The 56,169-nt window shown below is 63.2% G+C and carries 52 protein-coding genes and 2 pseudogenes (1 of these 54 only partly in view); 27 read left to right on the forward strand and 27 right to left on the reverse strand.

The window, feature by feature from the left end:
* Positions 1-82: 82 nt before the first annotated feature.
* The 13 genes from CXP40_RS20820 to CXP40_RS20880 all read right to left on the reverse strand — a co-directional run bounded on the left by CXP40_RS20820 (position 83) and on the right by CXP40_RS20880 (position 12,509).
* Positions 83-382 (reverse strand): cyd operon YbgE family protein, encoded by a 300-nt coding sequence (locus CXP40_RS20820; protein ID WP_106735284.1) that lies wholly within the window; start codon positions 380-382, stop codon positions 83-85.
* On the reverse strand, positions 366-479 hold the full coding sequence (gene cydX, locus CXP40_RS20825; protein ID WP_003460905.1) for a cytochrome bd-I oxidase subunit CydX: 114 nt from the start codon (positions 477-479) through the stop codon (positions 366-368). Before cydX ends, CXP40_RS20820 begins: the two co-directional genes overlap by 17 nt.
* A gap of 11 nt (positions 480-490) precedes the next feature.
* Positions 491-1,630 carry a cytochrome d ubiquinol oxidase subunit II gene (cydB, locus tag CXP40_RS20830; protein WP_106735285.1) on the reverse strand — a complete coding sequence of 380 codons (1,140 nt, stop codon included), beginning with the start codon at positions 1,628-1,630 and terminating at the stop codon, positions 491-493.
* Between the two features lie 10 nt (positions 1,631-1,640).
* Positions 1,641-3,206 carry a cytochrome ubiquinol oxidase subunit I gene (locus tag CXP40_RS20835; RefSeq protein WP_106735286.1) on the reverse strand — a complete coding sequence of 522 codons (1,566 nt, stop codon included), beginning with the start codon at positions 3,204-3,206 and terminating at the stop codon, positions 1,641-1,643.
* Positions 3,203-3,415: a cytochrome oxidase putative small subunit CydP gene (gene cydP / locus CXP40_RS20840; protein WP_106735287.1), complete on the reverse strand. Its 213-nt coding sequence runs from the start codon at positions 3,413-3,415 to the stop codon at positions 3,203-3,205. Before cydP ends, CXP40_RS20835 begins: the two co-directional genes overlap by 4 nt.
* A gap of 165 nt (positions 3,416-3,580) precedes the next feature.
* Positions 3,581-3,961 (reverse strand): rhodanese-like domain-containing protein, encoded by a 381-nt coding sequence (locus CXP40_RS20845; RefSeq protein ID WP_106735288.1) that lies wholly within the window; start codon positions 3,959-3,961, stop codon positions 3,581-3,583.
* Complete coding sequence (locus tag CXP40_RS20850; RefSeq protein ID WP_106735289.1) at positions 3,945-5,714, reverse strand: SulP family inorganic anion transporter; 1,770 nt, start codon at positions 5,712-5,714, stop codon at positions 3,945-3,947. Before CXP40_RS20850 ends, CXP40_RS20845 begins: the two co-directional genes overlap by 17 nt.
* Complete coding sequence (locus CXP40_RS20855) at positions 5,711-7,450, reverse strand: bifunctional protein tyrosine phosphatase family protein/NAD(P)/FAD-dependent oxidoreductase (RefSeq protein WP_106735290.1); 1,740 nt, start codon at positions 7,448-7,450, stop codon at positions 5,711-5,713. The genes CXP40_RS20850 and CXP40_RS20855 overlap by 4 nt, the downstream gene beginning before the upstream one ends.
* Positions 7,451-7,460: 10 nt before the next feature.
* Positions 7,461-8,324 (reverse strand): MBL fold metallo-hydrolase, encoded by an 864-nt coding sequence (locus tag CXP40_RS20860; protein WP_106735291.1) that lies wholly within the window; start codon positions 8,322-8,324, stop codon positions 7,461-7,463.
* 205 nt (positions 8,325-8,529) lie between these two features.
* A complete protein-coding gene (locus tag CXP40_RS20865; RefSeq protein ID WP_106735292.1) occupies positions 8,530-8,814 on the reverse strand; it encodes a metal-sensing transcriptional repressor in 285 nt (94 codons plus the stop codon).
* Positions 8,811-9,359 carry a DUF3365 domain-containing protein gene (locus CXP40_RS20870; RefSeq protein ID WP_106735293.1) on the reverse strand — a complete coding sequence of 183 codons (549 nt, stop codon included), beginning with the start codon at positions 9,357-9,359 and terminating at the stop codon, positions 8,811-8,813. The genes CXP40_RS20865 and CXP40_RS20870 overlap by 4 nt, the downstream gene beginning before the upstream one ends.
* Positions 9,360-9,461: 102 nt before the next feature.
* Entirely contained in the window at positions 9,462-9,869 is a 408-nt protein-coding gene (locus CXP40_RS20875; protein WP_099523050.1) for a PA2817 family protein, read from the reverse strand.
* A 192-nt stretch (positions 9,870-10,061) separates the two neighbouring features.
* Positions 10,062-12,509, reverse strand: a complete 2,448-nt coding sequence (locus tag CXP40_RS20880) for an acyl-CoA dehydrogenase (RefSeq protein ID WP_106735294.1) — start codon at positions 12,507-12,509, stop codon at positions 10,062-10,064.
* Positions 12,510-12,649: 140 nt separating this feature from the next.
* Here CXP40_RS20880 and CXP40_RS20885 point away from each other — a divergent pair, with 140 nt between their 5' ends.
* The 6 genes from CXP40_RS20885 to queF all read left to right on the forward strand — a co-directional run bounded on the left by CXP40_RS20885 (position 12,650) and on the right by queF (position 20,567).
* A complete protein-coding gene (locus tag CXP40_RS20885) occupies positions 12,650-13,312 on the forward strand; it encodes a transglutaminase family protein (RefSeq protein ID WP_106735295.1) in 663 nt (220 codons plus the stop codon).
* Positions 13,313-13,466: 154 nt separating this feature from the next.
* Entirely contained in the window at positions 13,467-14,399 is a 933-nt protein-coding gene (locus tag CXP40_RS20890) for an ABC transporter ATP-binding protein (protein ID WP_106735296.1), read from the forward strand.
* Positions 14,396-15,190 (forward strand): ABC transporter permease, encoded by a 795-nt coding sequence (locus CXP40_RS20895; protein WP_106735297.1) that lies wholly within the window; start codon positions 14,396-14,398, stop codon positions 15,188-15,190. Before CXP40_RS20890 ends, CXP40_RS20895 begins: the two co-directional genes overlap by 4 nt.
* Positions 15,191-15,346: 156 nt before the next feature.
* Positions 15,347-16,369: an efflux RND transporter periplasmic adaptor subunit gene (locus CXP40_RS20900; protein WP_106735298.1), complete on the forward strand. Its 1,023-nt coding sequence runs from the start codon at positions 15,347-15,349 to the stop codon at positions 16,367-16,369.
* Positions 16,366-19,434, forward strand: a complete 3,069-nt coding sequence (locus CXP40_RS20905) for an efflux RND transporter permease subunit (protein ID WP_106735299.1) — start codon at positions 16,366-16,368, stop codon at positions 19,432-19,434. The genes CXP40_RS20900 and CXP40_RS20905 overlap by 4 nt, the downstream gene beginning before the upstream one ends.
* 302 nt (positions 19,435-19,736) lie before the next feature.
* Positions 19,737-20,567, forward strand: coding sequence for an NADPH-dependent 7-cyano-7-deazaguanine reductase QueF (gene queF / locus CXP40_RS20910; protein WP_106735300.1), 831 nt, complete (start codon positions 19,737-19,739; stop codon positions 20,565-20,567).
* A 175-nt stretch (positions 20,568-20,742) separates the two neighbouring features.
* Here queF and CXP40_RS20915 read toward each other — a convergent pair whose 3' ends face one another.
* The 3 genes from CXP40_RS20915 to CXP40_RS20925 form a co-directional block, all read right to left on the reverse strand.
* On the reverse strand, positions 20,743-21,009 hold the full coding sequence (locus tag CXP40_RS20915; protein WP_003460925.1) for a DUF4404 family protein: 267 nt from the start codon (positions 21,007-21,009) through the stop codon (positions 20,743-20,745).
* Between the two features lie 116 nt (positions 21,010-21,125).
* Positions 21,126-21,842: a phosphatase gene (locus CXP40_RS20920; protein WP_106735301.1), complete on the reverse strand. Its 717-nt coding sequence runs from the start codon at positions 21,840-21,842 to the stop codon at positions 21,126-21,128.
* Positions 21,843-21,904: 62 nt separating this feature from the next.
* Positions 21,905-22,315, reverse strand: a complete 411-nt coding sequence (locus CXP40_RS20925; RefSeq protein WP_106735302.1) for a thioesterase family protein — start codon at positions 22,313-22,315, stop codon at positions 21,905-21,907.
* 104 nt (positions 22,316-22,419) lie between these two features.
* Between CXP40_RS20925 and CXP40_RS20930 the strand changes: the two genes are divergently transcribed.
* Positions 22,420-23,124: a VacJ family lipoprotein gene (locus CXP40_RS20930; protein ID WP_099523040.1), complete on the forward strand. Its 705-nt coding sequence runs from the start codon at positions 22,420-22,422 to the stop codon at positions 23,122-23,124.
* A gap of 57 nt (positions 23,125-23,181) precedes the next feature.
* Here the strand turns inward: CXP40_RS20930 and CXP40_RS20935 are convergent, their stop codons facing one another.
* Positions 23,182-23,481, reverse strand: a complete 300-nt coding sequence (locus tag CXP40_RS20935; protein WP_021490576.1) for a PilZ domain-containing protein — start codon at positions 23,479-23,481, stop codon at positions 23,182-23,184.
* Positions 23,482-23,695: 214 nt separating this feature from the next.
* Between CXP40_RS20935 and rssB the strand changes: the two genes are divergently transcribed.
* Positions 23,696-24,880, forward strand: a complete 1,185-nt coding sequence (gene rssB / locus CXP40_RS20940; RefSeq protein ID WP_021490575.1) for a two-component system response regulator RssB — start codon at positions 23,696-23,698, stop codon at positions 24,878-24,880.
* A gap of 8 nt (positions 24,881-24,888) precedes the next feature.
* Positions 24,889-25,371, forward strand: a complete 483-nt coding sequence (rssC, locus tag CXP40_RS20945) for an anti-sigma factor antagonist RssC (RefSeq protein ID WP_026088796.1) — start codon at positions 24,889-24,891, stop codon at positions 25,369-25,371.
* Positions 25,372-25,501: 130 nt separating this feature from the next.
* Here the strand turns inward: rssC and tal are convergent, their stop codons facing one another.
* Complete coding sequence (tal, locus tag CXP40_RS20950) at positions 25,502-26,428, reverse strand: transaldolase (RefSeq protein WP_021490574.1); 927 nt, start codon at positions 26,426-26,428, stop codon at positions 25,502-25,504.
* A 195-nt stretch (positions 26,429-26,623) separates the two neighbouring features.
* On the opposite strand from tal, the gene CXP40_RS20955 reads away from it, so the two are divergent.
* Positions 26,624-26,926 (forward strand): winged-helix domain-containing protein, encoded by a 303-nt coding sequence (locus CXP40_RS20955; RefSeq protein ID WP_021490573.1) that lies wholly within the window; start codon positions 26,624-26,626, stop codon positions 26,924-26,926.
* Here CXP40_RS20955 and dusA read toward each other — a convergent pair.
* Positions 26,920-27,921 (reverse strand): tRNA dihydrouridine(20/20a) synthase DusA, encoded by a 1,002-nt coding sequence (gene dusA, locus CXP40_RS20960; protein WP_106735303.1) that lies wholly within the window; start codon positions 27,919-27,921, stop codon positions 26,920-26,922. The two genes, CXP40_RS20955 and dusA, sit on opposite strands and share 7 nt — an antisense overlap.
* Before the next feature lie 240 nt (positions 27,922-28,161).
* Here dusA and CXP40_RS20965 point away from each other — a divergent pair, with 240 nt between their 5' ends.
* The 17 genes and pseudogenes from CXP40_RS20965 (at position 28,162) to nahK (ending at position 49,018) form a co-directional block, all read left to right on the forward strand.
* Positions 28,162-29,088: a LysR substrate-binding domain-containing protein gene (locus CXP40_RS20965; protein ID WP_106735304.1), complete on the forward strand. Its 927-nt coding sequence runs from the start codon at positions 28,162-28,164 to the stop codon at positions 29,086-29,088.
* 415 nt (positions 29,089-29,503) lie between these two features.
* Positions 29,504-30,694, forward strand: coding sequence for an aromatic ring-hydroxylating dioxygenase subunit alpha (locus CXP40_RS20970; RefSeq protein WP_177429703.1), 1,191 nt, complete (start codon positions 29,504-29,506; stop codon positions 30,692-30,694).
* A 10-nt stretch (positions 30,695-30,704) separates the two neighbouring features.
* Entirely contained in the window at positions 30,705-32,150 is a 1,446-nt protein-coding gene (locus CXP40_RS20975; RefSeq protein ID WP_106735306.1) for an aldehyde dehydrogenase family protein, read from the forward strand.
* A gap of 5 nt (positions 32,151-32,155) precedes the next feature.
* A pseudogene (locus tag CXP40_RS24040) lies at positions 32,156-32,320 on the forward strand (rubredoxin); the annotation flags it as partial.
* A complete protein-coding gene (locus CXP40_RS20980) occupies positions 32,309-33,562 on the forward strand; it encodes an FAD-dependent oxidoreductase (protein WP_256579524.1) in 1,254 nt (417 codons plus the stop codon). The pseudogene CXP40_RS24040 and the gene CXP40_RS20980, both read left to right, overlap by 12 nt.
* 10 nt (positions 33,563-33,572) lie before the next feature.
* Positions 33,573-34,901 carry an FAD-binding oxidoreductase gene (locus tag CXP40_RS20985; RefSeq protein WP_106735308.1) on the forward strand — a complete coding sequence of 443 codons (1,329 nt, stop codon included), beginning with the start codon at positions 33,573-33,575 and terminating at the stop codon, positions 34,899-34,901.
* Positions 34,898-35,269, forward strand: coding sequence for an ethanolamine utilization protein EutQ (locus CXP40_RS20990; RefSeq protein WP_106735309.1), 372 nt, complete (start codon positions 34,898-34,900; stop codon positions 35,267-35,269). The genes CXP40_RS20985 and CXP40_RS20990 overlap by 4 nt, the downstream gene beginning before the upstream one ends.
* Positions 35,270-35,364: 95 nt before the next feature.
* A complete protein-coding gene (locus tag CXP40_RS20995; RefSeq protein ID WP_106735310.1) occupies positions 35,365-36,612 on the forward strand; it encodes a Xaa-Pro peptidase family protein in 1,248 nt (415 codons plus the stop codon).
* Positions 36,613-36,727: 115 nt separating this feature from the next.
* Positions 36,728-36,895: a hypothetical protein gene (locus CXP40_RS24310; RefSeq protein WP_371916977.1), complete on the forward strand. Its 168-nt coding sequence runs from the start codon at positions 36,728-36,730 to the stop codon at positions 36,893-36,895.
* A pseudogene (locus CXP40_RS24045) lies at positions 36,892-37,054 on the forward strand (ethanolamine utilization protein EutQ); the annotation flags it as partial. The gene CXP40_RS24310 and the pseudogene CXP40_RS24045, both read left to right, overlap by 4 nt.
* A 70-nt stretch (positions 37,055-37,124) precedes the next feature.
* Complete coding sequence (locus CXP40_RS21010) at positions 37,125-38,396, forward strand: MFS transporter (RefSeq protein ID WP_218239097.1); 1,272 nt, start codon at positions 37,125-37,127, stop codon at positions 38,394-38,396.
* A 305-nt stretch (positions 38,397-38,701) separates the two neighbouring features.
* On the forward strand, positions 38,702-40,255 hold the full coding sequence (locus tag CXP40_RS21015) for a BCCT family transporter (protein ID WP_106735311.1): 1,554 nt from the start codon (positions 38,702-38,704) through the stop codon (positions 40,253-40,255).
* Between the two features lie 170 nt (positions 40,256-40,425).
* Positions 40,426-42,816, forward strand: a complete 2,391-nt coding sequence (gene pqqF / locus CXP40_RS21020) for a pyrroloquinoline quinone biosynthesis protein PqqF (protein WP_106735312.1) — start codon at positions 40,426-40,428, stop codon at positions 42,814-42,816.
* Between the two features lie 314 nt (positions 42,817-43,130).
* On the forward strand, positions 43,131-44,315 hold the full coding sequence (locus CXP40_RS21025; protein WP_106735313.1) for a porin: 1,185 nt from the start codon (positions 43,131-43,133) through the stop codon (positions 44,313-44,315).
* A 316-nt stretch (positions 44,316-44,631) separates the two neighbouring features.
* A complete protein-coding gene (locus CXP40_RS21030) occupies positions 44,632-45,024 on the forward strand; it encodes a hypothetical protein (protein WP_106735314.1) in 393 nt (130 codons plus the stop codon).
* A gap of 258 nt (positions 45,025-45,282) precedes the next feature.
* Positions 45,283-46,446 (forward strand): nitric oxide-sensing protein NosP, encoded by a 1,164-nt coding sequence (gene nosP, locus CXP40_RS21035; RefSeq protein ID WP_106735315.1) that lies wholly within the window; start codon positions 45,283-45,285, stop codon positions 46,444-46,446.
* Positions 46,376-49,018, forward strand: coding sequence for a hybrid sensor histidine kinase/response regulator NahK/ErcS' (gene nahK, locus CXP40_RS21040; protein ID WP_177429704.1), 2,643 nt, complete (start codon positions 46,376-46,378; stop codon positions 49,016-49,018). The genes nosP and nahK overlap by 71 nt, the downstream gene beginning before the upstream one ends.
* Positions 49,019-49,155: 137 nt before the next feature.
* Here the strand turns inward: nahK and CXP40_RS21045 are convergent, their stop codons facing one another.
* The 8 genes from CXP40_RS21045 to CXP40_RS21080 form a co-directional block, all read right to left on the reverse strand.
* Complete coding sequence (locus CXP40_RS21045) at positions 49,156-49,575, reverse strand: GNAT family acetyltransferase (protein WP_106735317.1); 420 nt, start codon at positions 49,573-49,575, stop codon at positions 49,156-49,158.
* A gap of 154 nt (positions 49,576-49,729) precedes the next feature.
* Positions 49,730-50,395, reverse strand: a complete 666-nt coding sequence (locus CXP40_RS21050) for a response regulator transcription factor (RefSeq protein ID WP_106735318.1) — start codon at positions 50,393-50,395, stop codon at positions 49,730-49,732.
* 23 nt (positions 50,396-50,418) lie between these two features.
* Entirely contained in the window at positions 50,419-50,994 is a 576-nt protein-coding gene (locus tag CXP40_RS21055) for a PQQ-dependent catabolism-associated CXXCW motif protein (protein WP_106735319.1), read from the reverse strand.
* 248 nt (positions 50,995-51,242) lie between these two features.
* Positions 51,243-52,034: an ABC transporter permease gene (locus CXP40_RS21060; RefSeq protein WP_106735320.1), complete on the reverse strand. Its 792-nt coding sequence runs from the start codon at positions 52,032-52,034 to the stop codon at positions 51,243-51,245.
* Positions 52,034-52,855, reverse strand: a complete 822-nt coding sequence (locus CXP40_RS21065) for an ABC transporter ATP-binding protein (RefSeq protein WP_106735321.1) — start codon at positions 52,853-52,855, stop codon at positions 52,034-52,036. Before CXP40_RS21065 ends, CXP40_RS21060 begins: the two co-directional genes overlap by 1 nt.
* Positions 52,852-53,817 (reverse strand): YVTN family beta-propeller repeat protein, encoded by a 966-nt coding sequence (locus CXP40_RS21070; RefSeq protein WP_106735322.1) that lies wholly within the window; start codon positions 53,815-53,817, stop codon positions 52,852-52,854. The genes CXP40_RS21065 and CXP40_RS21070 overlap by 4 nt, the downstream gene beginning before the upstream one ends.
* A 113-nt stretch (positions 53,818-53,930) precedes the next feature.
* Positions 53,931-55,112, reverse strand: a complete 1,182-nt coding sequence (locus CXP40_RS21075) for an ABC transporter substrate-binding protein (RefSeq protein ID WP_106735323.1) — start codon at positions 55,110-55,112, stop codon at positions 53,931-53,933.
* A 121-nt stretch (positions 55,113-55,233) separates the two neighbouring features.
* Positions 55,234-56,169, reverse strand: partial view of a tetratricopeptide repeat protein gene (locus tag CXP40_RS21080; protein WP_106735324.1) — the 3' portion only. 24 nt of this gene lie beyond the right edge of the window; only the last 936 of its 960 coding nucleotides appear in the window; its start codon lies off the right edge, out of view — the gene reads right to left on this strand; its stop codon occupies positions 55,234-55,236.

The following is a 56,169-nucleotide window of genomic DNA, read 5'->3' on the forward strand; positions in this document are numbered from 1 at the left end:
GCGAGTTCGAGTCTCGTTTCCCGCTCCAAATAAACGAAAACGCCGCTCAATCGAGCGGCGTTTTCGTTTCTGTCGTTTGCGTTCAGGCCGTTCGTGCCAGATACAGCAGGGTATAGCCCAGCCCGCACAATCCCCAGCCCAACCAGGGCGAGAATACGGCGCGCCACAGCCAGTGGCGCGGGGCGAAGCCGACGCCGTGGATGAAGGCGTTGGATACGCCCCACATCACCAGCATCAGTAACGAATGGCTGTAGCGGCCCTGGCTGTCGAGCATGGCGCCGGGGTGGATCAACAGCAGCAGCGCCAGCGGTGTAGCCAGCAGCCAGGAGAGCGCGCGCAAGGGCGTACGCTCGCTCAGGGCGATATCACTCATGTTCGCCATTGCTATCGAGATCCTGCGTGGTTTCCAGCCATAGTGCGTTGATGATGCCGAAGCTGCAGGCCAGCAGCACGCCAAGAATCCAGGTGAAGTACCACATCGCGTTTCTCCTCAATACAGGCCGTGGGGGTTGGCTTCGATGCTGCGGTCGTTGAGCTTGCCCCACATCTTCACGTAGCCCCAGAGGGTGTAGATGAGGATGATCGGTACGAAGATGCAGGCGACGACGAACATGATGCCGAGGGTCTTTTGGCTCGATACCGCGTCCCACACCGTCAGGCTGGAGGCCGCATCAAGGCTCGACGGGAAGACGAAGGGGAACAGGGCGAAGCCGGCGGTGCAGATGGTGCCGACGATCATCAGGCTACTGCCGATGAAGGTCAGGCCGGCGCGACGCCAGGTGCTGGCGAGGATGGCCAGCAGTGCGCCGACCACACCCAGCACGGGGGCGCCCATGGTCAGTGGGTAGCGACTGTAATTGCCGAGCCAGCCGGCATTGTCGGCGAGCACCTGCTTGTGCAGCGGGTTCAGTGCCGCGCCAGCATCGAACGCACCCGCCAGACTCATGCCCTTGATACCCAGTGCCAGCCAACTGCCGGCCAGCAGGAAACCGATCAGGAATACCAGCGCACTGAGGTAAGTGGCCGTGCGCGAGCGTGCGGCCAGGTCACCTTCGGTGCGCATCATCAGCCAGGCGCCGCCGTGGGCGCAGAGCATGCTCAGGCTGACCACGCCGCAGAGCAGGGCGAAGGGGTTGAGTAGGGCGAAGAAGGAGCCGTGGTAGCTCGAGCGCATCATGTCATCGAGCTGGAACGGCAGGCCGAGGAACAGGTTGCCGAAGGCCACGCCGAAAACCAGCGCCGGTACCGCGCCGCCAACGAACAGGGCCCAGTCCCAGGCGCTGCGCCAGCGGGTGTTTTCCAGTTTGCTGCGGTAGTCGAAGCCCACCGGGCGGCAGAACAGGGCGAACAGCACCAGTAACATGGCCCAGTACAGCCCGGAGAAGGCCACCGCGTAGACCATCGGCCAGGCGGCGAACAGCGCGCCGCCAGCGGTGATGAACCACACCTGGTTGCCGTCCCAGTGCGGGGCGATGGTGTTGATGGCAACACGGCGCTCGTTGTCAGTCTTGCCGACGAAGGGCATCAGCGCCATGGCGCCCATGTCGAAGCCATCGGTGAGGGCGAAGCCGATCAGCAGCACGCCGATCAGCACCCACCAGACGAGTTTCAGGGTTTCGTAGTCGAACATGGTGAAGTCCTCAGGCGTGGGCCGGCTGCTGTTGTTCGAAGTGGTAGCGTCCGCTGTGCAGGCTCGATGGGCCAAGGCGGGCGAACTTGATCATCAGGTACATCTCTACCACCAGCAGCAGGCTGTAGAAGGCGATCAGAGCGATCAGCGAACCCCAGACGTCACCGGCCGACAGGCTGGAGGCAGACAGATGGGTCGGCAGCACTTCACCAATCGACCAGGGCTGGCGGCCATGTTCGGCCACGTACCAGCCGGTCTGCGCGGCGATCCAGGGCAGCGGCAGGCTCCACAGCGCCCACTTGAGCAGCCAGGGTTTGCTTTCTTCGTTCTTCTTCGCTGAGGCCCAGAAGGCGCAGGCGAACAGCGCCAGCATGAGGAAGCCGCTGGCGACCATGATGCGGAAGCTCCAGAACAGACTGAACACATTGGGAATGGTGTCCAGCGCGGCCTGCTTGATCTGCGCCTCGCTGGCATCGACCACGTTCGCCGTGTACTTCTTCAGCAGCAGGCCATAACCCAGGTCGCTCTTCACCTCGTTGAAGGCGGAGATGGTCTCGGCCGACTTGTCGCCGCCACGCAGGCGCTCCAGCAGGCCATAAGCGATCATGCCGGTGCGGATGCGCGCCTCGTGCTCGATGAGCAGGTCCTTGATGCCCTTGACCTCCTTGTCCAGCGAACGGGTGGCGATCAGGCCCAGGGCGTAGGGGATCTTCACCGCGTAGTCAGTGCGTTGCTCCTGCTGATTGGGCAGGCCGAACAGGGTGAAGCCGGCCGGTGCCGGATGGGTGTCCCATTCGGCCTCGATGGCGGCCAGCTTGGTCTTCTGCACGTCACCGATCTCGTAACCGGACTCGTCGCCGAGGATGATCACCGAGAGAATCGAGGCCAGACCGAAGGCCGAGGCGATGGCGAAGGAGCGACGGGCGAAACCCTGATCGCGTTTCTTCAGCAGGTAGTAGCTGGAGATGGCCAGGACGAAGATCGAACCGGTGACATAGCCCGCCGCCACGGTATGCACGAACTTGACCTGCGCCACCGGGTTGAACAGCAGGGCACCGAAATCGGTCAGTTCCATGCGCATGGTCTCGAAGTTGAACTCGGCACCCACCGGGTTCTGCATCCAGCCATTGGCGATGAGGATCCACAGCGCCGAAAGGTTCGAGCCAATTGCCACCAGCCAGGTCACGGTCAGGTGCTGCAGCTTGCTTAGGCGGTCCCAGCCGAAGAAGAACAGGCCGATGAAGGTGGATTCGAGGAAGAACGCCATCAGCCCCTCGATGGCCAGCGGCGCACCGAAGATGTCACCGACATAGTGGCTGTAGTAGGCCCAGTTGGTGCCGAACTGGAACTCCATGGTCAGCCCGGTGGTGACGCCCAGGGCGAAGTTGATGCCGAACAGCTTGCCCCAGAACTTGACCATGTCCTTGTAGACCTGTTTGCCGGTCATCACGTAGACCGACTCCATGATCGCCAGCAGGAAGGCCAGGCCCAGGGTCAGGGGGACGAAGATGAAGTGGTACATCGCTGTCATGGCGAACTGCAGGCGTGAAAGGTCGACGACTGATTCCGAGATCATCTCGGTGTCTCCTCGGTGTGTATAGAAAGTGGGGCAGGCTGACCAAACAGGTGATGCTCGACGCGCTGCTGGCCGTCCTCGGGGACTGTCGGTTCGTTGAACCAGATGGCCTTGATACTCAGCAGTAGGGTCAGCTTGATCAGCAAGATCACTGCGATTTCGCGTACTAGCGGAATGCGCCAGGGGGAGGAAGGTTCGCGTTCGGGCATCTCGATGCTCCGCGTGTGCCGGTGCGGGCGGTGAGGCCGCACCGGCAGAGTGGATGTGTCCTAATGTTACAGAGTACTCGTGGGGGTATGTAGCGATGGAGATTGATGCAGGTCAGGAGAATGTCGATTAGCGGACCAATGCCTGCAGTGGCAGCCGCCAATAACTCAGTCGAACGCCGGCAGGGTGGGCGCCAGCAGTTCTCGACCGGCCGCTTGCCAGGCCTCGATACCGCCGGCCAGAGACAGCACATTGCGATAGCCCATCTCCCGCAGCGCGTCGGCAGCCAGCGCCGAGCGACCGCTGTTCTTGCAATAGAGAACCAGCTTGAGCGTGCGCTCGGCCAGTTGCGCATTGTTGCTCAGTTTGAACTCCAGCAGACCGCGAGGAATGTTGATGGCGCCGGGAATGTGTGCGGCGCTGTACTCATCCGTCTCGCGCACGTCGATCAGCAGGTCGGCATCGCGGATGGCTGCTTCGGCCTGCGACAGATCGACTTCGGTGATGCGAGTCTTGGCGGCGAGGACCAGATCATGAGCGCTTTTCATGGGTATTTCCTTGCATGGAAAGTGGCTGAGAAGGTGGCGATGGAGGCACGGGGGCGAGCTGCTTGAGCGCCTCGAACTGACTGATGAATACCTGGCCACCGAAGCGCTCCAGGAAGTCGGAGCGGCGTAGCTGATCCATTACTGGCCCCTTGACCTCGGACAGGTGCAGTTGCACACCGGCGGTATGCAGGCGCTCGACGATGGCGTGCAGCGAATCCAGGGCGCTGGCGTCTATCAGGTTGACTCCCGAGCACATCAGCACCAGGTGACGTACCTGGGGCCGACTGGCGATCAGCTCGCCGATGCGGTCTTCCAGATAGCGTGCATTGGGGAAATACAGGCTCTCGTCGACACGCAGCGACAACACGCTGGGTGTCTCGATCACGGCGAAGCGTTCGACGTTGCGAAAATGCTCGCTACCCGGTACCTGGCCGACCACGGCGATATGTGGCTGGCTGGTGCGCCAGAGAAACAGCAGCAGCGACAGGCCGACGCCAAGCAGGATGCCGGCCTCGACGCCGATCAGCAGCACACCGAGCAGGGTGGCAATCTGCGCGGCGCCGTCCTGGCGCGAATAACGCCAGGTGTGCTGCAGCGACTTGAGGTCGACCAGGCTGAGCACGGCGACGATGATGGTCGCCGCCAGCACGGCTTGTGGCAGGTCGTGCAGCAGAGGCGTCAGCAGCATCACGCTGAGGCCGATACCGAGGGCGGTGAATACGCCGGCCATGGGCGTGCGGGCGCCGGCATCGTAATTGACCACCGAACGGGCGAAACCGCCGGTGACCGGGAAACCTCCGCTGAAAGCCGCGCTGATATTGGCCGCGCCAAGGCCGAGCAGTTCGTTGTCCGGCTGGATGCGCTGGCGGCGTTTGGCCGCCAGGGTCTGGCCGACCGAGACCGATTCGACGAAGCCTACCAGGCTGATCAGCAGCGCCGCTGGCAGCAGCTGTATGGCCAGGTCGAGATCCATTGTCGGCAGCGTCAGCCCTGGCAGCCCTTGCGGCACCAGGCCAACCACCTTGACCCCGGCTTGCTCCAGTTGCAGCAGTGCGACAGCGGCAATGGCGACGATGATCGCCAGTACCGGCCCGGCCTTGGCCAGGTTACTGGCCAGTTGCGGCGACAGGCCAAGGCCTTGCAGTAGTTGCTTCAGTCGGCTTCTGGCCCACCACAGCCATGCCAGGCTGAGCACGCCGATCAGCAGCGTCGGTCCGTGTGTGCCAGGTAGCGCCTGGATCAGTTGTGGCAGCAACTGCGGCAGATTCTCGCCGGACGCCGAGACGCCGAGCAGATGCTTGAGTTGGCCGACAGCGATGAGAATGCCCGAGGCGCTGATAAAGCCGGACACCACCGGATGGCTGAGAAAGTTGGCGATAAAGCCCAGGCGCAGCATGGCCATGGCTGCCAGCAGCAGGCCCGAGAGCAGGGCCAGGAGCATGGCGGCGCCGACGTATTCGGCGCTACCGGCCGGGAACAGGGGCGCCAGGGTGGCGGCGGTCATCAGTGAAACCACCGCCACCGGACCAACCGCCAGAGTGCGGCTGGAGCCGAACAGGGCGTAGGCCAGCAGCGGCAGGATGCTGGCGTAGAGGCCGGTCACCGGTGGCAGACCCGCGAGCATGGCATAGGCCAGGCTCTGCGGGATCAGCATCAGGGTGACGATCAGTGCGGCGAGTCCATCCTGCGCTGCGCTGCCTCGGTCGTAGCGTCTGCCCCAGTCCAGGCAGGGCAGCCAGTGGCTCAGTTTCATTTCTGTTCCTTGCCGAAATCACAGGCAGCGGGCGCCTCGACCACCAGTGGCTGGTGCGGCAGGTGCTTGGGCTCGGCCATCCACTCGCGGCCGCGCAGCATCAGGTCGAAGTAGATGCTCGGCATCATCCGTACCTTGAGATCCCAGGCCAGGCGCCGTGGCACGGCCGGATCCAGCGGGAAGGTGGGCAGCAGTTTGCCGCCGTAGCCGAATTCGGCCAGTACCACCTTGCCGCGTTCCACGGTCAGGGGGCAGGAGCCATAACCATCGTAGATCGCCTGTGGGCCCTTGCCGGCCAGAACAGCCAGTACGTTCTCGGCAACCACGGGCGCCTGTTTACGCACCGCTGCGGCAGTCTTCGCATTCGGTGCGGCGCACACGTCGCCCAGGCTGAGCACGTTGCCGAAGCGCGGGTGGCGGAGGGTTTCGTGATCGGCCTCCACCCAGCCGTCGGCGCCGGCCAAGGGGCTCTGGCGGACGAATTCGGGCGCGCGCTGCGGCGGTACTGCGTGGAGGAAGTCGAAGGACTTTTCCAGCGTCTTGCTTTCGCCGCTGGCATCGGTCTGCTTGAACCAAGCGCGGCGACCCGGGCCATCGACGGCGATCAGGTTGGTGCTGAAGTTGAGGTGGGCGCCGTAGCGCTCGACGTACTGCATCAGCGGCGGTACGAAGGTCGGTACCCCGAACAAGACGGCGCCGGCTGAACACAGTTCGACATCGATCTGTGGCAGCACACCCTGCTTCAGCCACCAGTCGCAGGACAGGTACAGGGCCTTTTGCGGTGCGCCAGCACACTTGATTGGCATGGGTGGCTGGGTGAACAGTGCGCGGCCCTTGCGCAGGCTCTGCACCAGTTGCCAGGTGTAAGGTGCCAGTTCGAACTGGTAGTTGGATGTCACACCGTTCTTGCCCAGGGTTTCCTTGAGGCCTTCGATGCCGTCCCAATGCAGGCTGAGGCCGGGGCAAACGATCAGGGCGCGATAGTTCACCCGGTTACCGTCTTCCAGCACCACGCGCTGCTGATCCGGCTCGAAGCCGGCCACCGCTGCACGGATCCAGTGCGCGCCATGGGGGATACAGCGCGCCATCGGCCGTTCGGTGCGGGCACGGTCGAAGATGCCGGCGCCCACCAATGTCCAGCCTGGTTGGTAATAGTGCTGCTCACGGGGTTCGATCACGGCGACGCGCAAGTCGGCATTGCGCTTGAGCAGGCTGGCGGTCACCGCGCAACCGGCGGCGCCACCACCTACCACCACCACGTCATAGCGTTGGGTCGGTGTATTGCTCGGTTGCGCCTGGGTAAGCGGTGCCTGCTGCCAGCGTTGCTCCAGGCGCGGCGCCAAACCGCTGAGGTCGTAACCCTGTGCGCCTGCCGTGCTCAGCAACACCTGCGGGTCCAGATGGTGGGCTTCGCTCAGCGCCCACAGGCTGGTGGAGCGGGTACCTGTCCGGCAGAACGCCAGCAGTGGGCCACGTATTTCTCCGAGCAGGGCGCTGAAGGAGCTGACATCTTCATCGCTGATCTGCCCGGACGTTACCGGCAGGTAGTGGTAGTCCAGGCCGCTGGCCTTGGCCGCGGCAGCCATTTCGGCGGAGCTGGGTTGGCCTTCACCTTCACCATCTGGACGGTTGTTGATCACGCTGCGAAAGCCGGCAGCGGCGAGCATGCCCATGTCGCCAGGTTGTAACTGAGCAGCCACGGCAATGAAGGGCGTCAGGCGCTTGAGTGATTCCATGGTGATGACCTCAGAGGACGTCCAGGGGGATCTTCAGGTAGCGGGTGCCGTTGTCTTCGGCAGGCGGCAGCTTCCCGGCGCGCATGTTGATCTGCACCGAAGGCAGTATCAGGTTGGGCATGCCCAGTGTGGCGTCACGCTGGCGCCGCATGGCGACGAAATCAGCTTCGGCGATGCCCTGGTGAACGTGGATGTTGTGCGCGCGTTCCTCGGCCACCGTGGTCTGATTGCGGAAGTCATCGCGGCCCGGCGCCTTGTAGTCGTGACACATGAACAGACGGGTTTCGCCGGGCAGGGCGAACAGCTTCTGGATCGACTGGTAGAGGATGTGCGCATCGCCGCCGGGGAAGTCGCAGCGCGCGGTGCCGTAGTCGGGCATGAACAGGGTGTCGCCGACGAAGCCGGCATCACCGATCAGGTAGGTCATACAGGCTGGGGTATGGCCGGGCGTATGGATGGCTCGCGCCTGCAGCTCGCCGATGTGGAAGGAGTCGCCATCGTGGAACAGACGGTCGAACTGGCTGCCATCGGTGGCGAACTCGGTGCCGGCGTTGAACAGCTTGCCGAAAGTGTTCTGCACTACGGTGATGTGCTCACCGATGGCCAGCTTGCCGCCCAGTTCGCGCTTGAGGTAAGGCGCGGCGGACAGGTGGTCGGCGTGCACATGGGTTTCCAGTAACCACTCAACGTGCAGATCGCGCTCCTTGACGAAGGCGATGATGCGGTCTGCGCTGGCGTGTGAGGTGCGCCCGGAGGCCGGGTCATAGTCAAGCACCGAGTCGACGACCGCGCAGTGCTGCGTGGCAGGATCGATGACGACGTAGCTATAGGTGTAGGTGGCAGGGTCGAAGAATTCGACGACATCGGGATGCATGGTCAGGCTCCTCTCTTATACCCGTGGGGGTATTTTAATTAAGAGTAAGCGTAACTGTTTTTTGGTTCTATGCTTAGATTAAAAATGAATAATAAAAGAGGCCTTGTTCGGGCCGGCTATAACCGTCAGGCAAACTTTTCGCTGCGTCTGGCTTGTGAGGAATCGGCCAGAATTCGGCGCGTGCGAGCGACGCGCCTGGAGGGCATCAGGTGTACTTGGTGAAAATCTCGCGCACTCGCTGCAGTGAGGCCTCGTTGTCCTGCTCGGGGTCGAGCATGGCTTCTTCGATCAGGCAGGTCAGCATCAGCCGGTAGGACTTGTCCAGCGCGCTACGCGCCGCCGAGAACTGCTGGGCGATGGCGGCACAGTCCTCGCCGCGCTTGATCATCGCCTGGATGCCACGGATCTGCCCCTCGACCCGGGCCAGGCGTTTGAGCATCGCCTGCTGCTGTTCGAGCATGCGTGCGTGCAGGTCGGTAGTCTCGGTCATTGCGTTTCCTGTGCGAGGGGGCGAGTCAGGGTAAAGGCGCCGCGCAGTTCGCCGATCTGATAGCCGCGGGCCTGATCATGCGGATAGTACTGATCAATGGCCTCTTGTACCTCTGCTTTGATCGCGGTGCCGTGGCAGGACATGCAAGGCTCGCCGACGGCAATGGCCTGCATGTAGCGATATTCGCCGCCGACCTCTTCGCCGTAGCGTAATTCCTTGACCGGCGTTCCGGCTATCGCGGCTTCCGCAAAACGTTCCAGCACGCTGCGCTCCCAGGCATCGGGGGTGTTGTCCGGGTTGCGTACCTTGAGCGATGTGCGGCCCAGTTGCCACGCTTGCTGGCTGTGCTCGCTGGCGATCTGTGGCGCCAATGCCTGGCAGGCCTGTACTGCTGCAATTGGCCCGCCATCGGTGACGGCCTGGCGTACCGTACCCAGCAAGTGCTCGGCGAATGGTGGAATCTGCGCCGCCGCCTCGTCTTGCCAGGGGGCGGTTGCTTGTGCGGCGGTGCTAACGAGCAGGGTAGCGAGCAGAAATGGGCGCATGGTCGAACCTCATAAATACTGGTGGGAGTATTTATGCATGAAAGATGACGGCTGTCACCGCCGTCATCTGCGACATTCTGACCAATAGGTGTTAGCGGTGGATCAGTGCTTGGCGCCGTCAGTGGGCAGGGCCAGCAGCTGTTTTTCCAGGTTCCAGTCAAAAGGTTCGTCGTTCTCTTCCGCTTCGAAACGGCGCTCGTCGAGGGTCTGGTACAGGGCGATTTCTTCGTCGGGCATGAAGTGCAGGCAGTCGCCACCGAAGAACCACAGCAGATCACGGGGGACCAGGTGGGCAATTTGTGGGTAGCGGTGGAACACCTGGCTGATCAGATCCTGGCCCAGATACTGGCTGGAAACCGGGTCGCGCGGCAATTCGGCGAGCAGTTCGTCGTAGCGCTCGAGGAACAGGGCGTGGCTGTCGTCGAGCACCTGTTCGGCTTCGCCCAGGGCGACGAGGATGCCGCGCAGGTGATTGAGCAGGGCGAGGTGGTGTTCGATATGGCTGGCCATGGTGCAGGTTCCTGAAGGGTAAAACGGGCGCAGGAGTATAGAGTTCCTGACGCCCGCTGTCCTGCATGGCTGGCCTTCGTGAGAGGAGCTTTCGGCTCGGGCATCCTGCTTCGCTCTACCTCCTGCATCCCTGCAGTCGTAGTCGCGACGCATGAAGCTCGCAGCTAAAGCCCCTCCCACAGGTGGCTCGAGTCAACGCACCTTGCCGCTCTCCAGCGTGAGCTCTTCCTTGGCGAAGTCGTCGACGTCGATCACTCGACGCCGAGCCGCTTCGGCCGCTTGCAGGCGTTGGCCCTGTTCGCCGTCGAGGATGCCGGCGGCGATCGCCGCTTCGATGGTGTCCTGGCCAGGAGCCGGTTGCAGGCTGCCGTCCTTGAGCGCCTGATGTAGGCGCTTGCGAGCGTCCTGGCTGGCCTGCACCAGGTTCAGCGCATGCTGCAGGGCGCCAACCGAATCCTGATCGGCCTGCGGACGGTAGCAACCTTCCAGCACCGACTCCAGAGCAGGATCGCCGGCTTGGCGGCCGATAATCGCCGCCACTTCGGCGTCCAGCGCGTCGCTGGGGCCTTGGTGGCGGCGGCCCAGCGGGAACACCAGCACTTTCAGCAGGCAGCCGAACAGGCGGTTGGGGAAGTTGCTCAGCAGGTCATCCAGTGCTTGTTCTGCGTGATAGAGGTTTTCCTCCATGGCCCAGCGCAGCAGCGGACGAATCGCCTCTGGGTAGTCCAGGTCGTGGTAGCGCTTGAGCGCGGCCGAACCCAGGTAGAGGTGGCTGAGCACGTCGCCGAGGCGCGCGGACAGACGCTCGCGGCGCTTCAGGTCGCCGCCGAGCAGCATCATGCTGCTGTCGGCGCACAGGGCGAAGGCTGCTGCCAGGCGGTTGAGGGCGCGGTAGTAGGGCTGGCTGAGATCGTCACCTGGCACAGTACCCAGGCGGTTTAGTGTCAGGCCGAGAAGGAAGCTGCTGGCGGCGTTGCCGACGGCGAAGCCGATATGGCTCATCAGCAGTGAGTCGAACTCGATCAGTGCCTGGTCCTTGTCCTCGCGGTCGGCCAGGGACATTTCCTTGAGCACGTACGGATGGCAGCGGATGGCGCCCTGGCCGAAGATCATCAGGTTGCGCGAGAGGATGTTGGCGCCCTCGACGGTGATGAAGATCGGTGCGCCCTGCCAGGAGCGGGCCAGGTAGTTGTTCGGGCCCATGATGATGCCCTTGCCGCCGTGCACGTCCATCGCGTGGCCGATGCACTCGCGGCCGCGTTCGGTCAGGTGGTACTTGAGAATCGCCGACAGCACCGAGGGTTTTTCGCCTAGGTCGACGGCGTTGGCAGTGAGGATGCGCGCGCTGTCCATCAGCCAGGCATTGCCGCCGATGCGCGCCAGCGCCTCCTGGATGCCCTCGAAGGCGGCCAGCGGCACGTTGAATTGCTCACGCAGCTGGGCGTACTGGCCGGTGGCGAGGCTGGTGAATTTGGCCGCGCCGGTGCCGACTGCCGGCAGGGAGATGGAGCGACCGACCGACAGGCAGTTCATCAGCATCATCCAGCCCTTGCCGAGGTACTCCTGGCCACCGATCAGGTACTCCAGCGGAATGAACACGTCCTTGCCGGAGTTCGGGCCATTCATGAAAGCAGCGCCGAGAGGCAGGTGACGACGGCCGATTTCCACGCCGGGGGTATCGGTGGGGATCAGCGCCAGGCTGATGCCGAGGTCTTCCTTGTCGCCCAGCAGATGATCCGGGTCATAGGCCTTGAAGGCCAGACCGAGCAGGGTCGCCACCGGGCCGAGGGTGATGTAGCGCTTCTCCCAATTCAGGCGCAGGCCGATCACTTCTTCGCCGTTGTACTGGCCCTTGCAGATGATCCCGGTGTCCGGCATGGCACCGGCATCGGAGCCGGCCAGCGGGCCGGTCAAGGCGAAGCAGGGGATATCATCACCGCGCGCCAGACGCGGCAGATAGTGCTGACGCTGCTCATCGGTGCCGTAGTGCAGCAGCAGTTCGGCTGGGCCGAGGGAATTGGGCACCATCACGGTGGAGGCCAGGTCGCCGCTGCGGGTCGCCAGCTTCATCGCCACCTGCGAGTGGGCGTAGGCCGAGAAGCCCTTGCCGCCGTACTCCTTGGGAATGATAAGGGCGAAGAAACCATGCTGCTTGATGTGCTCCCAGGCTTTCTCTGGCAGATCCATCTGCTGGCCAACCTGCCAGTCGCTGATCATGGCGCAGAGTTCTTCGGTAGGGCCGTCGATGAACGCTTGTTCTTCCTCGGTCAGCTTGGCCTTGGGGTAGGCCAGCAGCTTGTCCCAGTCAGGCTTGCCGCTGAACAGCTCGCCATCCCACCACACCGTGCCGGCTTCGATGGCATCGCGCTCGGTCGCCGACATGGGCGGCAGTACGCGCTGGAACCAGGCGAACAGCGGGCTGGTGAACAGTTGCCGGCGCAGATCGCCGAGCAGGATGAACGCGGCGACGGCGCCGGTGACGATCCACAGCAGCAGTTGCAACCAGCCCGGTACCGGGCTGAACAATGCCATGGCCACCAGATAGGCTGCGGTGATGCCGAGGGCGGGTAGGGCGGCGGTACGGCTATGGGCCAGGTAGGCGACCCCGAGCAGCAGAACCAGCAACCAGATGACGAGCATGTGCATTCCTCCATGATTCGAGCGGGCGACGCCCCGAGCATAGCCATAAATGGCGGCAGGGGCGGTGAGCTTGGCCGGATCGTCGTGAACGTGGCGCAATTGACGGGATTAGACTGAAGCAAACTTCAGGAGCCCTCGCCATGCAGACCTATCTACGTCCCGGCCGCTTCATTGACAGTGACCATCGCGCGGTAGTCGAGTTCGCCGAACGTTGGCGTGGTGCGTCACGAGAACCGACCAGTCAGGCCGTGGCCCTGTATCTGGCGGTGCGTGACGAGGTTCGCTACAACCCCTATGCCTTCAGCCTCGATGCGCAGACATTGAAGGCCAGTCATGCATTGGCGGCCGGTGAGTCCTACTGCGTGCCCAAGGCCAATCTGCTCGCTGCCTGTGCCCGTCATTGTGGGATTCCCGCGCGTATTGGTCTGGCCGACGTGCGCAATCACCTGTCGACGCCGCGTCTGCTTGAGTTGCTACGCAGCGAAGTGTTCGCCATGCACGGCTATACCGAGCTTTACCTGAATGGGCGCTGGGTCAAGGCCACGCCGGCCTTCAACGAGGCGCTGTGCCGGGTGTTCAAGGTGGCGCCGCTGGAGTTCGACGGTGTGCATGACAGCGTCTTCCACCCTTACAACGACCAGGGGGAGCGCTACATGGAATACCTACACGATCACGGTCAGTTCGAGGATCTGCCCGAGCAACTGTTCTTCGACCATCTGCGCGGGTGTTATCCGCATCTGTTCGAGACCGGTGCGCTGGAATTGAGAGGCGATATGCAACGTGAGGCCAGTGTTATCGACTGAGTCGATAATCAAGATTGGCATGACGGTCTTTTATCTGCGCGCCGGGGTCGGTAGGGTGCATGCCAGAAAGAAATGGGCGAAACACCCGGTTGCAATCGGGGCTCTTCGTACCCATCTATAACGACCTCACTCTCGCGCGGGAAACCCCATCTTCATGAGCTCCGCCCTGACCATTCGCCAGTTGACCAAGACCTACGGAAACGGCTTCCAGGCCCTGCACGGCATCGATCTGGACGTTGCCGAAGGTGACTTCTTCGCCTTGCTCGGCCCCAATGGCGCCGGCAAATCCACCACCATCGGCGTGCTTTCCACGCTGGTGAACAAGAGCAGCGGCACGGTCAGTGTGTTCGGCCATGACCTCGACCGCGAACCTTACGCGCTCAAGCGCTGCTTGGGTGTGGTGCCGCAGGAATTCAACTTCAACCAATTCGAGAAGGTGTTCGACATCGTCGTCACCCAGGCCGGCTACTACGGCATTCCGCGCTCCGTCGCCAAGGAGCGCGCCGAGCAGTACCTGACCCAGCTCGGCTTGTGGGACAAGCGCGACGTGGCTTCACGCGAACTGTCCGGCGGCATGAAGCGCCGCCTGATGATCGCCCGCGCTCTGGTGCACCAGCCGCGCCTGCTGATCCTCGATGAACCGACTGCCGGGGTGGATATCGAGCTGCGCCGTTCGATGTGGAGCTTCCTCACCGAGCTGAACAAGCAGGGCACCACCATCATCCTGACGACCCACTACCTGGAAGAGGCCGAGCAGCTGTGCCGCAACATCGGCATCATCGACCACGGCCGTATCGTCGAGCTGAGCAGCATGAAGGATCTGCTGAAGAAGCTGCACGTCGAGACCTTTCTCTTCGACCTCAAGGACTCCTACAGCTCAGTGCCGACGCTGCAGGGCTATCCGGCGCGCCTGGTCGATCATCACACCCTGGAAGTGCAGGTGGAGAAGAGCCAGGGCCTCAACGCGCTGTTCCAGCAACTGGCCCAGCAGCAGGTCGAGGTGCTCAGCCTGCGTAACAAGAGCAATCGCCTGGAGGAGCTGTTCGTCTCCCTGGTGGAAAAGAACCTGGCCAAGGTGGCGCAATGACCTCTCAGTACCTCAACAGCGAATTCGCCGCCAACCTGGTGGCCCTGCGTACCATCGTTCACCGTGAGGTCCGTCGCTTCGTGCGTATCTGGCCGCAAACCCTGCTACCGCCAGCGATCACCATGGTCCTGTACTTCGTGATCTTCGGTAACCTGATCGGCCGGCAGATCGGCGACATGGGCGGCTTCAGCTACATGGAATACATCGTGCCGGGGCTGATCATGATGTCGGTGATCACCAACAGCTACGGCAACGTGGTGTCGAGCTTCTTCGGTAGCAAGTTCCAGCGCAACGTCGAGGAACTGCTGGTCTCGCCGGTCTCGCCGCACACCATCCTCATCGGTTTCGTCGTCGGTGGCGTGCTGCGTGGGTTGGCGGTGGGCTTCATCGTCACGCTGCTGTCGTTGTTCTTCACCCACCTGCAGGTGCATCACCTGGGTGTGACCGTGCTGGTGGTGCTGCTGACGGCGACCATCTTCTCGCTGGGCGGCTTCGTCAACGCGGTGTATGCGCGCAACTTCGACGACATTTCGATTATCCCCACCTTCGTGCTGACGCCGTTGACCTACCTGGGCGGGGTGTTCTATTCCATCACGCTGTTGCCGCCGTTCTGGCAGACGGTGTCGCTGGGTAACCCCATCCTGCACATGGTCAACGCCTTCCGTTACGGCATTCTCGGGGTATCCGACATCCGTATCGGCGTGGCCATCGGTTTCATGCTGCTGGCGACCGCCGCGCTCTATACCCTGTGCATCCGCCTTCTGATCAGCGGTCGCGGCATGCGTCAGTGACGCTTTTGTGGGAGCGGATTCATCCGCGATCTCGCGGCTAAAGCCGCTCCTACAGGCCTGGTGGCAAGAGAAAAAACATAGCGAAATAACTTGCGCACCTGTCAGTAACGCAGCAGCCGGTTAGACTCCGCCTCTACCAAGAAGAAGGGGCTGATCATGACCGTGCTGTTGCGTGCTCTTCCATTGCTGTGGCTGGGTGTATTTGCGCTGCCTGCGGTTGCTGCAGAAGGGCCAATGGTCGAGACCGTGCCGGTGCGGCAGATGGAGGTGCGTGACGAGCTGATTACCTTCGGTTCGCTGCGCTCAGACGAGTCGGTGATGATCCGCCCTGAGGTTGAAGGGCGCCTTGCCACCCTGCATTTTCGCGAGGGCCAGGCGGTAACCGCCGGCGATCTACTGATCAGTCTTGACGACGCCATTGCGCGCGCCGAATTCGCCCAGGCCCGGGCCAATCTCGATCTCGCCGAGAAGAACCACCAACGGGCGCAGATGCTGTTCCAGCGCGGCGCCAGCAATGCCCAGGCGCTGGATGAGGCGCAGAGCCAGCTGCAGGCTGCGCGCGCCAGCCAGGCCCTGGCCCAGGCACGGCTCGACAAGACTCAGATCAAAGCCCCTCACGACGGTACGCTCGGCCTACGCCAGGCCAGTGTCGGTGACTACCTCAGCTCCGGGCAGAACATTGTCAACCTGGAGGTGCTCGACCCGCTCAAGGTCGACTTCCGTATTCCGCAGAAGGCTGTGGCCCAGGTGCGCCTCGGCCAGACCGTGGAGATCACCCTCGATACCTACCCGGGCGAACGTTTTCGTGGTGAGATTTTCGCCATCAACCCGCGCCTGGATGAGGCGGGGCGCAGCCAGGCGATCCGCGCGCATATCGGCAACGATGATCGGCGCCTGCGGCCAGGCCAGTTCGTCCGCGTTTCGGTGATTCTCGAAGAGCGGCCGCAGGCGCTGGTGATCCCCGAAGAGGCGGTGATGCCGCAGGGCGACAAGTTGCTGGTCAACCTGGTGGTCGATGGCAAGGTCGAGCGCCGTGAGGTGACGCTGGGCAAGCGTTTCGATGGCCTGGTCGAGGTGCGTGAGGGCCTGCAGGGTGACGAAACCATCATCAGCGCCGGTTGGCAGCGTGTGCGTGAAGGGCTGGCCGTGCGTACCAAGAGCGGGGAGCGCCAGCCGTGACACTTTCCGATGTCTGCATTCGCCGGCCGGTATTCGCCACTGTTCTGTCGCTGATCGTGGTGCTGCTGGGGCTGATGGCCTACGACCGCCTCAACGTGCGCGAATACCCCAATATCGACGTGCCCATCGTCACCGTACAGGTCACCTATCCCGGCGCCAGTCCGGAAATCATGGAGTCGCAGGTGGCGCAGCCGGTGGAGGACGTACTCTCCGGTATCGAGGGTCTGGACTTCGTCACATCCATCAGTCGCGCAGAAAATACCCAGATCACCGCACAATTCCGTCTCGGCCGCAGCGCTGACGAGGCAGCCAACGACGTGCGGGACCGTCTCGGTCGGGTGCGCAACCTGCTGCCGGACGAAGTGGACGAGCCCATCGTGCAGAAGGTCGAGGCCGACGCCCAGCCGGTGGTGTGGATCGCCTTTCACAGCCAGCAGCACAGCGCCATGGAGATCACCGATCTGCTGGAGCGGGTAGTCAAGGATCGCCTGCAGACCATTCCCGGTGTGTCCGAAGTGCAGGTGCGTGGGGCGCGTACCTTCTCCATGCGCATCTGGCTCGACCCGGAAAAGCTCGCCGCGCACAACCTCACCGTGCAGGACGTGGAAGACGCCCTGCGTCGGCAGAACGTGGAGATTCCGGCCGGACGCATCGAGTCACGCGAGCGTGAGTTCAGCGTGCTGTCGGAAACCGATCTGCGTACCCCGGAGCAGTTCAGCGAGCTGATTCTCGACGATTCGCAAGGCTACCTGCTGCGTCTGTCCGACGTTGGCCGCGCCGAAGTGGGGCCGCGCGACGAGCGCACCGTGGTGCGTTTCAACGGTTTGCCAGCGGTGACCCTGGGCCTGGTCAAGCAGGCCACGGCCAACCCGCTGGATATCTCCGATGGCCTTGAAGCGGCCTGGGATGACGTTCAGGCATTGCTGCCCGACGGCATGAACATGACTGTGGCCAACGACAACTCGCAGTTCATCCGCGAGTCCATCGATAACGTCTTTACCACCATCTGGGAGGCGGTGGCGCTGGTCATCCTCATCATCTTCATTTTCCTGCGCTCGCTGCGTGCGACGCTGATTCCGCTGGTGACCATCCCTGTCTCGTTGATCGGCGCCTTCGCCCTGATGTCGCTGATGGGCTTCACCATCAACACCCTGACATTGCTGGCGATGGTTCTGGCCATCGGCCTGGTGGTGGACGACGCCATCGTCATGCTGGAGAACATCCATCGCCATATCGAGGCCGGGATGAAGCCCATGCAGGCGGCCTTCAAGGGCAGTCGCGAGATCGCCTTCGCGGTGATCGCCATGACCCTGACCCTGGCTGCGGTGTTCGCCCCCATCGGCTTCATGCAGGGCACTACCGGCAAGCTGTTCACCGAGTTCGCCTGGACCCTGGCCGGCGCCGTGCTGGTTTCCGGTTTTGTGGCGCTGACGCTGACGCCGATGATGTGCGCAGTGATGCTCAAACCGCATCAGCACGAGCAGAGCCATGGCCGCGTGTACAACCTGATCGAAGGCTTCCTCAATGGCCTGACCTATAGCTACAAGCACAGTCTGGACCGTGCCCTGCGTGCCTGGCCGCTGGTGCTTGGCGTGCTGCTCGGCGCCTTCGTGATGTGCGCCTGGCTGTTCGGCGGCTTGCGTTCGGAGCTGGCGCCTACCGAGGACACCGGCACCATCGTCGGCGTGTTCAATGGCCCGGACGGGGCCACCATCGATTACACGGCGCGCTACGGCCGTGAGGTCGAAGCCGCTTACGCGAGCATTCCGGAGACCAATCGCTATCTGATGATCGCCGGTTTCCCCACGGTGGCGCAGGGCATCTCCTTCATGAAACTGGAGGACTGGGGCGACCGCTCGCGTACCCAGTTCGAGATTCGCAATGAGCTGCTGCCGCAGTTGCAGGACATCGCCGGCATGCGCGTGACCCCAGTCAACCGCCCGCCGCTGGGGCAGAGTGCGCGTAACCAGCCGATCAACTTTGTCGTGCGCTCGTCCATGGAATATGCCGAGCTGCAGGTTTATGTCGATCAACTGATGGAGCGCATGCGTGATTATCCGGGCCTGGAGGGGCTGGATAGCGACCTCAAGCTCAATTCGCCGCAGCTCAAGATCACTGTCAATCGTGAGCAGGCAACGGCGGTTGGCACCGATGTATCGGTGATCGGCCGCAGCCTGGAAAGCCTGTTTGGCAGCCGCCAGGTGACCCGCTTCAAGCAGAACGGCGAGCAGTACGACGTCATGGTGCAGCTGCAGGATATCGACCGCAGCAACCCGCAGGACCTGGATCGGGTGTACGTGCGTGATCGCGATGGCGGCATGGTGCAGCTGTCCAACCTGATCGAGGTGCGCGAAACGGTGGCGCCGCGTGAGCTCAATCACTTCAACCAGCTACGTGCGGTGACCATCAGCGCCAACGTCGGTACCGGATACACCCTGGGCGAGGCGCTCAATCATCTGGAAGTCGCCGCCCGTGAGGTATTTCCGCCTGAGACGCAGTACGACTACACCGGCACTTCGCGTGATTTCAAGGAATCCAGCTCGGGCATCCTGCTGATCTTCGCTTTGGCGCTGGCCTTCATCTTCCTGGTGCTGGCCGCGCAGTTCGAGAGCTTCAGCGACCCGCTGATCATTCTGTTCAGCGTGCCCCTGTCGATGGCCGGTGCCTTGCTGGCGTTGAAGCTGTTCGGCGGCACCTGGAACATCTACTCGCAGATCGGCCTGGTGACTCTGATCGGCCTGATCACCAAGCACGGCATCCTTATCGTCGAGTTCGCCAACCACCTGCTGCGCGAGGGCAAGGCGCTACGTGAGGCGGTGATTGAGGCGTCGGTGCAGCGCCTGCGGCCGATCCTGATGACCACCGGCGCCATGGTGCTGGGTTCGCTGCCGTTGGCCATCGCCACGGGTGCCGGTGCCGAAAGCCGTCAGCAGATCGGCCTGGTGATTGTTGGCGGATTGCTGGTGGGGACCTTCTTCACCCTCTACGTGATTCCGACGCTGTACCTGCTGCTGCGCCGTTGGGCACCGCTGCGGGTAATCGAGGAGGAGCCGGCAGCGGTCTGACTGGCCTGTGCCGATAGCCATCGTAGGAGGCGCTTTAACGGCGAGCTTTTGCAGCTGTCGCGGCCACGACTGCAGGGATGCAGGAGGTAGAGCGAAGCAGGATGCCCGAGCCGAAAGCCCCTCCCACGGGCATTGAACGACTGATTGTCGTAGGAGCGAGCTCTGCTCGCGAAGCTTTTGGCGGTGAGGCGATTCGCGAGCGGAGCTCGCTCCTACAAGTGTTTTGCGTGGTGCTTCGCGGGTGCGACTTGGCGCTCAACCCGCTAAACTCGCGCGGTTTTCGCCACCCTGGATTGCCAGCCATGCAGCACCCCGCCGAACATTCCCCGCTGGGCAAGTCCAGCCAGTACATCGCCGAGTACAGCCCCGAGCTGCTGTTTCCCATCTCGCGTACCACCAAGTGGGCGGAGCTGGGCCTCGATGGCGCCAGCCTGCCGTATCAGGGCGTGGACTACTGGAACTGCTACGAGTTGTCCTGGCTGCTGCCGTCCGGCAAGCCGGTGGTGGCCATCGGTGAGTTCGCCATCCCCGCAGACTCGCCGAACATCATCGAGTCGAAGTCCTTCAAGCTGTACCTCAACTCCCTGAACCAGTCGGCTTTCGCCAGTTGGGATGAGTTGCAAGCGACACTGGTGCGTGATCTGTCGGCGGTGGCCGGCAAGCCAGTAGCGGTGCGCCTGCGTTCTGTGGCTGAGGTTTCTGACGAAGGAGTGGCGACGCTGCCCGGTCAGTGCATCGATGAGCTGGATATCAGTGTCAGCCAGTACGACCACCCGCAACCCGAGCTGCTGCGCTGCGACGCCGGTCGCGTGGTGGAGGAGAGCCTGCACAGTCATCTGCTCAAATCCAATTGCCCGGTTACCGGTCAGCCGGATTGGGGCAGCCTGGTCGTCGAGTATCGTGGTGCCGCGCTGGATCATGCCAGCCTGCTGGCCTATCTGGTGAGCTTCCGCCAGCACGCGGATTTTCACGAGCAGTGCGTCGAACGCATCTTTCTCGATCTGCAGCGCCTGCTGCAGCCGCACTCGCTGACTGTCTATGCGCGCTACGTGCGCCGCGGTGGGCTGGACATCAATCCGTATCGCAGCACCGAGGCGATCACGCCGGAAAATGGCCGCCTGGCGCGCCAGTAGTCCATGAAAAATGCCGCTTAGACAATGCTGCCAATGCGGCCTTTGTAGGAGCCCCGCCCAGGTTCGCGGCGGGGCGCCGCTCCTACACGTTCGATGCATCGACGCTTGGCTAAGTGGCATTGGCCAAGCGGCGACATTTTGCTTGAAACGCCGGGCCTGAGCCGGGGCAGGGCATTCAGATGCCCATATTGGCCAGGCTCTGCATGATGTTGCGCAGGGTGCCGGCGAGGGTAGGGTGGCTGGCCTCGAAACGTTCCACCGCCAGATTGACGCCATCGATCAGCGTGGCGTCAGGCGCTGAGGCGGCTTCACGCGCCAATTGCACTTCGATTTCCTGGGTCAGCAGGTAAAGCGATGCGCGTTCTTCCTCGCTGAGCGGCGTGTCCTGGGCCAGGTGTTGCTGAAGGGCTTCCAGTTGCTGCTGCAGGTCGCTTGCTGGCATAGAGTTCTCCTTGTCGAATCAGCTTAGGCATTGACCCCCAGCGGCGCTGGAAGTTTTCAACCCGTACCTGAAGGTTAATCCAAGCGGGCCGGCTTTGCCTGATCCGAGTCAAAGGCTCAGGGCTTTTCGCCCTTGCTCCGGCGCACGCCGATATCGTCCAGGCTGGCCTCGATTTCTCCCAGGTGATCGACCACCGAGTGCACGCCCAGACGATAGAGCTGCAGCGTGGCCTCGGCGCGCAGGTGTTTCTGCTCGCTTGCGTCCAGTGCCTGCCAGTCGGCCAGGGCATAGCCGCATAGTGGCCCGCAGGCGGCCAGGCCGATGGTCCAGCAGCCAGCATTGAGCCCGGCTTGCAGCATCAGCGGATTACCACTGACGACTACACAACCATCCAGGCGCTCGACGTTCAGCTGGCTCAATGCCTGCCAGCAACTGTCTGGTGCCGGCCACGGCCTTGTCTGACGCGCCAACACCGCTTCGATGGATGTGGGCAGCGCTTCGGCCAGGCGCAGGCTGGTATCGGCCGGCAGGTCGTCCAGCCAGGCGCAGGGCGTGCCATTGGCATGCAGGCTTTGCAGTAACTGTGCAGCACCTGGGGTCAGTTCGGCATGGTCGCCGGCCACCTCGCTCAGCGTCTGCTGTAGCGCTTGCAGTTGTGCTGCGGTTGCCGGCTTGCCTAGCCAGGCATCCAGCGCCTGCTGCGGCGCACCGACGAGGCTTGCGGGCGTGCACTCGGGGTGCAGCCGCTGCAGTGCGACGGGTAGCGTGCGGGCGCCGAAGTCGACCAGGCAGCCGGACAGTTGAAAGATCAGGGCGGTGCAGGGGGAGGGCATGGGATCATCCGTGGCATTGGCCTAGGCCAATCTAGCGCCAGCGGATGACCGTAATGTGACCGCTAGATGACGTCGAACAGAGCGCGTACGTGCTCCGGCAGGGCTACCGACTTGCCACTCTCATGGTCGATCCATACCAGTTTGCAGTAACCCTCACCGTAGACCGTGAGCGGGTCTTCGACGGTGCGCAGCCGGTGTTCGATCACCAGGCTGCTGCGCCCCACTGCGCCTGCCCTCAGTTCCACCATCACGGTGGCGGGGTGGATCACCGGTTTCAGGTAGGTGTGCTGGGTTTGCAGGACCACCGGGCCGAACGGCACGTTGCTCATGGCTACGCCAGCCAGCTCGAACCAGGCGACACGGGCTTCTTCCAAGTATTGCATGTAGATGATGTTATTGACGTGCCCGTAGCTGTCCATATCGCCCCAGCGTACGGGGATGTGTGCTGTGTGCAGCAAGGTTTCGTCGGTCATCGCTTTTCTTCGCTATGCTGCCCAATCAGGGCTCCAGGCTTTATACTACGCGGCATTCGGCCCGCTGGCGGTGGCCACATTAATTTCCTCAAGGAGAGATTTAAATGCATGTGATCGGTGCTCGCTGGATCGCGCGCCTGGGTGGCCTGATGGCCCTCGTCGGCCTGAGCCTGCTGCCTGCGATGAGTCAGGCCGCCTCGGAAGAAGATCCTTGGGAAAGCTTCAATCGCCCCATCTTCCGTTTCAACGATACCGTCGATACCTATGCGCTGAAGCCGATCGCCCAGGGTTACCGGGCTGTCACGCCGCAGTTTCTCGAAGATGGCGTACACAACGTATTCGGCAACATCGGTGACGTTGGCAACCTGGCCAACAACCTGCTGCAGGGCAAACTGCACAACGCCGGCGTCGATACTGGTCGCCTGATCTTCAACACCACGTTCGGTGTGCTGGGCTTCTTCGACGTGGCCAAGCACATGGGCCTGCGCAAGAGTGACGAAGACTTCGGTCAGACCCTGGGCGTCTGGGGTCTGAATAGCGGGCCTTACCTGGTCATCCCGCTCCTCGGGCCAAGCACTGTGCGTGATGCCACCGGTCGGGTGCCGGACAGCTTCCTGACGCCGTATCCGCACATGGATCATGTGCCGACCCGTAACGTCACTCGTGGCGTGCAGGTGGTCGACACCCGTGCCAACCTGCTGCAGGCCGAGCGACTGATCAGCGGCGACAAGTACATCTTCATCCGCAACGCCTACCTGCAGAGCCGTGAGTTCAAGGTCAAGGATGGCCAGGTCGAAGACGACTTTTAAGTCCTGACAGATGCAAAAAAGGCGGCCCCTGGGCCGCCTTTTTCGTAAATGCAGATTTCAGCTCATGGAGATGATGGCCAGGCCCAGCGACTGACGGCCGTCACCCAGGTCGCCGACCCGCACGACCTCTGCGTGGGCGTCGAGGCCGGCGAGTTCGCTGTGTTCTGAAGGGATATGGACCTTGACCTTGTCTCCCATGCTCAAGGCCGCTTCAGCCTCGATTTGCATGCCAGTACTGGAAAGATCCAGGCACAGTGCAGGAATTTCCCGGCCAGCATGATGGAGGACGACTGCAGCTTCCAGTCGCATGCGGATGTAGTCGCGTTTCTCGCTGTACGCTCGATCGTTCTGACTCATGGACCCTGTCCTCTTCTTATGAGCTCTCCCGCGGCTCTTATAACCCTCGTCGATTTGACCTGTAAAGCCGCCGAACGACGACCGGTCCCGGCTTGAATCGGCCGGCAGATGGGAGTACCGTCTGCCCCTTGAAATCGCCCTGGCGCCATAGATGCAGCGCCGCGCCACGGGCAGTGACCAAAAATTGCCCTGGCGCAGTTTGCCTGGATACCCCATGCACAAAACCAGTGCCACTCTGCTGATCATTGACGACGACGATGTCGTACGTGCAAGCCTCGCGGCTTACCTCGAGGACAGCGGCTTCAAGGTGTTGCAGGCCAACAACGGTTTGCAGGGGCTGGAAGTGTTCCAGCAGGAAGGCCCCGACCTGATGATCTGCGATCTGCGCATGCCGCAGGTCGACGGTCTTGAACTGATTCGTCGTATCAACGCGCTGGGCGTCGAAGTGCCAGTTATCGTCGTTTCCGGCGCCGGTGTGATGAACGATGCCGTCGAAGCCCTGCGTCTCGGCGCTGCCGACTACCTGATCAAACCGCTTGAAGATCTCGCCGTACTGGAGCACTCGGTGCGCCGTGCGCTGGATCGCTCGCGTTTGCGCGTGGAGAACCAGCTCTATCGTGAGAAGCTGGAAGCGACCAACCGCGAACTGCAGGCCAGCCTGCACCTGTTGCAGGAGGACCAGAACGCCGGCCGTCAGGTGCAGATGAACATGCTGCCGGTGACGCCCTGGCAGGCCGATGGCCTGAGCTTCGCGCACCAGATCATTCCGTCGTTGTACCTGTCCGGTGACTTCGTCGATTACTTCCGTATCGACGAGCGACGCATCGCGTTCTACCTGGCCGATGTCTCCGGCCATGGTGCATCGTCGGCATTCGTCACCGTGTTGCTCAAGTTCATGACCACGCGCCTGCTCTACGAGTGGCGGCGTGGCGGCACGTTACCGGAATTCAAACCCTCCGATGTGCTCGGCCACATCAATCGCGGGTTGATCAACTGTAAGCTGGGCAAGCACGTGACCATGCTCGGCGGTGTGATCGACGAGGAGAGCGGCATGCTCACCTACAGCATCGGCGGGCATCTGCCGCTGCCGGTGCTGTTCGAAAATGGCCAGGCGCGCTACCTGGAAGGCCGTGGCCTACCAGTCGGCCTGTTCGAGGAAGCCGAATACGGTGATCTGGAAATGCAGTTGCCAGAGTCTTTCAGCCTGACGCTGCTGTCCGATGGCATTCTCGACCTGCTGCCAGGTGACACGCTGAAAGAGAAGGAATTGGCGTTGCCACAACTGGTTAGCCAGGCTGGCGGTACGCTGGGTGGTTTGCGTCAAGTTCTCGGTCTGGCCAATCTGGGCGAGATGCCGGATGATATCGCCTTGCTGGTGTTGAGCAGGAACCTTGCATGAATCCTGGGATAAGCCCCGGTCGCATCCAATTCGCCGAGCAGGACGGAACCTTCGTCCTGAAGTTTGTCGGTGAAGTCCGTCTGACGTTGTGTTCAGCACTGGATGCCACGATTGAAAAGATTTTCACCGCGTTGAATTTTTCGGCCATCGTCATCGACTTGACCGAAACTCGCAGTATCGACAGTACGACTCTCGGTTTGCTGGCGAAATTGTCCATTCTGTCGCGGCAGAAGGTTGGTCTGTTGCCGACCGTTGTCACCACTCACGACGACATCACGCGCCTGCTGGAGTCAATGGGCTTCGACCAGGTGTTCAACATCGTCGACCGGCCGATTCCCTGCCCGGATTGCCTGGATGATCTGCCTTCGCAGGATCAGTCCGAAGAGGTGGTGAAGGCCAAGGTGCTGGAAGCGCACCGCATCCTGATGGGGCTGAACGACTCCAATCGCGAAGCCTTTCACGATCTGGTTAGCGCGCTCGAGCGGCACTGATCGATTGTTTCCGTAGGGTGCGCGGCGCGCACCGATATCTGCCGAGAAAGTTGGTGGTGCGCACGGCGCACCGCACCTTCGAACTCGCAATGACAAAGGGGCGTCAGCTTGGCTGACGCCCCTTTGTCATTCAGGCCTTGGCGGCCAGCAGGGCTTCGAGTTTTTCCTGATCGCGGGCGAACAGGCGGATGCCTTCGGCCAGCTTCTCGGTAGCCATGGCGTCTTCGTTCAGCGCCCAGCGGAAGCCGCCTTCATCGAGGCTCTGGCGAGGTTCGCCGGTAGCACCAGGGGCGAGCTGGCGACTCAGTTGGCCATCGCCCTCAGCCAGTTTCTGCAGCAGGTCGGGGCTGATGGTCAGGCGGTCGCAACCGGCCAACGCTTCGATCTGACCAAGGTTGCGGAAGCTTGCTCCCATCACCACGGTGTCGTAGCCGTTGGCCTTGTAGTAGTTGTAGATGCGTTTGACCGACTGCACGCCAGGATCATCGTTGCCTACGAAATCACGGCCCTCGGCCTTCTTGTACCAATCGTAGATGCGCCCCACGAACGGCGAGATGAGGAATATGCCGGCATCGGCGCAGGCCTGTGCCTGGGCGAAGGCGAACAGCAGGGTCAGGTTGGTCTGCACGCCGGCTTTTTCCAGCTGCTCGGCCGCGCGGATGCCCTCCCAGGTCGAAGCTATCTTGATCAGTACGCGCTCGCGGCCAATGCCCGCTTTTTCGTAAAGGCCGATCAGGCGCTCGGCGCGGCGCAGGGTCGCGTCGGTGTCGAACGACAGGCGCGCATCGACTTCGGTGGAAATGCGGCCCGGGATGACCTTGAGGATCTCCTGGCCGACGGCCACCGCGAAATGATCGCAGGCCAGCCCCAGGTCACCCTTGCCAGCACTCATGGCCTGATTCAGCAGGTCGGCATAACGAGGCAGGGCAGCCGCCTTGAGCAGCAGCGAGGGGTTGGTGGTGGCATCCACCGGTTGCAGGCGGGCGATGGCATCGAGGTCACCGGTGTCGGCGACTACGGTAGTGAACTGCTTGAGTTGTTCCAGCTTGGAGGTCATGACGAGGCCTTGTCGTTGCAGATGGCATGACCTTACCCGAGGCGCAGCGGGCGCTCAACGGTCGGGTCACTGACAATATTTACCTTTTCGGGCTGCGCTTTTTGCCGGCTCATTCGTCTTTATCTATGACGGTACGTAAGAACGTGCCGAAGTCGGTGGAGTCCGACTGTAGACGAGCTGCCAAGGAGCCCGAGCATGTCGACCCAAACCCAGCTTTCTCGTTCAGTTTCCGCTGGTCTGGACACGCGCCAGTGCCGTGAGTGGTTGCAGGCCGCCGGGCTGCGCTTCAGTATGCCCCGGCTCAAGGTGGTGGAGGCGCTGTGCAGCGCCAATGACGAGCAGGGGATATCTGCGCGCGCACTCCACCAGCAATTGAATGAGGCCGGCGAACCGCTGTCGCTGGTCAGCGTGCGCCAGGTGCTGCGCCGTATGGAGGAGAATGGCCTGGTGCAGACGACCGGGCGTAGCCGCTATCGCCTGAGCGCGCCAGATCAATGACCGCGTAGCAGTTCGGCTGCCTGGTCGAGCAGGCCCAGTGGGTCTTGCACCTTGTGAATGTCCACCGACAGCAGCTGGCGGAAACGCCGTGCACCGGGGAAGCCCTGAGCCAAGCCCAGTACGTGACGGCTGACATGATGCAGGGTGCCACCCTCGCGCAGGTGTTGCTCGACGTAGGGTTTGAGTGCGAGCAGAGCGTCCATGCGGGAAATGCCCGTGTCTGCAGCGCCGAACAGGCGGCTGTCCACCTGCGCCAGCAGATAGGGGTTGTGATAGGCCTCGCGGCCGAGCATCACGCCATCGAAGGTCTGCAGATGTTGCTCGCATTCCTCGAGGGTCTTGATACCGCCGTTGAGGATGATCTCCAGATCTGGGAAGTCCTGTTTGAGCTGCGCGGCGATGTCGTAGCGCAGCGGCGGAATCTCACGGTTTTCCTTCGGCGACAGGCCTTCGAGGATGGCGATGCGCGCATGCACGGTGAAGCTGCGGCAGCCGGCATCGCGTACCTGGCCGACGAAATCGCATAGCTCGGCGTAGCTGTCACGGCCATTGATGCCGATGCGGTGCTTGACCGTCACCGGGATACTCACGGCGTCCTGCATGGCCTTCACACAATCAGCGACCAGTGCCGGATGACCCATCAGGCAGGCACCGATCATGTTGTTCTGCACGCGGTCGCTGGGGCAGCCGACGTTCAGGTTCACTTCGTCATAGCCATGTTCTTCGGCCATCTTCGCGCAGGTCGCCAGGTCCTGCGGGTTGCTGCCGCCCAACTGCAGGGCGATCGGGTGTTCGCACTCGCTGTAACGCAGGAAACGCTCGCGGTCGCCATGGATCAGCGCGCCGGTGGTGACCATCTCGGTGTAGAGCAGGGCATGACGCGACAGCTGACGGAGAAAGAACCGGCAGTGACGGTCAGTCCAATCCATCATCGGGGCCACGGAGAAGCGGCGGGACAGGGCGGACGGCGTGGCTACAACATTTTCTAAAGACATGTGGGATGACGCGTTCTGACGTGTTGACGGGGTTTTCAGGCAAGAAACTCTGGCGCGGCGCTGTTTTACTGGTATCCGTCGCACAGTGGCGCAACTGCTGGCAACGGCGTGCAAGTCTACCAGAGCTGTGACTTTTCTCTCGCGACGCGTATCGGTTTAACGCTACAAGCTGCATGCTTTAGGTCGAGCCGCTCTCCAGACAGCGGCCAAATAACAACAACGCCTGCGTGAATTGCCTGCATGAAGATTCAACCTCTGCCTCCACTCAACAGCCTGGTGGCGTTCGAGTCAGCCGCGCGAAACCTGAGTTTCACCCTCGCGGCCAAGGAACTGAACGTCACCCAGGGTGCGATCAGCCGGCAGGTTCGTCTGCTTGAGGACTACCTCGGCAAGACCCTGTTCGAGCGCACCACCCGCGAGATCAATCTCAGCCCGACCGGCAGCCACTACTACGACACGGTGCGTGAGTCCCTGCTGCAGTTGGCCCATGCCACTGGCGAGATTCGTCATTGGCGTGGCGCGCAACAGGTCACGGTGGTGACCAGCACCGCCATGGCGTCGCTCTGGCTGTTGCCGCGGGTCGCCGAGTTCCAGCGAGACAATGAAGAAGTGGACCTGCGCATCATCGCCTATGACCACGTCAAGGATTTCTCCCGCCTGGACTGCGACCTTGCGCTGTACTACTGCCGTACGCCGCCGAAGAACATGCAGGTGACGCCGCTGTTCGCCGAAGAAGTGTTCCCCGTGTGTAGCCCTGGTTACCTGGCCAAGCACCCGGATTTCTGCGACCCGACGCAGCTGGCCACCGGCACCTGGCTGTGGCTGGAAGACCCGCAGCGTGACTGGATCAGCTGGCCGGAGTGGTTCCAGCGTCTGGGCTACAAGGCGCGCGAGCCGCGGCACCGAATCAATATCAACAGCTATTCGATGCTGATCCAGTCGGCGTTGAGCGGGCAGGGTATTGCGCTGGCCTGGTCGAACCTGGTCGACAACTATTTGCAGACCGGCGCATTGGTGCGGCCCATCGATGTGACGTTGCATACCGATGCGCAGTTCTGCTTGCTCGAGCCCGTCGGGCGCAGCAGTCGGCAGAGCGTGCAGCGCTTTCGCAACTGGTTGATGGAGCAGGTCACCAGCGAGTCCGGTGATGAGCTTCAGGCGGGTTGAAACGAGGCTGCCGCAGGCTTTTGGCCTGAGGCAGCTCGTACGTCGCCCGTAGCGTGGGCGATCAGTGAGGAAGGCGGTTTCGCGGCTGTTGGCGTGGAACCGCTGCGCAGCAGGCAGCGCTTGCCGGGTTGGCAAGTGTCTGCAGAGCGTTGCGCAGTGGCGGCAAGATGGCAGCGGCGGCAACGCCGGACAAACCATTTCTCGTCATGAGTCGATGAGTTAAGCACATGCATCAGCCCGCGTAATTACTGGGTTTACTTACCCATCTCTCCTAATATTTATGATTTTTTATCATAAATATCAGTGCAAAAAATCGTTTGTCGAACAATCCCCTGCTTTTCGACACTGGTGACCAACGAGCAGCGCCGTAGCGACTGCCGATCACCACCACCGTGCCTTGCAGGGGATAACAACAATGACTCAAGCCACTTCTCAGCAAATCCCAGTGCACCAACTGGAAACCGTACTCGCGCCCATCCACCAAGCCACCGGCCTGTCCAACGAGTTCTATACCGACCAGAAGCTGTTCGAGCTCGAGCGCGACCAGGTCATGGGTAAGACCTGGGCCTGTGTCGGTTTCGCCAGCGACCTGAACCAGAACGGCTCGGTAAAACCGGTCGACTTCATGGGCCTGCCGCTGCTGCTGATGCGCAACCGCGAAGGCCTGGTGCAGGTGTTCCACAACGTTTGCAGCCACCGTGGCATGAAGCTGGTGGAAGAGGCCGGCACCGTGCAGGGCGTGATTCGCTGCCCGTACCACTCCTGGACCTACGATCTTAACGGCGGCCTCAAGGGCACGCCGCACGTGGGCGGCATCGACAAGCACAAGGACGAGCGTTTCGCCTGCGAGAAGCACGGCCTCAAGGCCATCCGCAGCGCCATCTGGATGGACATGGTATTCGTCAACCTGTCCGGCGACGCGCAGCCGCTGGAAGAGATGCTGGCGCCGCTGACCGCGCGCTGGAGCCAGTTCCTCGGTGATGATGGCATGGACCTGATGCGCCGCCGCGCCAACATGGACTCGACCACCCTCGACATCGCCTGCAACTGGAAGCTGGCCGTGGAGAACTACTGCGAGGCGTACCACCTGCCGTGGGTGCACCCGAGCCTGAACACCTACTCGCGCCTGGAAGATCACTACAACATCCTCTTCGACGAGCAGTTCGCCGGCCAGGGCAGCTACGCCTACAACCTCTCCGACGTTGCCGGCACCCACCTGCCGCAGTTCCCCAGCTGGCCGCAGGACCGCCTGCGCAACGCCGAGTACGTGGCTTTCTTCCCCAACGTGCTGCTGGGCATCCAGGCCGACCACGCCTTCGCCATGCAGCTGGAACCGGTCGCACCGGGCCGTACCATCGAGCACCTGCGCCTGTTCTATGTCGGTGACGAGGCGCTGAGCGACGAGTACGCCGCCTGCCGCAACGCCATCCTGGAATCGTGGAAAGTAGTGTTCGCCGAAGACATCGCCTCGGTCGAGGGCATGCAGAAGGGCCGTCATTCGCCGGGTTACGGCGGCGGTGCGTTCTCCCCGGAAATGGACATCCCGACGCACTACTTCCACCAGTGGGCCGCGCGCAAGTTGCTGGCCATCGCGCAGAACGCCTGAGGAGGCCGTCATGTATCCGATCGCCTCTCACTGGCTCAATTACATCGATGGTGCTTGGGTCGACAGCGCTCAGCACCTGCGCGTGAACAACCCCGGTACTGCCGAGCCGCTGGCGACCATCGCTCAGGCTACTGTCGAAGACACCGAGCGTGCACTGCAGGCAGCGCGTCGCTGCGCCGACAGCGGCGAGCTGACCCGCGCCCGACCGGCGCAGCGGGTCAGCTGGTTGCTGCGCATCGCCGAGGAAATCCGTGCGGTGGCGGACGAGGGCGCCTGGGTGCTGTGCCAGGAGAATGGCAAGAGCATCAACGATGCCCGCGATGAGTTCATCGAAGCCGCGCGCTACTTCGAGTACTACGCCGGCATGGCGGACAAGATCGAGGGCACCTCGATCCCGTTGGGCAACGGTTACATGGACTTCACTGTGTACGACCCCATGGGCGTATCGGCGCAGATCGTGCCGTGGAATTTCCCGGTGTCCATCTGCGCGCGCTCCCTGGCGCCGGCACTGGCTGCCGGCAACGCGGTGGTGATCAAGTCGCCGGAGCTGTCGCCGCTGGGCATGTGCGTGCTGGTGCGCGCCATCGTCAAGGCCGGTTTGCCGCAAGGCGCGATCAACCTGATCTGCGGCCGTGGCCGTGAGGTTGGAGCGCACCTGGTTAGCAGCGCCAAGGTCGACCAGATCGTCTTCACCGGCTCGGTGCCCACTGGCCAGTCGATCCTCCGTGATGCGGCGGCCAACGCCATTCCCAGCGTCATGGAGCTGGGCGGCAAATCGGCCGCCATCGCCTTCGCCGACGTCGACCGCAAGCAACTGCTGGCCAGCGTCAAGAACGGCATTTTCTTCAATGCCGGGCAGGTCTGCTCGGCCATGTCGCGCCTGCTGGTGCAGCGCGAGATCTACGAAGACATCGTCCAGGCTGTGGTCGAGCTGGCCGAAGGGCTCAGCGTCGGCCTCGGCCAGGACAACCCGGACCTCACCCCGGTGGTCAGTGCCGCTCAACTTGCTGGAATCGAAACCCTGTGTCGGCGCGCAGTCGATGAAGGCGCGGTACTGGCCACCGGTGGCGAGGCTCATAGCGAACTGGCCGGGCACTTCATGCGCCCGACAGTGTTCCGTGACGTGCGCGCGGACATGTGCATCGCCCAGGAAGAGGTGTTCGGCCCGGTGCTGGCGATCATCCCCTTCGACAGCGAAGAGCAGGCCATCGAGATTGCCAATGGCACCGATTTCGGCCTTGTCGCTGGCGTCTTCACCCAGGACATCAGCCGCGCCATGCGCTGCGTGCGGCGCCTGCGTGCTGGCCAGGTATTCGTCAACGAGTGGTATGCCGGTGGCATCGAAACGCCGTTCGGCGGTGTTGGCCTGTCCGGCTTCGGCCGCGAGAAGGGCCAGGAAGCGCTGTACAGCTACGTACGCACCAAGAACGTCGCCATTCGCGTGGCGGGGGAGTGAGCGCCATGTTCAAGACCTGGCTGTGTGTGGTCTGCGGTCTCATCTACGACGAGGCCCTGGGCTGGCCGGACGACGGCATTGTCGCCGGCACCCGTTGGGAAGACGTACCGGCGGACTGGAAATGCCCGGAGTGCAAAGTCGGCAAGGAAGATTTCGAGATGCTCGACATCAGCCCGGTCGTCGCTGCCGCCGCAGCGCCGCTCAGCACGCCGCTGCCGGTGCCGCCGCAACCGCTGCAGACGCTGGCGGCCGAAGTGCGTCAGCCCATCGTCATCATCGGCAGCGGTTACGCCGGTTATGGCCTGGCCCAGGCGCTGCGCCGCGCTGATGCCGAGGTAGAAATACGCGTGCTGACCCAGGAGTCCGGGCACCTGTATTCCAAGCCGGCGCTGTCCATCGGTCTGGCTCAGGGCAAAAGCGCCGACGCGCTGGCCGGTGAGTCGGCGCTGGCCATCGAGAAGCGCCTGAAAATTCGCGTCTACCCGCATTGCACGGTGGAGCACATCGACACCACGGCGCGGCGCCTGCACACCAACATCGGTGAGATGGAATACGGCCAGCTGGTGCTGGCTAGCGGTGCGGCGCCGATTCGCCTGCCCATCGAAGGGGCCAGCGATGCGCTGATCAGCGTCAACAACCTGCATGACTACCGCAGTTTCCGCGAGCGCCTGGTCGGCGTGCGACGCGTGGCGATTCTCGGTGATGGGCTGATCGGCTGCGAGTTCGCCAACGACCTGGCGGCCAGCGGTTTTCAGGTCAGCGTTATCGGCCTGGGTAAGTGGCCAATGGAGCGCTTGCTGCCGGCCGAAGCCGGGCAACATCTGCAAAGTGCGTTGGCTGCGTTGGGCGTCAGCTGGCACTTGCAGAACACCGTGCGCCGTGTCGATGCGCTGGAACAGGGCTACCGCTTGACTCTGGCCAATGGCGAAAGCCTGGAGGCTGATCTGGTGCTCTCGGCTGTCGGCCTTCAGCCCAATCTGGGCCTGGCCAAATGTGCTGGTTTGGCCGTGGGCCGTGGGATTCAGGTCGATGCTCAGCTGCAGAGTTCGCAGCCGGGCATCTACGCCCTGGGTGACTGCATCGAGGTCGATGGGCAATTGCTGCCTTATCTGGCTCCGATCAACCAGGGCATTGCTGCGCTGAGCAAGACTTTGCTTGGCCAGCCGACGGCGGTGAGCTATCCGCTGATGCCGGTGACGGTGAAAACCCCAGCCGCACCGCTGTGCCTGTTGGCGCCGGCACCTGGCACCGCTGGTGAGTGGCGCTGCACACCGAACGCCGATGGCCTGAGCGCCGGTTTCTACGATGCCCAGGGGCTGGCGTGCGGCTTCGTCCTGCTCGGACGACAGGCGCAGACCCAACGCAACAGCTGGCTGCAAAGCTGCCAGAACGCACAACGATCAGTGGCCTGAGGGCACGCGCATGAGCAAGCAAATCAATCTGCCCCATGACGACAGCAGCTGCGGCTGGTACGCCGCACTGCCACAGCAACCTGCGTGCAAGCGCCTGCAAGGCGAACAACACGCCGACTACGCGGTGATCGGTGCCGGTTTCGCCGGCCTGGCCGCTGCGCGCCGCCTTGGCGAGCTGCTACCGGACAAACGCATCATCCTGGTCGACGCCCAGCGTGTCGGCCAGGGCGCTTCTGGACGCAACTCCGGTTTCGTCATCGACCTGCCGCACAAGTTCGCCCTGGAACATCCCGACCCGGCCCACAAACAGCGCCTGCTATCGCTCAATCGCGCTGCCATCGCCCAGCTGCAGGGGTTGATCGAGCGTCACGGTATCGACTGCCAATGGTCCCACGCCGGCAAGTATCAGGGCGCGGTGGGCCAGCGTGGCCTGGCGTATCTGCAGCACTTCGAAAAGTTGCTGACGAACCTCGGCGAACCCTTTCGCCTGGTCGAGCGCGACGAGCTGGCGCAGGTGCTGGGCAATGACTATTACAGTCGCGCGATCTTCACCCCAGGCTGCTATCTGATGCAGCCGGCGGCACTGGTCACCGGGCTGGCGCACTCGCTGCCGGAAAACGTCGAGCTGCTGGAAGAGTCGCCCATCACCGGTCTGCGACGCGACGGACAGGGCGGCTGGCTGCTGCAGGGCAGTCAGGGCACGATTCGCACCGAGCAGTTGCTGCTTGGCACCAGCATCTTCACCCAGGAGTTCGGTTACCTGCGTAACCGTTTGCTGCCGGTGATGACCTTCGCCAGCTGGACGCGTCCGCTGAGTGATGCCGAGCTGGCGGCCTTCGGTGGTCAGCTCGATTGGGGCCTGACCCCGGCCGATCACGCCGGCACCACGGTACGCATGACTCAGGACCGCCGCCTGATTATCCGTAACACCTACAAGCACGTGCCCAAGTACGGCAAGAGCACCAGCGACGGCATGCGCGAGTCGGTGCGTGCCGATCATCGCAAGGCTTTCCTGGCGCGCTACCCGCAACTGGCCGATGTGCCGTTCAGCCACACCTGGGGCGGTGTTTACGCGATCTCGCGCAACTTCACCAACTTCTTCGGCGAACTGGAACCGGGCGTGTTCGCCTCGGCCTGCGACAATGGTGTTGGCGCGGCCTGGGGCACCATCTCCGGCACGCTGCTGGCGGAAATGGCGGTCGGCAGCGACTCGGCGCAGTTGCGCGATATCCAGGCCGTCACCGGCATGCCGTCGCTCAATCCGCCTGAGCCATTTCTCGGCCTGGGCGTGCGTTCGCGAATTCGCCTGGCGGCCTGGAACAGCCGGAGCGAGCTATGAGTCAGGTCGTTTCCGGGAAAGGCCCGGTGCTGTTGGTCGATCACCATGACCTGGATTTCACCCCACGCGGCGGGCCGCCCGGCGCCGCCTTCGTGGCGCGGGCGATCAGCAACGAGATCTCGCCGAACATCGGTATCGGTTTCGCCCGCTGGGAAGGCGCCGAGGTGGCCTGGACCCTGCTGTACGACGAGGTGATCTTCGTCATCGAAGGCTGCTTCGAGCTCCAGGCCAATGGTCAGCTGTATCGTGTTCAGCCGGGGCAGTTGCTGTGGATTCCCGAAGGCACCGAGCTGGTCTACGGCGGCCATGCGCTGTTCGGTTACGTGGTCCATCCGGGGGACTGGAAACAACGGCATGGTCTGGATTAGGCAGGGCGGCCTATGGCCCCGCTTTGCTGGCCGGCGCGCAGATGGAGCACTTCGGCTCCGGCGGCGTCCACTTTCATCCCTCAGGAAGTCTAGCCATGTTCGAAAACAAGAATAAGTATCTGGCCGACGAGGTCGCCACGCAGCCACTGCGCAATCCGGTCAGCGTCGAGACCCATAGGGCTGCTCGCGCCTATCGTTTGCAGCGAGTGCGTCAGCAACTCAAGGCCGCCGATTGCGCGGCCATACTGCTGTATGACCCGGTGAACATCCGCTACGCCACCGACACCTCCAACATGCAGGTGTGGACGCTGCATAACTACGCCCGCTATGCGCTGGTGTTCGCCGATGGGCCTGTGGTGCTGTTCGAGTTCCACAACTGCGAACACCTGCACCAAGGCAACGAACTGCTCGACGAGATACGTCCAGCGATCAACTGGAGCTATTTCGGTGCCGGCTCGCGCATCGGCGAGAAGGCTCTGGACTGGGCCGACGATATCCAGGCGGTGATTCGCCAGCATGCTGGAGACAAGGTGCGCCTGGCAGTGGACAAGGCCGACCTGGAAGGCTTCGACCTGCTGCGCGAGGCTGGCCTGACTCTGATAGAAGGGCACAGCCTGATGGAGCAGGCACGGCGGATCAAATCCCCCGAGGAGTTGGAATTGATGCGCTGGACCATCGCCGTGTGCGAGCGCGGCATCCAGCGTATGCACGATGCACTGCGCCCCGGCATGACCGAGAACGAGCTCTGGGCCTGGCTGCACTACGAGAACGTTCGCCACGGTGGTGAATGGATCGAAACCCGCCTGCTGGCCTCAGGGCCGCGTACTAATCCCTGGATGCAGGAGTCCAGTGACCGCGTGATGCAGGAAGGTGAGATCGTCTGCTTCGACACCGACCTGATCGGCCCGTACGGTTACTGCGCCGACATCTCTCGAGCCTGGACTGTCGGCCACGTTTCCCCCAGCGCCGAGCAGCGCAAGCTCTATCGTCTGGCCCATGAACAGGTACAGCACAACATGGCGTTGTTGCGTCCGGGCTTGAGTCACCGCGAGTTCGTCGAGCAGTCCTGGGAAATTCCGCCGGCCTATTGGCACAACCGTTATTGCTGTGTCGTGCACGGCGTCGGCCTGGTCGACGAGTACCCGGCTCTGGCGCACAAGGGGGCCGATTGGACCAGCAGCGGCTACGACGGGGTATTCGAGGAAAACATGGTGCTTTGCGTGGAGAGCTATATCGGCGAGCAGGGCGGCAAGGAGGGCATCAAGCTGGAGCAGCAGGTACTGATCACCGCCAATGGCTGCGAAGCCCTGTCGCGCTACCCGTGGCAAACGGACTGGCTGTGATTGGGGTGGGCCACAGGAAGGGGGCACCACAGTGCGCATGATTCAGGATCGCCGTCGGATCATCCATAACACCTGCAAGCACGTGCCCGCGTACGGAAAGAGCCGCAGCGGCGCCATGCGCGATTCGGTATGCACCGACCATCGCAAGGCCTTCCTGGCGCGCTGCCCGCAGTGGGCCGATGTGCCGTTCAGCCCTTGCTTCGGCGAGCTGCAGCCGGGCGTGTTCGCCACTGCCTGCGACAAGGGTGTCGGCGCGCCCTGGAACAGTCGGAGCGAGCTATGAGCCAGGTCGTTTCCGGGAAAGGCCCGGTGCAACTGGTCGATCACCATCGATCTGGCGTTCCTCCCGCACGGCGGTCCACCCGGCGCCGCTTTCGTGGCGCAGGCGATCAGCAACGAGAGCTCGCCGAACATCGGCATCGGGTTCGCCCGCTGGGAGGGTTGCCTATGGTCTCGTTTTGCTGCGCGCCCGGCTCAGGCGTGGTGGTTCTCCGTGAAAAAGGGGTGAGCAATTGCTCGGACTGACCCAGGCGTTCGCTGCACTCTATCTGGCCAGCCTGTTGATGCAGCTCGGCTCGACCCTGCTGATGACCTACCTTGCTCTGCGCCTGACTGCCGGTGGCGTCGCCGAGTTCTGGGGCGGTGCGCTGATGGCTGCCAATGCTCTGGGCATGGTGGTCGGCGGCAAGGTCGGCCAGGTGCTGATCGGCCGTGTCGGTCACATCCGTACCTACGTCGCCTGTTCCGGCATCATCTGCGCGGCGGTGCTGACGCATGCCTTCAGTGAGGCATTGCCACTCTGGTTGTTGCTACGTTTTGTCGTCGGCGTGGCGATGATGTGCCAACTGATGGTGGTGGAAAGCTGGCTCAATGACTGCGCGCAGAGCGATCAGCGCGGCAGGGTGCTGGGCATCTACATGGTCGCGGCCTACGTCGGGATGATGCTCGGTCAACTGGCGCTGAGCATCGATGGCAATCTCGGCCTGCATGCGTTACTCGGCGTGGTCATCGCCTTCGCCCTGAGCCAGGTGCCGGTGGCGCTGACCCGCAGCACCCATCCGAGCATACCGGGTTCCGAGCCGGTCGACCTGCGCCTGTTCCTGCAGCGAGTGCCGCAGTCGCTGTTCACCGTACTGATCTCGGGGATGATCAACGGTGGTTTCTATGGCTTGTCGTCGATCTACGCCAGCCGACAGGGCCTGAGCACGGTGGAAGTGGGCCAGTTCATGGCCCTGGCGATTGCGGCTGGGCTGCTTGCGCAACTGCCACTGGGCTGGCTGTCGGATCGTCTGCCTCGCGCCAGTCTGATTCGCGGTGTGGCGGCGTTGCTGATCCTGACCTGCCTGCCGTTGGCGTTCTATCAGGGCCTGTCGTTCGGCGTGCTGCTGCTGTTCAGCGCGTGCATCGGTTTCCTGCAGTTCTGCCTGTACCCGCTTGGTGTGGCCCTGGCCAACGACAACATGGAGCCGCGTCTGCGCGTGTCACTGGCGGGTTTGTTGCTCGCTACTTTCGGTGTGGGAGCCTGCATCGGTCCGCTGCTGGCCGGTGCACTGATGGGGTATTTCGGCCCCTCCAGCCTCTATCTGTTCTTTGCCATCAGCGCGGCGGTATTGGCGGTTGCCGTAGGGCAAGGGCGCGTGACCGGCGAGCACCTGCAGGACGATGCGCCGCTGCAGCATCAGGCCACACCCAATGCCCTTGCCTGCACGACCCTGGCTGCGGTTATCGAGCCAGCGGTCAGCGTCGAGGAGCGAGTCGAGGAGGCACCCAGCCAGAGGCTCTGAACGATCCATACCTACCTGCGAATGGATGCGCAAAGCTCAGCCATAACGACGAGCCTGCAGGTGCCTGCCTGGCGGCTCGCCAGCGCCCGTGAAATATGGCTTTTAGGCTGTTTGGTGGCGCCCTGAATGATCGTGCGAATTGATGATTAAAAATCATAAGTCGCGCAGATTAAATGGTTTGTCGATGGATTCGCGCCTGTTCGACTATTGATCATCCGCAGCGATTACCGAGCCGCTCACTGCACCTGCAGGGCTCAGTCCGGATGCGGAGAAAACTATTACAAGAACAAAATCGAGGTGCGTGCATGAAGCCTATGGTTGCGGAAGACATAGTCGGTCGAGACTTCAATATTCGAGTGCTCGGCTTGAACTTCCATCGCGTCATATTCCCCGTTTCCTTCTCCATCATCCTTTTGCTGGTTCTCCTGGCACTGAGCAATCCCGTGGTCTTCGGCGAGACGCTGGAAGGCATCAAGGGCTGGATCCTGAAGAACTTCGACTGGTTCATCATCATCATGGGCAATCTGGCGGTGCTGTTCTGCGCCGGCCTGGCGCTGTCGCCGCTGGGTAAGGTGCGTCTCGGTGGTCGCGATGCCAAACCCGAATTCAGCACCCTGTCGTGGTTCTCCATGATGTTCGCCGCCGGCATGGGCGTCGGCCTGCTGTACTGGGGCGTCGCCGAGCCGGTAGCGCAATACACCGCCTGGTGGAAAACACCGCTGAACGTGGCCGCCAGCACCCCGGAGGCTGCTCATGCAGCGATGGGCGCAACGCTGTATCACTGGGGCTTTCACCCCTGGGCGATTTACCTGACCAGTGCGCTGGTGGTGGGGTACTTCTCCTACAACAAGGGCCTGCCACTGTCGCTCAGTTCCGGTCTGCAGCCGCTGTTGGGGCGTGGGCATCGTGGCTTACCGGGACAGATGGTCGATGTGTTCACCGTGGTGCTGAGCATTTTCGGCCTGGCCACTTCCCTGGGTCTGGGCGCCATGCAGGCCACGGCCGGTATTGCCCACGTGCTGGGCACACCGAATACCTTTGCCTTTCAACTGCTGTTCATCGTCGCGGTTACCGGCCTGGCCGCGTTCTCGCTGTGGCGGGGGCTGGATGCCGGGGTCAAGGTCCTGAGTAACATCAACATGCTGCTGGCGTTGGTGCTGTTTCTGCTGGTCGCGGTGGGTATTGGCGGCATGGCGTTCTTATCCAACACCCTGAGCGCAGCGGTCGACTACGGCCAGATGTTCCTGCCACTGAGCAACTGGATCAATCGTCCTGATCAGGACTGGTTCCAGGGCTGGACGGTGTTCTATTGGGCCTGGTGGTGCACCTGGGGCCCGCTGGTGGGTATTTTCGTTGCTCGCGTTTCCAAGGGCCGCACCCTGCGCCAGATGGTGGGCATGGTGATGCTGGCGCCGACCGTGGTCACTCTGCTGTGGTTCTCTGCCTTCGGTGGCGGCGCTATCGCCCAGGTGATCGACGGCAGCGGTGCTCTTGCAGCTGGCCTCAGTGACGTCAACATGGCGATCTTCCAGTTCCTGGAAATGCTGCCGCTGGCTGGTATCGGTTCGCTGCTGGTGGTCGCCTTGTTGGTGTTCTTCATGGTGACGTCGGTGGACTCCGGTGCGCTGGTGATTGACAACCTGTCGGCCGGTGGCGACCCCGACACCCAGCCGGGTCAGCGCGTGCTATGGCTGGTGATGATCGCGTTGGTGACCGTCACGCTGTTCGTGATTGGTGGCGATACTGCGCTCAAGGGCATTCAGGCTGGTGCCGTGGCGATGGGCCTGCCGTTCATGGGGCTGATGCTGCTGCTGATGATTGGTCTGGTCAAAGGCCTTATCGAAGACTGCCGCAGCTGACGTCTGCCAATCGACGCCCTGACACCCGCCGCAAGGCGGGCGTCGGGGCGTTTGCGTTTCTGCGTGCACGGCTTTTACGACCAAAGGCGCGTTTTACTCGGCCGAAAGCAGGATTGCCTGGCGCTGGTACGTTGTCGAAGCTGAACGGTACGCTGCCCAGAGAACCCTCGATGACCCTGTACGCTCCACGTTCTGCCCCTGTTCGGCGCCTGGCCAATGGCGCACTGCTGCGTGCGCAGCAACAGCGCTGGGCGCAGTCGGTAGGGTTGTGTCTGCGGGTGGCGGCGGGCAGTCGTGACGAGCCGCTGGCCTATCCGGGCCTGGCGCACTTTCTGGAGCATCTGCTGTTTCTCGGTAGCCGCGAATACCCGGTCGATCAGGGCTTGATGGCCTTCGTCCAGCGTCATGGCGGGCTGGTCAATGCCTCGACCCAAGCGCACCATACCGATTTTGTCTGCGAGCTGCCGGCCGATTTGTTGCATCCGGCGCTGATGCGTCTGCTGGATATGCTCGGCCAGCCGCTGCTGGAGAGTGATGCGCAGCTGCGCGAGCGCGAGGTGCTGCACGCCGAATACCAGGCGCGCAGCCAGGATGCCGACAGTCGCATCGATCATGCGCTGGGCCAGGCGCTCTCCGCCGGGCATCGCTGCGGCGCGTTCCTGGCCGGTGATCGCAGCACGCTGGTCGTGGAGTCTGCGGAATTTCAGCGGGCGCTACGTGGTCATCATCAGCGTCACTACCAGGCCGGGCGCATGTGTCTGACTCTGGTCGGGCCACAACCGGCCGAGCAGTTGCTGGATATCGCCGAGGCGCTGCTTGGAGCGTTGCCTGCAGGCGAGGGCGAAGCCTGTTCCGCTCCGCCGCCGGGCCTGCTGCCGCTGCGAGCACCGTGCCTGCACCTACAACACAGTCACTCGGGTGTGTTCCTGGGTCTTGCCGTGCAGCTCGACACCCGCGACCTGAACGCATCGTTGGATCTGTTGCTGGATGCCTTGCATGACCCTGCGCCTGGCGGCTTGCTCGACGGCCTGCGCGCGATGCAATTGTGCCGGCAGTTGCAGGCGCGGGTGCTGTATCAGCACGGTGGGCAATGCCTGCTGCGTCTGGACTTTCATGGCGCCAGCGCGGAGCAGGGCGGCGCAGTGCGCGCGGCTGTGCAGAGTTGGGCCATATCTCTGCAGGGCCATGCAGATTGGCCCCAGCGACTGCAGCACCAGCAGCAGGCAGCAGCGCTCAGGTTGCTTGGGCTCAGCCCGTTGGCGGCGGCCAGGGAACTGCAGTCGTCTGCTCAGGACGCTAGCCATACCTTGCGCGACCTGAATGCTGTACTGGCTTGCCTGGCCCGCGGTGATGGGTTGATCGAATTGCAGTGTGGCGAGCAGGTGCGACCCTTGTGGCCGGCAATCGGATTAGATTTGCCATTGCAGGCCTTGCCGATGCCATCGCCAACCCCAATTTCGAACCATCCCTGGCGGCTGCCTGGCAATGATCCATTGCTGGCCGGCGCTGCCGTGGCATCGGCCGTTTTGCCATCGGCCGCGCTACGACATCATCCGGGGCAGGTGGAGGGTGGGCCGGCTGCGCTTTACTGGCGTGGCCCTTGTGCGGCGGCGGGCGACGCGGCGGCCATCGAAGCGGAATCGCTGGCGCGTAGTGCCGATCTGCGCTGGCGCGGTGAGCGGCTTGGCATCGCCTGCCAGCTGAGCGTGCAAGCCGCTGGCTGGAGTCTTTCATTGCGTGGTCCGGTACCGCTGTTGCCGGCCTTCAGTGCCTTGCTGCTACCGCTGCTGTTGGCCGCGCAGGATGAACCAGTCGAGCCTGCTTCCCAGGGCATGTTGTTGCGGGCGCTGCTGCAGCGTTTGCCGCAGCTCTGCGAGCTGCCCAAGACCTCGCGACTGGAAGGGCTGAGTGTTGGACTTGGGGCGCGCGAGCAGGCGCAGTTGAACGAGTTGTGCGTGGCTGTCGAGGCGCTTACGGATCTGTCGCCCGTGCCGTGTATCGAGACTGGCATCGACTGGCACCAGGTCGCGCAGCCAAGTACCGATGCCGCGTTGCTGCTGTTCTGTCCCTTGCCTGCCGTCGATGCCTGCACCGAGGCCGCCTGGCGTCTGCTTGGGCAGGTGTTGCAGGGACGTTTCTACCAGCGCCTGCGCGGTGAGTTGCAACTGGGTTACGCGCTGTTCGCCGGCTTCCGCCAGGTCGAGGGTTGCCGGGGCTTACTGTTTGCCTTGCAGTCACCCGTCTGCGAGGCGGCTGGCATCTTCGAGCATATCCGCGCCTTTCTGGGCGAGCAGCGTCAGTCGCTCGCTGCGCTGGATGATGAGGCCGTGTCGCGTTACCGCGCTGCCTTGCTACCGACACTGAGCCCGGCCGAGTCCAATCTGGCACGTGCCGAGCAGCTATGGCAGTTGCATCTGGCAGGCTTGCCCGAGGTGCACCTGCAACGGGTGCAGCAGGCGTTGGTGGCCCTGACCTCTAGCGATCTGCTGCGGGCACATGAGCAGTTGCTAAGCGCCCGCGACTGGCGCGTGTTGGCCAGCGGAGCACCGTCGCCGGCCTAACTGCACCGTTTTTCCTCCCGCTCTCCATTCCGATATGCAGGCCTGGGTGTTTTGCGTCTGCCTGCAGACGTTTGCCTATTTCCCTTTTCACAGCGCTTTGCGTGCGCGTCTACGCCCTAGGGCTGGCCCGGTACTACGACCTTTCTCCTGCTACCGGTAGCAGGTCGGTCGCGAGCCGGCGGGAGCGGGCCGGTAGCGCCCGGCCAAAGCAGCAGCGAATCGCTGCCAAGGCAGCGTATGGCCCGCCTGACTCGCTTTCGATAATCGCCTCCGACACGACTGCCCTGGCGGTCGCCACTCAAGCGGAGAGCGTTATGAACAACAACAAGATCGCCATCACTCGATTTCTGCCCCTGACCCTGGCTACGGCCGTCGCCCTGGCGACCGCGCAGCAGGCCGCCGCCGAGATCGTCCTGTACGACAAGGACGACACCACTTTCTCCACCGACGGCTACATCAACGCCTTCTACGTCAACAGCGACGTGGACCGCGACGGCGAGCAGTTCGACCGCCGCCAGTCGCGGGTGAAGATGGGCTTTCTGCCCAACTGGATCGGCTTCAACTTCGGCAAGCAGATCGACGGGCTCAAGCTGACCGGCCGCTCCTCCTTCTGGGTCACCATCAACGACAGCGAAACCAATGGCACCGACACCGCCATCGACGTTCGTCAGTTCTACGGCACCGTTTCCAGCCCGGAGTGGGGCGAAGTCCTGGTGGGCAAGGACTTCGGCCTGTTCTCGCGCTCCAATATCTTCCTCGATGAGCTGCTGGCCGGTTACGGCAACGTGTCCGACACCCTCGGCCTGGTGGACGGCAACGGCGTGTCCTTCGGCAACATCGGCACCGGCTACCCGTATCCGTTCCCGACCTCGCAGATCACCTACCGCAACAACAACCTGGCCGAAGGCCTGCGTGTCGCGGTCGGCATCATGGACCCGGTCGACACCAACGACGACAGCCCGACCGGCAAGGCCTACCAGGAAAACCCGCGCTTCGAATCGGAGGTCAGCTACCAGTTCGATGTGGGCGGTTCGACCATCTACACCTGGGTCAACGGTGCCTACCAGACCTCCGAGAACACCGACGACACCGTCGACAAGGTCACCTCCAAGGGTCTCGGCTATGGCGTGCAGGCCAAGTTCGGCGGCCTGTCGCTGACCGGTTCGGGCTTTCAGGCCAAGGGCATCAACCCGTTCTTCACCAACAACCTGGGCGAGCCGACCCTGCGTGACATCGACAGCGACGGCTACCTGCTGCAGGGCTCCTACACCTGGGGCAAGAACCGCGTGGCGCTGTCCTATGGCAAGACCGAGGACGACGGCAACGGCCTGGGCGTGGCAGCGGACTACGAGACCCGCGGTATCGCCTACTTCCGCACCATCAACGACAACCTCAAGCTGGTCGCCGAGTACAACCAGTACCAGATCGACGCCGCCGCTGGCAGCGGTCTGAACGAGGACACCGACACCTTCGCCGTCGGTGCGGTACTCAGCTGGTAAGCCATACGGCTTGCGGACGACGGGAGGCCCAAGGGCCTCCCGTTCTTTTCGAGCCTGTTCACGATCTGCTGCGCGTCGGCGCTACTGCGTTAAAAACAAGCTGGATCGCCAGCCCGGTCGGAAGCCGCTTGCGGCTAACGCACCTCTGGTGCGGCCCCGAAGGGGCGAGCGAAGCGAGTCATGCTCATGTACAAAAGTACAGTCGCCCGCGACCCCGGCCGCTCCTCGCTTGTTTTTGCGGGGCCGCCATCGGTGTTGTATCGCTCTAGCTCGCCAGATCGTGAACAGACTCTCAGGGATCGAAAGGAATAATTCAATGATCGGACTCTGGAGCGAATCGGCTCAAACCTATCTGCTGGTACTGGCGATCAGTACCACGCTGTTCTTCGCGCTACCCATCTTCCTTGTGCCGCTGACCTGGGCCCGCCTGATGCGCTGGCGCATTCCGCAGGACATCGACCTGGCGGTCTACTTCGGGCGCTGTCTGGGTGCCTTCATCCTGATCGTCGAGGCGCTGATGCTTCGCGCCGCGCTGACCGGTGAAGCGCTGCACACCACCTTCGAGGTGCTGGCCGCGGTGGCCCTGATGATGGTGCTGGTGCATGTGCATGGCGCGATCAAGCGCATCCAGCCGTGGACGGAAACCCTGGAGATCGGCTTCTACGCCGGGATGTTCGTGCTGACCCTGATGTTCTGGCCGGCTCCGTAAGACCGCTGGTGCGCACGGCGCACCCTACACACGCATGGCGACGTCCTAGGTAGGGTGCGCCATGCGCACCAGCGATTCCGGGCCGTGATGGAGAGCCGTGTAGGGCTCGATGGCAGACTCCATCATTGCCCTTGGCGCGGGCGTACTGCTTCGCGAGTACGCCCTACGGGTCGGCTATCCAGTACTCAAGTAGCATGGGGCGGGCAGCGCCGGCTTCGTAGAATTTCCCCATGATCAGCACGTGAATTGGGGCGTGATATGGCCTTGGAACAGTCGGAGGGCGTGCTCAGCGCCGTCTCCAGCACGAAGGATGTGGAATTGGCCGCCCAGGAACTGGCACGCCAGCTGATCCATCCCTATCTCGGTTTCGTGCTGTTCTTCTGCTCGGCCGAGTACGATCTCGACGGCCTCGGCCAGGCGCTGGAGGCCCATTTCGGCGGTGTCAGCCTGGTCGGCTGCACCAGCGCCGGCGAGATCACCCCGCAGGGCTACGGCCGCGGCTGCGTGGTGGCGCTGGGTTTCGACCTGCGCTGCTTTTCCATCGCCAGCGTGCTGATCGACGAGATGGAGCGATTCAATCTGCTCGACGCGCAGCAATTGGTCGATGGTCTGGTCAAGAATTGCCGCAGCAACGAGCTGGCCTCGATCAAGGGCCACAGCTTCGCCCTGACCCTGCTCGACGGCTTGTCCAGCCGCGAAGAACTGGTGCTCGGCGCGCTCAGCGCGGCGCTGGGCAGCATCCCGCACTTCGGCGGCTCGGCCGGCGACGACAACCACCTGACCCATACCCACGTCTATCACGGCGGGCGCTTTCACAGCGGTGCGGCGGTGGTGGTGCTGTTCAACACCTGGCTGGAGTTCGAGGTATTCAGCACCCATCACATCCAGCCCAGTGCGGAAAAACTGGTGGTGACGCGCGCCGACAGCGCCACGCGCCGGGTGTACGAACTCAATGCCGCACCGGCCGCGCAGGAATATGCCGAGCTGATCGGCGTGCCGGTCGAGGCGTTGGATCTGCGCGCGTTCGCCGCCTATCCGCTGGCGGTGCGCATCAGCGATCACTACTACGTGCGCTCGATCCAGCAGGTGCACGACGACCTCAGCCTGACCTTCTACTGCGCGGTCGAGAACGGCATCGTCCTTACCGCCATGCACCCCGGCCCCTTGCTGCCTAATTTGCAGCAGCTGTTCGCCGGGCTGGAGCAGCGTCTCGGTCCGCTGCTGCTGACCATCGGCTGCGACTGCTTCCTGCGCCGCCTGGAGATCGAGAACGATGGCGGCGTCGAGTCGGTCGCCACGCTGCTGCGCCAGCAGCGGGTGATCGGCTTCAACACCTACGGAGAGCAGTTCAATGGCATGCACATCAACCAGACCTTTACCGGTGTCGCCATTGGCCGACCTGTTGGGCGTGCCGAGCGCTGAGCTGCAGGCACGCTGTACGGCGCTGGAGCAGGAAAACGCCAAGCTCCGGCGCATCAACGCCGCGCTGATCGAGCGGGTCGAGTCGATCCATTCCCGTGGCGATGACGCCTACGCGGCCTTCCAGCATTCGGTGGTGCTCTCCGAGCAGGTGCGCGAGCGCACCGACGCGTTGAACCAGGCGATGGCCGAACTGAAATCCAGCAACCAGTTGCTCAGTGATGCGCGGCTGCGCGCCGAGACAGCGCACCAGCACCTGATCGACGCTATCGAGAGCATCTCCGACGCCTTCGTGCTGTTCGATGATCGCCAGCGCATCGTGCTGTTCAACAGTCGCTTCAAGGCGCTGTGGGCGCGCAGCCGCGCACGCATCGGCACCGGCACGCGGCTGGAGGAGATTCGCCGGCTGAGCCGCAGCACCGGCCTGGTGGTGGAAGCGCAGTTGGGCAAGGAGGGCGAGCCGAGCCTGTTCCGCCTGCAGGACGGGCGCTGGGTGCAGGTCAGTGAGCGGCCGACCCGCGAGGGCGGGCTGGTGATCCTCTACACCGACATCACCGAGGTGAAGCAGAGCGAGGCGCTGCGCCGCGAGCAGGCCCTGGCGCAGAAGTCGCGCCTGCTGCAGCGCGCGGTCGACAACCTGTCGCAGGGCATGGCCATGGTCAATGCCGAGGGCGCGCTGGAGTTGTGGAATCACCGTTTCCTCGAACTCTGCGGGCTGGCGCCGATCAACGCCCATCGTCCGTTCGCCGAAGTGATGGCGGAAAGCGAACTTGAGCCGCTGACCCCGGACAGTCGCGACGCCACCGGCAAACCACTGCGCCAGGTGGAGGTGCGCCTGTTCGACGGGCGCATGCTGGAAGTGCGCACCCATCCGTTGCCCACCGGCGGCTTCGTCAATACCTTCACCGATATCACCGAGCGCCATCGCCAGGCTCAGGCACTGAGCGACAGCGAGCGCTGGATTCGCCTGATCACCGACCACGTGCCGGCGCTGATCGCCTACCTGTCAGCCGACCTGGTCTACGAATTCACCAACAAGGTCTACGAGGAATGGTACTGCTGGCCACGTGGCGCGATGCTCGGCCAGAGCCTGCGCGAAGTGCACAGCGAGGAGCATTGCCAGCGCCTGGAGCCCTACGTCGAACTGGCGCTGTCCGGCGAGAGCGTGACCTTCGAATTCGCCGAAACCAACCACAACGGCCAGGAGCGCTACATGCTGCGTTCCTATGTGCCCAACCGTCAGGCCAGTGGCGAGGTGGTCGGCATCTTCGTGCTGATCCGCGACATCACCGAGCGTCGCCGCACCGCCGAAGCACTACACCAGGCTTATCAACACCTGGAACAGCGCGTACGCGAGCGCACCGCCGAGCTGACCACGGTGAACGACCAGCTGCGCCGCGAGATCGACGAGCGCACGCAGATGGAAGCGCGCCTGCGTGATGCCAAGGGCGAGGCCGAGCAGGCCAACCTGTCCAAGACCAAGTTTCTCGCCGCGGTCAGCCATGACCTGCTTCAGCCGCTCAATGCAGCACGGCTGTTCACCAGTGCCTTGTTGGAGAAACGCGACCTGTCAGGCTGCGCGCCGTTGGTGCGCAACGTCAGCAACTCGCTGGAAGACGTGGAAAGTCTGCTCGGCACGCTGGTGGACATTTCCAAGCTCGATGCCGGGGTGATCAAGCCCGATATCGCGCCATTCGCCGTCAGCGAGCTGCTGGAAAATCTGGCCGCCGAGTATCACCAGATCGCCCGCAGCGAAGGCCTGCGTCTGGATTACCTGCCCAGCTCGGCCCTGGTGCGCAGTGACGTGCAACTGCTGGCGCGGATCCTGCGCAACTTCCTCAGCAACGCCATTCGCTACACCGCCAGCGGGCGCGTACTGCTGGGCTGCCGGCGGCACGGCAACAGCCTGTCCATCGAAGTCTGGGACACCGGCATCGGTATCGCCCAGGACAAGCTGGTGGAAATTTTCCAGGAGTTCAAACGCGGCGATAACGTGCAGCGCAAGCAGGATCGCGGCCTGGGCCTGGGCCTGGCGATCGTCGAGAAAATTGCGGGCATGCTCGGCCACCGCATTCGCGTGGCGTCGCAGCAGGGCAGGGGCTCGATGTTTGCCGTCGAGGTGCCGCTGACCCGCCGTGCGCCGCGTGTGCGTGCCGTGCAGGACAGCCCGGATCTGTTGCTCGAACGCCTTAGCGGTGCGCGGGTCTGGGTGCTGGATAACGACGCGGCGATCTGCGCCGGCATGCGCACCCTGCTCGAAGGCTGGGGCTGCCGGGTGGTGACTGCGCTGAGTGAAGAAGACCTGGCGTGCCAGGTGGACAACTACCACGCCGAAGCCGACCTGCTGATCGCCGACTACCACCTCGACGACGAGCGCAATGGCGTCGACGCCGTGGCGCAGATCAACGCCCGGCGCAGCACGCCGCTACCGGCGCTGATGATCACCGCCAACTACAGCAACGAGCTCAAGCAGCAGATGCGCGAACTGGGCCATAGCCTGCTGCACAAACCAGTGCGGCCGATGAAGCTGAAGGCGGCGATGAGTCATTTGATGGAGCGTGGGGCGGGGACTTGAGATTGACGTGAGCCCCGGTGCGCATGGCGCACCCTACGACGCCCAAGCCTCGATCACCCCGTAGGGCGCGCCGTGCGCACCGAGGCGTGCGAATCCATGCAATTGAGCGCCGTACCCATGGCAAACCCTATGCGGCATCAATCATCCGCGATCAGGCGTTTGCCCAGGCTGACCGAGGCGTCGATCTTGTAGCCAAGCCGCTCGTAGAAGGCCAATGCCGCAGCGTTGGTGTCGCGCACCTGCAGGCTGAGCTTGGGGCAGCCCAGAGCGAGCAACTGTTCTTCGATATACGCCATTAACTGACGGGCCAGGCCTTGCTGGCGTCGTTCGGGGCACACCGCCAGGTAGTTGACCCAGCCGCGATGCCCCTCGTAGCCGGCCATGGCCGAGGCCACCAGCTTGCCGTCGATCTCACCCACCACAAACAGCTCGGGCTGAACCTGCAGCTTGCGCTGGATGTCCTTGTGCGGGTCGTTCCACGGGCGGGTCAGGTCGCAGCGTTGCCAGAGATCAATGACGGCGGCTTCGTCAGCGAGCCGGAAGGGGCGGATGTGCATGGTGGACTCCAATCGGTGAGGCCGCCGTTGTAGCACGGCTTGATGACGGGAGTCAGGACAACCTCGTCCGTCACTCCCGCGAAGGCGGGAGCCCAGGTGCTTCTCGGGTTCTGGCTTCCCGCCTGCGCGGGAACGACAGCTAACCTGTCGTACGCTAGCGCCGCAGATAGGAGGCGAAATCGATATCGCCCGCCGAGAGAATCGCCTGCACGCGGTTATGCACGTTGAGCTTGCGCAGGATGGCCGAGACGTGGGCTTTGACCGTGGTTTCGGCGATATCCAGGCTGTAGGCGATCTGCTTGTTCGACTCGCCCTTGGTCATCCGCTCGAGCACCAACAGTTGCTTGCGCGTCAGCGCCTGCAGCAGCTCCGGGGCGATGCTGTGGTTGTCGTGGTGCTGCCGTGAACTGCCGCTTTTCTGCGAACGGATGATATCCGGCGGTAGATAAACGTTGCCGTCGAGAATCTGTGCGATGGCGTCGGTCATCTGCGCGCGTGGCGAGGACTTGGTGATGAAACCCACAGCGCCATAGGTGATGGCCTGCAGCACGATCTGCTTGTCCTGCTCGGCGGAAACGATCACCACCGGGATGGTTGGCGCCTCGTTGCGCAGGTTCATCAGCCCGCCCAGGCCGTGCATGCCGGGCATGTTCAGGTCGAGCAGGATCAGGTCCAGATCGTCGTGGCTCTGGGTCAGCGCCAGGGCGCTGTCCAGGTCGGCGGTTTCCATGATCTCGCTGCCGGGAAATCCGTCGGCGATGACGTTATGGATGGCTTCACGAAACAGCGGATGGTCGTCGGCAATCAGAATCTTGTACATGGCCTTGCACCTCGTTGTTGTGATTATGGTGTGGCAGTGGGCGTGAGGAAAGCCGCAGGCAGTTCGGCCGGTTGTGCAGGCTCCAGGGGTAGTCCGGCCTGTTCCCAGGCATCGACGCCGTCACGGTACCAGTAGAGTTGGCGATAGCCCATGGCATGGGCGCGACGCGCGGCGTTCCAGCTCAGCCAGCAGTCGGAGCGGCAGTAGAACACCAAGGGCTGGCGCACGTCGCCATGGCTCTGCTGGTGCAGGTAGTGGGTGAAGTAGCGCTGCCATTGTGGGGCCAGGTTGCCGTCGCCGACGTTAGCCAGCCACAGGCTGCCAGGCAGGTTGGCATGGGGCGCGTCTTCGACGAAACGGTCCTGCACGAAGGGACGACGATAAACGTCGATCAGGCGGGTATCCGGGCGCTCGGCAAGGAGCTTCTGCAGGGCGGGAGTATCGACGATCTGTACGCCTTCCAGACTGGAAGGCGTGGGGCTGCGGTACTGGCTGCTGCGATAGCCGTCGGCATCGAACAGCTCTTCGGCACGCACGACGCAGACCAACAGCAGGGAGGCGAGCATCAGGCCTGCTTGCACGGGCAGACGGTACTTCATGGCAAGGTCTCTACTTATTTTTGTAGCGGTATTACAGGCCATGGTCGCGGGCTTGGGAATTCTACGTTGGAGAGGAAAACCAGTACCAAAGTAGTAGAAGAGGTCGGTTCGCCTTGCATGCAATGTAGGGCGTCCCGGTGCGCCGGCCGCTCGGGAAGCAGTACGTCATCAGATTTGCGAGGCGACGAAGCGCGGCGGACTGTTCGCTGGCGCTCCTGAGTCCGCCCTACGGGGGGATTCCCTATTGGTTAACCCGCTTTGCGCAGCGCCGCGTGTTGAGGGTTGAAGGTGGCCACGGCGAGCAGGGTGAGCAGCAGCGTCAGGCCGGTACACACCGCCAGAGCCTCGACATGCAGGCGCAGGTACAGCGCATTGCGCACCAACTCCACCGCATGGGTGAAGGGGTTGGCCGCACACAGCCAGTACAGCCACTCGCTGGACTCGCGCATTTTCCACAGCGGGTACAGCGCCGACGACAGGAAGAACATCGGGAATATGACGAAATTCATCACCCCGGCGAAGTTCTCCAGCTGCCGAATGCCGTTGGACAGCAGCAGCCCAAGCGCGCTGAGCAGCAACGCCACCAAAAGTAGCGCCGGCAGCGCGGCGAGCAGGCCCCAGGCTGGTGGCTGCACGCCATAGACCCAGGCGATGGCGAGGAAGGCATAGACCTGCAGCAGCGAGATCAGCGCCGTGGCCAGCAGCTTGGCCACCAGTAGGAAGGCGCGCGGCAGCGGGCTGGTGAGCAGTACGCGCATGCTGCCCATCTCGCGGTCGTAGACCATCGACAGCGAGCCCTGCATGCCGTTGAACAGCAGGATCATGCACGCCAGGCCCGGCACGATATAGGTGTCGTAGGTGATGTAGGTGTCGTATGGCTCGATGATGGCGATGCCCAGCGCGGCGCGAAAGCCAGCGGCGAACACCAGCAGCCAGAGCAACGGGCGCACCAGGGCGCTGAGAAAGCGCGAGCGCTGCAACACGAAGCGCAGCCATTCGCGCAGGACGATGCCACGCAGGCATTCCCAATAGGCGGTCATCAGCGAGCACCTCGCGTAGGGTGCGCCGTGCGCACCGGGGCCGTTTCATCATCGCCAACTTCGTCGGCACGCTTCGGCCGCAGCGCCTCGCGCACATGGCCACGGCCAAGCGCCTCGTCACCGGTGAGGCGGGCGAAGCTGATGGCCAGGTCGTCGCCGAACTGGCTGGCCTTGCCCCAGGCCACGCGCGCGCCGCGATGCAGGATCAGCAGGTCGTCGCTGGACTCGATCTCATCCAGCAGGTGAGTCGTCCACAGCACGCACAACTCCTGCTCGCGGCACAGGTTGCGCACATGTCGGCCCAGCGCCAGGCGGCTGGCTGGGTCGAGCCCGGCGCTGGCTTCGTCGAGCAGCAGCAGGCGCGGCTGGTGGAGCAGGGCGCGGGCAATCTCCACGCGGCGGCGGTGGCCGCCGTTGAGCGTGCGCACCTTGTCGTGACGACGCTCGGCGAGATCCTGGCGCAGCAGCTCCTCGTCTATACGCGCCTGTGCCTCGCGACGAGGCATGCCGTGCAGCGCCGCGTGGTAGGCGAGGTTCTGCTGCACCGAGAGGTCGAGATCCAGCGTGCTCTGCTGGAATACCACGCCGAGCTGGCGCAACGCCTGGCGCGGCTGCTCACGCAGGCTATGGCCGAAGATGCGGATGTCGCCTTGCTGCAGGTCGTACAGGCGGGTGAGCAGGGCGATCAGCGTGGACTTACCGGCACCGTTGGGGCCGAGCAGGGCACCGAAGCGGCCTGGCGCCAGCTCGAAGGCCAGGTCGTTGAGCGTCTGGCGGGCGCCATAGGCGAAACCGACGCCGCTCACCTCCAGCGCATTCATGGCGTCACCACCACGCCCCAGGGATAGCGGCCAACTTTGATCGACTTGGTCACCTTGAGCGTATCGACGTCGATCACCGATACATCGCCGCTGACGCCGTTGGTGGTCAGCAGGCGCTTCTGATCCGGGGTGAACGCCAGGTGCCAGACGCGCCGGCCCACCAGCAGGTAGTCGAGAATCTCGTAGGTCTTGGCATCCACCACGGCCACATGGTTGGCCGGGCCGAGGGCGACGAAGGCGTACTTGCCGTCGTCGGTCAGCTTGACCCCGACCGGCTGCACCTTGTCCGGGTGTACGCCCTTGATGGCGAAGTTGAGCACCTTGAGCACCTGGCGCGAGTCGACGTCTAGCACCGTCACCGTGCCGCCGATCTCGGCCGAGGCCCACAGGCGCTTGCCGTCCTTGTCGAATTCGACGTGACGCGGGCGCTGGTCGACCAGGGTGTTGTCCACCAGTTGATTGGTGCTGGTATCGATCCAGTGCAGCATATTGGTGGTTTCGCTGGTGTTGACTGCCCACTTGCCGTCGGGACTCACCGCCATGCCTTCGGGCTCCACGCCGACTTCGATCTGCGCCAGCACTTCGTCGCTCTGGGTATCGACCACCGTGACCAGCGCATCGTCCTCGTTGGAGATGTACAGCCAACGGTCGTTGGGGTGCAGGGCGAACTGCTCGGGGTCGGCGCCGGAGGGCAGCTCCTTGACGATCTTGCGCGTGGCCAGATCCATCACTTGCACGCGGTCCGAGTCGCTAGCGCAGATGTACAAGAGCTTGTTGTCGGAAGACAGCAGCAACCCGCGCGGGCGCATACCAACATCGAGGGTGGCGGTGACTTCCAGGCTGTCGAGGTCGATGACGCTGATGCTGTCATCCTTCTCGTTGGACACGTAGGCAGTGGCGGCGAAGGCTGAGTGGCAGGCCAGGCCGAAGGCGACGGCGCAGGCGAGGCGGGTCAGGTGCATGGGGTTTATCCTCTTGTTGTAATGATTTGCAGCCGTCGGCTGGGTGGCTTGCTTTTGTGGGAGGCGCTTAAGCGGCGACTCTCGCGGCTAAAGCCCCTCCCACAGGTGTTCTCCTACAGGGACATACCCGCCAGATCGCAGCTCACCTCGGGCCGGTCATAGCCGAGGCTGTCCATCTCGTTGCTGGGATGGAGAAAACCGTCCTGCGGCGAGGTGCTGACCAGGGCGCGCGGATGCACCAGCGGAATAGGTTGGCGCAGTTCGCCGTTCCACGGCCGGAAGCTCAACTTGCGGCCCTTGAAACCGTCCAGCGGCAGTTGTTCGTTCAGCAGCAGGTGACGAATACCCTGCGGCTCGCCGGTGCGCTGCTTGGTGATGGCCGTGGCCAAGCTGCGCACGGCCATCCAGGCGGCGAAGTCGCGGTCGTTCATCCAGCGTCCGGCCAGCTCCTCGAAGCGTTTCTGCAACTGCGCAGCGCCGAAGGTTTCCACCGTTTTGTGCCAGGCGGTCGGGGTCAGGCCCTGGGTGCCCGCTACCGGGCGCGGGTACCAGGTGTTGTAGGGCAGGTATTCGCCGAAGTCGCCGCGCTCGTCGGCCACCAGCACCACGTCGTACTCGCTGGCCTGGGTGAACAGCGGCATTTCCGCCTGGGCGCTGCGGCGCTGGTCGTTGTCGAAGCTCCACGGCTTCTCGGCGACGATCTTGTGGCCGAAGCGTTTGGCGGCGCGCTTGAGCGCGTCGGCGTAGGCGATGTCGTCCTCGGTGCTGCCGGTGACCAGCAGCCAGCGTGTCCATTTGCGCACGGCGAGGAACTGCGCCAGGGCGTCGGTCAGCATGGCGCGGCTGGGCAGGGTGTGCAGCACGTTGCCCAGGCATTGCTCGCGGCGCAGGCCGTCGTCGGCGCTGCCGGCGTTGAGCAGCAGGCTGTCCGGCAGGCGCGCGCTGAGCAGGCGCAGGGTCGCAGCGGGGGCGTTGATCACGAACAGGCGAATGCCGGCCTGATGTTGTTGTTCGGCGGCGGCAAGCAGCTCGGTTGCATCCTCGCTCTCGGCGCTTTGCAGTTCGAATCTCTGCTTGAGGAAGCGCCCGGTGCTGTTGCTATCGATGATCGCCAGCTCCGCGCCGCGGCGGCCGGCGTCCAGCGGTTCGGGGATGACGTTGGACAGCAATGGCCCGCGTGGTGGTTGATGAGCCAGGTAGCCGATGCGCACCTGCAGCTCGTTCGCGCTGGCTTCGACCACCAAGCTGAATATGGCAGCTAGGCAGAACAAAAAGCGGCAACTGATCCGGTGCATGGGACGACTCCTGCAAAGGGTGTCGCCAGCATAGGAAGCGCTTACGGCTCGGGAAATATGCCCAAGGTAGCGCCGGACACGTACGAAGGTAGTAGCTCTTCAGGGTGGCGGTGTGTCGTGCTCACTCGCCCCGCTGGCGGATATCCAGGCGCAGACCGTAGATGCTTGCCCTGCCCTCAAGGAGTTGCAGTCGGGCGCTCTCGTGGATTTCCAGCTGCTGCGTACGTTCGCCGCGTGCCAGCGTTTCGCGAATCAGCGAGAAGGCCAGGATCCCATCATCAGTACTCAGCAGTTCTGGTTCGTTACGTTGGTAGTGATAGCGATCTGTCTGGGCGAATGTTTGTTGCCACAATGTACGCAGCTGCGCCTTGCTCAACGCTTGCCAGCTACGTGACTGCGGGAGGCGCACCTGTATTTGGGCGTCATCGTGGATCAACGCCACCAGCGCGTCGACGTCACGGCGCTGCGCCGCCTGGTCGATCATGCTGAGTGCGGCCAGTACCGCTTGGCGTTGTTCGTTATTGGGTTGGATGGCGGCAACGCCATCACCGTCCAGCGTGGCAAGAAACTGCTGGGCCTGCGCATGTTCGCCTTGCCTGGCCGCAGCGCGAATCCAGCTCAGGCCATTGGCGTGCTGGCCCTGCTGGTAAAGGCGCTCGCCCAGCGCCCACTGGGCGTCGGCGTTGTCCTGCTCGGCGGCACGCTGGTACCAGCGTAGCGCCTCGTCGGGGTTAGCTGGCGTACCGAGCCCGATGTCGTGGGCGCGGGCCACTTCATACATGCCGATAGCGTCGCCCGCATCAGCTGCGTGTTGGTACCAGCTCAACGCCTGCCCCAGATCGATCCTGGTACCGAGACCTGCGGCGTGCATGTTGCCCAGGTTGAGCATGCCCTGGCGGTTACCGGCTTCGGCGAGCCGGCGATAGCGCTCGAAGGCTTCGTCGAAGTCGCCCATTTTGTACACCGCGTAAGCGTCCAGCACCTGGATCATCTCGCGAGCAATGCGCGTCTGTTCGTCGTCGCTGGCGCTCAGCGGCGTACTCAACAGAGCGCCCAG

The organism is Pseudomonas sp. YY-1 (genome assembly GCF_002843095.1).
Classification (GTDB): Bacteria; Pseudomonadota; Gammaproteobacteria; order Pseudomonadales; family Pseudomonadaceae; genus Aquipseudomonas; species Aquipseudomonas sediminis_A.

Excerpts from the sequence above, each read along its gene's own strand:
- CXP40_RS20875 (WP_099523050.1), bottom strand. The coding sequence starts at position 9,869 with ATGGCCAGCCATATCGAACACCACCTCGCCCTGCTCAATCACCTGCGC.
- CXP40_RS20870 (WP_106735293.1), bottom strand. The coding sequence starts at position 9,359 with ATGCGCCCATTTCTGCTCGCTACCCTGCTCGTTAGCACCGCCGCACAA.
- CXP40_RS20930 (WP_099523040.1), top strand. The coding sequence starts at position 22,420 with ATGCATGTGATCGGTGCTCGCTGGATCGCGCGCCTGGGTGGCCTGATG.
- pqqF (WP_106735312.1), top strand. The coding sequence starts at position 40,426 with ATGACCCTGTACGCTCCACGTTCTGCCCCTGTTCGGCGCCTGGCCAAT.
- tal (WP_021490574.1), bottom strand. The coding sequence starts at position 26,428 with ATGACCTCCAAGCTGGAACAACTCAAGCAGTTCACTACCGTAGTCGCC.
- CXP40_RS20845 (WP_106735288.1), bottom strand. The coding sequence starts at position 3,961 with ATGAAAAGCGCTCATGATCTGGTCCTCGCCGCCAAGACTCGCATCACC.
- CXP40_RS21050 (WP_106735318.1), bottom strand. The coding sequence starts at position 50,395 with ATGTACAAGATTCTGATTGCCGACGACCATCCGCTGTTTCGTGAAGCC.
- CXP40_RS21070 (WP_106735322.1), bottom strand. The coding sequence starts at position 53,817 with ATGCACCTGACCCGCCTCGCCTGCGCCGTCGCCTTCGGCCTGGCCTGC.
- CXP40_RS20920 (WP_106735301.1), bottom strand. The coding sequence starts at position 21,842 with ATGCCCTCCCCCTGCACCGCCCTGATCTTTCAACTGTCCGGCTGCCTG.
- CXP40_RS20980 (WP_256579524.1), top strand. The coding sequence starts at position 32,309 with ATGCTCGACATCAGCCCGGTCGTCGCTGCCGCCGCAGCGCCGCTCAGC.
- CXP40_RS20880 (WP_106735294.1), bottom strand. The coding sequence starts at position 12,509 with ATGCTCGTCATCTGGTTGCTGGTTCTGCTGCTCGGGGTCGCCTACCTG.
- CXP40_RS21045 (WP_106735317.1), bottom strand. The coding sequence starts at position 49,575 with ATGCACATCCGCCCCTTCCGGCTCGCTGACGAAGCCGCCGTCATTGAT.
- rssB (WP_021490575.1), top strand. The coding sequence starts at position 23,696 with ATGCACAAAACCAGTGCCACTCTGCTGATCATTGACGACGACGATGTC.
- CXP40_RS20970 (WP_177429703.1), top strand. The coding sequence starts at position 29,504 with ATGACTCAAGCCACTTCTCAGCAAATCCCAGTGCACCAACTGGAAACC.
- CXP40_RS20995 (WP_106735310.1), top strand. The coding sequence starts at position 35,365 with ATGTTCGAAAACAAGAATAAGTATCTGGCCGACGAGGTCGCCACGCAG.
- CXP40_RS21030 (WP_106735314.1), top strand. The coding sequence starts at position 44,632 with ATGATCGGACTCTGGAGCGAATCGGCTCAAACCTATCTGCTGGTACTG.
- CXP40_RS20955 (WP_021490573.1), top strand. The coding sequence starts at position 26,624 with ATGTCGACCCAAACCCAGCTTTCTCGTTCAGTTTCCGCTGGTCTGGAC.
- CXP40_RS21075 (WP_106735323.1), bottom strand. The coding sequence starts at position 55,112 with ATGCACCGGATCAGTTGCCGCTTTTTGTTCTGCCTAGCTGCCATATTC.
- CXP40_RS21055 (WP_106735319.1), bottom strand. The coding sequence starts at position 50,994 with ATGAAGTACCGTCTGCCCGTGCAAGCAGGCCTGATGCTCGCCTCCCTG.
- CXP40_RS20850 (WP_106735289.1), bottom strand. The coding sequence starts at position 5,714 with ATGAAACTGAGCCACTGGCTGCCCTGCCTGGACTGGGGCAGACGCTAC.
- CXP40_RS20890 (WP_106735296.1), top strand. The coding sequence starts at position 13,467 with ATGAGCTCCGCCCTGACCATTCGCCAGTTGACCAAGACCTACGGAAAC.
- CXP40_RS20965 (WP_106735304.1), top strand. The coding sequence starts at position 28,162 with ATGAAGATTCAACCTCTGCCTCCACTCAACAGCCTGGTGGCGTTCGAG.
- CXP40_RS20985 (WP_106735308.1), top strand. The coding sequence starts at position 33,573 with ATGAGCAAGCAAATCAATCTGCCCCATGACGACAGCAGCTGCGGCTGG.
- cydP (WP_106735287.1), bottom strand. The coding sequence starts at position 3,415 with ATGCCCGAACGCGAACCTTCCTCCCCCTGGCGCATTCCGCTAGTACGC.
- CXP40_RS20895 (WP_106735297.1), top strand. The coding sequence starts at position 14,396 with ATGACCTCTCAGTACCTCAACAGCGAATTCGCCGCCAACCTGGTGGCC.
- CXP40_RS21015 (WP_106735311.1), top strand. The coding sequence starts at position 38,702 with ATGAAGCCTATGGTTGCGGAAGACATAGTCGGTCGAGACTTCAATATT.
- CXP40_RS24310 (WP_371916977.1), top strand. The coding sequence starts at position 36,728 with ATGCGCGATTCGGTATGCACCGACCATCGCAAGGCCTTCCTGGCGCGC.
- CXP40_RS20990 (WP_106735309.1), top strand. The coding sequence starts at position 34,898 with ATGAGTCAGGTCGTTTCCGGGAAAGGCCCGGTGCTGTTGGTCGATCAC.
- CXP40_RS20835 (WP_106735286.1), bottom strand. The coding sequence starts at position 3,206 with ATGATCTCGGAATCAGTCGTCGACCTTTCACGCCTGCAGTTCGCCATG.
- CXP40_RS20860 (WP_106735291.1), bottom strand. The coding sequence starts at position 8,324 with ATGCATCCCGATGTCGTCGAATTCTTCGACCCTGCCACCTACACCTAT.
- CXP40_RS20900 (WP_106735298.1), top strand. The coding sequence starts at position 15,347 with ATGACCGTGCTGTTGCGTGCTCTTCCATTGCTGTGGCTGGGTGTATTT.
- CXP40_RS21025 (WP_106735313.1), top strand. The coding sequence starts at position 43,131 with ATGAACAACAACAAGATCGCCATCACTCGATTTCTGCCCCTGACCCTG.
- CXP40_RS20865 (WP_106735292.1), bottom strand. The coding sequence starts at position 8,814 with ATGACCGAGACTACCGACCTGCACGCACGCATGCTCGAACAGCAGCAG.
- nahK (WP_177429704.1), top strand. The coding sequence starts at position 46,376 with ATGGCATGCACATCAACCAGACCTTTACCGGTGTCGCCATTGGCCGAC.
- CXP40_RS20975 (WP_106735306.1), top strand. The coding sequence starts at position 30,705 with ATGTATCCGATCGCCTCTCACTGGCTCAATTACATCGATGGTGCTTGG.
- CXP40_RS21060 (WP_106735320.1), bottom strand. The coding sequence starts at position 52,034 with ATGACCGCCTATTGGGAATGCCTGCGTGGCATCGTCCTGCGCGAATGG.
- CXP40_RS21065 (WP_106735321.1), bottom strand. The coding sequence starts at position 52,855 with ATGAATGCGCTGGAGGTGAGCGGCGTCGGTTTCGCCTATGGCGCCCGC.
- CXP40_RS20915 (WP_003460925.1), bottom strand. The coding sequence starts at position 21,009 with ATGCCAGCAAGCGACCTGCAGCAGCAACTGGAAGCCCTTCAGCAACAC.
- CXP40_RS20855 (WP_106735290.1), bottom strand. The coding sequence starts at position 7,450 with ATGGAATCACTCAAGCGCCTGACGCCCTTCATTGCCGTGGCTGCTCAG.
- queF (WP_106735300.1), top strand. The coding sequence starts at position 19,737 with ATGCAGCACCCCGCCGAACATTCCCCGCTGGGCAAGTCCAGCCAGTAC.
- CXP40_RS20935 (WP_021490576.1), bottom strand. The coding sequence starts at position 23,481 with ATGAGTCAGAACGATCGAGCGTACAGCGAGAAACGCGACTACATCCGC.
- CXP40_RS20925 (WP_106735302.1), bottom strand. The coding sequence starts at position 22,315 with ATGACCGACGAAACCTTGCTGCACACAGCACACATCCCCGTACGCTGG.
- CXP40_RS20885 (WP_106735295.1), top strand. The coding sequence starts at position 12,650 with ATGCAGACCTATCTACGTCCCGGCCGCTTCATTGACAGTGACCATCGC.
- cydX (WP_003460905.1), bottom strand. The coding sequence starts at position 479 with ATGTGGTACTTCACCTGGATTCTTGGCGTGCTGCTGGCCTGCAGCTTC.
- dusA (WP_106735303.1), bottom strand. The coding sequence starts at position 27,921 with ATGTCTTTAGAAAATGTTGTAGCCACGCCGTCCGCCCTGTCCCGCCGC.
- CXP40_RS20820 (WP_106735284.1), bottom strand. The coding sequence starts at position 382 with ATGGCGAACATGAGTGATATCGCCCTGAGCGAGCGTACGCCCTTGCGC.
- cydB (WP_106735285.1), bottom strand. The coding sequence starts at position 1,630 with ATGTTCGACTACGAAACCCTGAAACTCGTCTGGTGGGTGCTGATCGGC.
- nosP (WP_106735315.1), top strand. The coding sequence starts at position 45,283 with ATGGCCTTGGAACAGTCGGAGGGCGTGCTCAGCGCCGTCTCCAGCACG.